Below are 47,567 nucleotides of genomic sequence, written 5' to 3'. Positions count from 1 at the left end.
GGATCCGTGAGGATCCGGCCGGCTTCAGGAAGTCAGCGCGCGCTCAGAGAGCGCGGATGTTCGCCGCCTGCATGCCCTTGGGGCCACGCTCAGCGTCGAATTCGACCTTCTGGTTCTCGCGGAGCTCCTTGAAACCGGAGCCGGCGATAGCCGAGTAGTGGGCGAAGAGGTCGTCCGAGCCGTCATCGGGAGCGATGAAGCCGAAGCCCTTTTCCGCGTTGAACCATTTCACAGTGCCAGTGGCCATGTGTTTCTACTTTCTATTTGACTTAGCCGTTTGCACGGCCTACGCGGAATCGGAACATCCGACACGCGCGCTTGCTCAAGGTACCACGGCTGGCTGACGTGCAGCAGAGAACGTCGGATTCTGTTGCAGAAGAGCCGCCTCGGTGCGCGTGCTCACACCGAGCTTGCGCAACACCGCCGATACATGGACGCTCACGGTCTTGACGCTGATGAAGAGCCGCTCGCCGATCTGGCGGTTGCTCAAGCCCTCGGCGATGAGTTCGAGCACCTGCTTCTCGCGCGCGGTCAGCGGGTCGGCGCCGGCGGACGCCTCCGACGCGAGGCGCACCCCGAACCCCGCGTCGGTGGCGAACCGCGCGACGGCGGCCTGCAGGTGCGCATGCCCCAGAGCTTCCGCGATCTCCGCCGCCTCGGCGAGCACGACCGACGCCGCCGGTCGGTCACCCTCATGCACCCGCATGCGCGCCTGCTCGAGCCGGAGCACGACGCGGAAGGTGACGGGCACGTCTTCCCCGTCGGCGCACAGCAGTGCCGCGTCGAGCGAGTCGGGGTGCGGTTCGAGCAGGGCGTCGAGGATGGTCGACCAGGCATCGTCTTGCAGCTGTGCGGGCTGCGCGAGCCAGGCGGTGCGGATCGCGTCGACGGCGGCCGCAACATCGGCGCCCTCTGCCCGCAGCTCGGCGATGAGCGCCCCGCCCTGCAGCAGGAGCCGCCGTTGGTGCAGCAGGGCCGGCCGTTCGTCCCGAAGCATCTCGAGGATGGTGTCGAGCGCTCCGCGGAGGTCGCCCGCGCTCTCGGCCACCGCGACCGTCATCATCACCCGGTCGTACCAGATCTGCCGCTCGGAGATGCCGGTCTCGTGGAAAGCCGGAAGCCATTCCTGCAGCAGCTCGTCGGCCTCGTCCGTCCTGCCCCGCCAGGCGAGAACCCGCACCCGGGTCATGCTCATGTACATGCGGAACACGCGCAGGGTTCCCTGCATCATGTCGCGCGACAGCATCTCCTCCACCCGGTCGATCTCACCGAGCTCGAGCAGGGGGACGACCATGTTCTGCGCCATGATCGACCCCGAGGTGCGCTCGACGCGCAGCTCCCGCGCGCGGCGCAGGCCCTCTTCGGCGACTTCGACCGCCTCGCGGTAGCGGCCGAGCAGGGTCAGCAGGTCGGAGTAGTTGACGCGGTACCGCATCTCGGCATTCGAGCCCGTCGCGAGGTCGCGCGCGCGTTCATACTGGCGCACGCCCGCCTCGACCTCGCCCAGGTGCGCGAGGGAGCCGCCGCGGACATTCGCCGCGATCGACAGCTGATCCGTGGACGGCGCCCCTGCGGCCCCACGCTCGGCCTCATCCGCGAGCCGGATCGCCTCTTCACGGTCGCCCGCGATCATGCGCCGGCTCGCGAGCTGGTTGAGCAGCTCGGCCCGGAAGACCTCGTCGTCGACATGCGCCTCGGCGATGGCCAGGGCCTGTTGCAGCAGCGGGATCGCCCCGAGGCGGCCGAGGTTGACCAGGTACAGCGCCTTGTTGCGCAGAAGTCGCGCATGCAGACGCGGCTCGACGGTCTCGGGGTCGACCTCGGCGAGCGCGAGGTTCGCCACAGCGAGCGCCCGTTCGCCGTCGCCGGCGTTGCGCAGGATCGACCCCAGCACCAGAAGCAGATCGAGGCGATCGAGGCGCGCGGCATCGGCGGCATCGGGGACGAGAGGCCACAGCTCCAGCGCGAGTTCGCCGAAGCGGGCGGCGGTCGCGAACGCATACTGCGCCTTCGCGTGGCGCATGGCATCGGCCGCGGCGACGAGAGCCTTCCGATCGTCTTGCGCGAGCTGCCAGTGGTACGCGAGCGCGGCAGCGTCGTCGCCCCCGTCGCTGCCCGAAGCCGCAGCCTCGAGGGCCTCGGCGTAGGCGCGATGCAGGCGGGCACGTTCACCGGGAAGCAGGTCGTCGTGCACGGCCTCGCGCAGGAGGGCATGCCGGAACCGATAGTCGTCGTCGGCCACGACCAGGATGCCGCTGCGCGTCGCCTCGCGGATCGCCTCGTCGAGCCGCTGCTCCGGAAGGTCGGCGAGGCGGGTGATCAGCGGATGCGACAGCGGACGCTCGGCACCGGAGGCGACTTTGACGACGTGCTGCGCATCGTCGCCGAGACGGTCGAACCGGGCCAGCAGCAGGTCGCGGAGTCCGTCGGGGAGGGGACCGTTCGCGCATCCCGCGATCTCTTCGACGAAGAACGGCACGCCCTCGGCCCGCTCCTGCATGCGATCGAAGGCGGCCTCGGAGAGTGGACGGCCGCTGATCCGCTCGGCCAGTTCCCGCACCGCGGCTGTGTCGAGCCGGGCGAGCGTGAGGCGCTCGAGCAGGCGCGCACGCGTGGCCTCGCCGATGAAACGGCTCACCGCGTCTCCGCGTCGCACGTCGTCGCTCCGGCAGGTGAGGAGCAGCAGGATGCGCCCACGGTCGAGCGCGCGCAGGAGGAAGGACAGGATGGCGAGCGTCGAATCATCGGCCCAGTGCAGATCTTCGACCACGAGCACCTGGGGTGCCCGCTCGGCGGCTGCCTCGATCAGGGAGGCGATGGCGTCGCGGAGTCGCTCGGGGCTGGTGCGCTCGCGGTCGGTCGGCGCATCCACGAGCTCCGGCAGCAGCATGGCCAGGGCCTCGACGCCCACCCCGACCGACTCGCGCACCCGCTCGACGCCCATGCACGTGACGATGGAGCGGAGGATGCCGGTGAGCGGGCCGTATGGCGTGCGGGAACCGCCGAGGTCGAGGCACCACCCCACATGGACGTCGGCGGTGTGCTCGATCTCGGCGGTGAACTCGCGCAGCAGCCGGGATTTGCCCATCCCCGCATCGCCCTCGACGAGCAGCGCCGCCGGCACCCCCTCACGCACGTCGTCGAACAGCCGGCGCACTTCGGCGAGCTCGGCCGCACGACCGACCATCACGGTGCTCGGTGCGGAGGAAGGCATGGGTTCATGATCCCACCCTCCGCCGACATTCGGGGCGGACCGCGATCCGGTCCGAACGGCCGCGTCGCTCACCGTGCGACGGAGGCCGTCCGGTCGCAGGCGGAGGCCGGATGCGAGGTCGACACGGTCGCGGCGCGGGACGTCACGGGTCGGGTCTTCGCGGTCTGGCTGCTGACGGATCGCCCCGCGTCCAGGCGGAAGATGCGGCGCAGCATCCGACGCGCCGCCCCCGGGGAACGAGGAACGATCTGGTCGGCGCGCTCGATGAGCATGCGCCGACGCGCGGCTGCGCGCTCCAGCTCCTCGTGCTGGTAACCGGTGTACTGCTCGGTGAAAAACGTGTGCTCGAACATGGGATCTCCTCGTCGGTGTGGTGTATCCCTACACTCCGCTCTGAGGTACCTCGCCGACATCGGACGGATTCCCTATCTTTCCGGTGCCGATGCCTAGGGGTGCCGCCTGGTGATGGCCACGACTAGGCGGGCGGCGTCTCCGCGCGCAGCGGCGACCGCCGGGCCGAGGGGCGCGACCGCGCCGGCACGAGGATCGCCATCACCCGCACGAGCGTGGCCATCCACAGCAGTCCGAGCCCGACGACGACGGCTTCGACCGCCGTGGCCGAGTACAGACCGAACGGCACCCACAGCACGACGGACACCACGATGAGCAGTCCGACGCCGACCGACGTGATCAGCAACGCGCGGGGAGGACCGGGGATGGCGGCCACGGTGGCGGCCGCGGCACCGAGGAACAGGACGAGTGTCGCGAAGGCGGCGATGTCGTGCGGGAGAGGCAGCCGGTGCAGCGGCAGCATGCCCACGGCGGCGAGCGCGACACCGGCCGCCGCCCACAGCGCGACCACCACGGCGATGCGCCGCAGAGCGGAGTCGCCGAGCATCCGGTGCAGGTCACGGCCGATGTACGAGCCGACGGTCGCGATCAGGAGCCCCGCGACGACGAGGGTGCCGTTGAAGGCCCACCCGGACCCGAGCTGCGAGAAGTTCTCCTCCCACCAGCGCGGGTCGGCGGACGTGACCATGGCGAAGAGCGTGCCGATCACGAGGAATCCGAACAGGAGGGCAGATAGGTCGGCCGTGCGCAGTCCGATGCCGGCCCCGAAGGCGAAGCGGCCGCCGACGGCCGAGGCGACACCCGCGAGCAGACCCCCGCCGACCGCCGCGAGCTGCAGACCCTGGAGGCCGACGGCGAGGATCTCGGCCGTGAGCAGGACACCCATCACGGTGACCGCTCCGAAAGCGACGGTGAGCGCGACGGTCGAGAGGTCGGAGGCCACGGCCTGCCAGCGCGGCATCGGCCCGGTCTCCGCGCGACGGTGCATCAGCGTGCTCGTCAGGAACGCGGCGGCGGCGACGATGCCGGCGACCGCCGCGACCGGCACCGCGAGCGATCCTGGACCGGTGAGCGGGCGTGGGTCACCACGAAGGAGCAGGATGCCCGCGACGGCACCGACGACGAAGCAGACCACGGTCGCCCAGACGGCCCTCGTCTCGCCGCGCAGCTTCTCGTCCCGCTCCATGCGCCCATGCAAGCACGCGCCTCGGACGCGCGGAAGATCCCGCTCCGCTCCGCTCGCGCTTCGAGTCGTCCGGGAAGGCCGGTCAGGCGTGCTGCAGAGCCTTGGGGGTGAAGTAGGTGACCTCTCCGGTCTCATCCTCGATGCCGAAGATGAACTGCCCCGAGGGCGTCGCGCAGATGTCGATGACCTTTCCGCGTGAACGCGGGGTGATGACTTCGTCGCCCGGCTTGAATGTGGTCTTCGTCATGGCGCGATCGTACAGCGCTCGACGCGGCGAGGCCCGGCGCCTGAACGGCATCCGGGCCTCGCCACCTGGGGCTCGAGGTCAGGCGTCGACGTCGCCGCGCCAGGCTCCGGTCTCGACGCCGCGGCCCTCGATGAACTCCTTGAAGTTCTGGAGGTCCTTCTTCACCGCGTGCCCGCCGGCGCCCACGAGGGAGCCGATCTTCTCGAGCAGCCCCTCGGGCGCCCAGTCCAGCTGCACGGTCACGCGCGTGGACGTGTCGTCGAGCTTGTGGAACGTCACGACACCCGCGTGCTCGGTCTCGCCGCCGGTGCTGTTCCACGCGACGCGCTCATCCGGGTGCTGCTCGGTGATCTCGGCGTCGAACTCGCGGGTCGCGCCGCCGACCTTCACCTTCCAGTGCGTGTGGGTGTCGTCGATCTGAGTGATCGACTCGACTTCGTCGAGGAACTTCGGGAAGCTCTCGAACTGCGTCCACTGGTTGTACGCCGTGCGGACGGGGACGTCGACGTCGATGGTCTCGATGATCTGCACCATGTGATGCTCCTCACTTCTCGTCGTTCGTGTCATCCCATTCAGCCCGGAGCAGCGAGGATCGGCCACGGGGTTGACAGCCGCGTCATCGCACGTCGATCATCCGCGGCGTCGCGGCGCTACCGTTGAGGTCATGCGCATCCCCGCCGCGATCCGCGCCTCCCAGCGCTCTCCGCTGCTGCAGGTCGTGAAGTCGGCCGCGGCGACGATCGCGGCGTGGCTCATCGCGGGATGGGTGTTCCCCGCGCAGCTGCCGGTGTTCGCCGCGATCGCCGCGCTCCTGGTCGTGCAGCCGAGTGTGAACCAGTCGCTGTCGAAGGCGCTCGAGCGCAGCATCGGGGTGATCGCCGGCGTGGTGATCGCCGTCGCGCTCGGGCTGCTCCTGGGCTCGCCGAGCTGGATCGTGCTGCTCGCGATCGTCGTCGCGATGCTCGTGGCGTGGATCTTCCGCGCCTCGCCCGGCACCGGCAATCAGGTCGCGATCTCGGCGATGCTCGTGCTGGCACTGGGATCCTCCAGCCCGGAATACGCGTTCGCGCGCATCGTGGAGACCCTGATCGGCGTGGTGATCGGCATCGTCGTGAACGCGCTCATCGTGCCGCCGGTGCTGGTCGCCCCCGCTCGGCGCGACGTCGGGCTGCTCGGGCGAGAGCTCGCCGCCAGCCTCGACCGCCTGGCCGTCGCGCTGCCGGAGCCGCAGACGGCCGCCCAGCTGCAGGAGCTGATGCTGGAGGTGCGGCTGCTGCGTCCGATGAAGGATGCCGCCGACGCATCCATCGCCGCCGGTGAGGAGTCGCTCACCCTGAACCCGCGGCGCTCGAATCATCGCAGCGAACTGCAGGAGCTGCGGGAGCTGCTGGAGCGACTGTCACCGATCGTGACCCAGACGATCGGCATGACCCGCGCGTACTTCGACCACTACGACGACACGATCGGCGAAGAGCCCGCAGTGGCCGCGATCGCCGAGCAGCTGCGTCGCGCCGGACACGACGTGCGCCTCGCCGTACAGGTCGCCGAGGCGTCGCCCGAGCCCGACACGGAGACGAGCGCGATCCCCGCGCTCACCGCACCGCTCGTGATCCGCCCGCCGGCGTCGCAGCACTGGATCCTGATCGGCTCGCTCATGGAGGATCTGCGCCGCATCCGGGGCGAGCTGCTCGACGAAGACTGACCGACTCCGCCTACGCTGGTGGCATGTCCGACATGACCGTCGCGGAGGCGCTGGGCGAGCTCGCCGCGCTGGAGGATCCGAAGATGCGCGCCGCCAACGAGAAACGCGGCGACGACCACGGCATCAACCTCAGCCGGATGCGCGCGCTCGCGAAGCGGATCAAGACCGACCAGCCGCTCGCGCAGGAGCTCTGGGCGACCGGTGAGACCCCGGCGCGGCTCCTCGCCCTGCTGATCTGCCGCCCGCGCGAGTTCCGCGCCGACGAGCTCGACGCCATGCTGCGCGAGACCCGCCCGCCGAAGGTCAACGACTGGTTCGTGAACTACGTCGCCAAGAAGTCGCCGCTCGCCGAAGAGCTGCGGCTGCGCTGGTTCGACGACCCGGATCCCACGGTGGCCGCAGCCGCCTGGTCGCTCACGACGGTTCGGGTGATGAAGGACCCGGATGGCCTCGACCTCTCGCACCTGCTCGACCTGATCGAGCGCGATCTGAAGGATGCTCCATCGCGTCTGCAGTGGGCGATGAACGAGACCCTCGCGAACATCGGCATCTACCACCCGGAGTACCGCGCGCGAGCGCTGGAGATCGGCGAGCGACTCCAGGTCCTCGCCGACTACCCGACCGCACCGGGCTGCACCTCCCCCTTCGCACCGCTGTGGATCGGCGAGATCGTGCGACGCCGCGAGGGCTGAGCGCTCGTCCGGTCTGCCGTCTGCGCACACGACGCGAAGGAGATCTCACGCTCTGAAGGAGAGCATCCGGGATCCGCTCCTTCATTTCGTGAGATCTCCTTCGGAACGGGTGGGCGCGGCATCCGCCTGGGAGATCAACAGGCGTGTCTCGACGCGATTCCGCATATGAGCCAGTAACGTTATACACTTTATGAGTTGCGCGGGCACTGGGGGGACTGCACAGGGTGGTCTCTGCGCGTGCGACACGACCTGGGGAGCATCATGGCTACGCAAGACGAACTGAACGCGCTCATCACCGACATCGCACACGACATCAACGGTTTCATCGGCGCCTCCGTCGTCGATCTCGAATCCGGGATGCCACTGGCCTCGAGCTCGGTCCGACCGGACTTCGACCTCGATGTGGCCAGCGCCTACAACAGCGAGATCGTCAAGAACAAGATGCGTACGATCGAGGCGCTCGGTCTCGACGCGACCCTCGAAGACATGCTGCTCACCCTCGACACGCAGCTCCACCTGCTCAAGATGATCACCGATGAGACGTTCATCTACCTCGCCGCGGATCGCCAGGCGACGAACCTCGCACTTCTCCGCTCCGCAGTGAACCGCCATCTTGCGGCTCTGAACGCTTGACCGGCGAGGCCGTGCGCAGCGACGGCCTCGAGGAGATCTCGTGGGTGCGTGCCGCGTCGGTGGAGACGCCGATGCGGCGGGCACGCTGGAGGCACGTGAATCTGCCGAACCGCTACCGGCTCATCTTCGCCGGGCCGGTCGGCGCGGGGAAGACGACGGCCGTCCGCGCACTGAGCGACGTCCCTCCGGTCGACACCGACGTTCCGATCTCGGCCGGATCGGCGGAGTACGGCGACGGCGAGAAGACCACCACCACGGTGGGCCTCGACTACGGCGCGTGGAAACCCACGCCCGAGATCTCCGTCACCCTCATCGGGGTTCCCGGGCAAGACCGTTTCGCTCCCGCCCGACGAAGATCCTCGACCGCAGACACGCGCATCCTTCTCTGGCTGCGTGCCGACCGGTCGCACCTCGCCGCCGACGCCGCCGCGTGGATTCCTCGGTTCGCCGGCGACGGTCAGCGAATGGTCATCGCCGTCAGCCACTGCGCAGAAGAGGCGATGGGCACAGTACGCCAGGAACTCACCGAGGTCCTGGCGCGATACGGGATCCCCGCGAATCGCGTTCATGCCGCCGACGCCCGCGATCGCGACAGCGTGATGCGCGTCGCCTGCGTGGCCCTTGACCTTCCGGAAGAAGAGTCGTGAACACACACATCCGAACAGACGAACCCCCTCTCCCGAACGACGCCGCGCGCCGGGACGACGCGACCCACGGAGGCGACCCCGTGCTCATGCATCCGGAGATCGCGGCCCACTGGGAGCTCTGGTCGAGCGTCGTCAGCCAGGCTGCACTCACCCGACTGCGCCATCTGCAGGAGCGCTTCCCCGAGCTGACGACGGCCGTCCTCTCGACCGCCGACGGCCTGCACATCGCCTCCGTCGGCACGCGAGAGGAGACGGGTGAGCGGCTGGCGGCGATCAACGGTTCGCTGTTCGGCGTCGCCAGGGCCGAGGCCGAGATCATCTCCGGCGGGACGGAACCGAGCCTGTCAGCCGTCGTCTCGGTGTCGATCGGGCAGAGCCAGCTGTCATTGCTCAGCTTCGTCCTCGCACCCTACGGCCAACTGCTCCTGTCGGTATCGGCAGCGGGAGTCCAGGTCGGCACCGTGATCGTGCAGGCACGCTCGGCGGCCTACGAGCTCATCACCGCCCTCGGGCTCGCCGGCGTGCCCGGCTAGCCCTGCAGTCGCTGGCTACGCTGGGGCCATGAGCACGCACATCGCCGCAGAGCCCGGCCAGATCGCCCCCATCGTCCTGTTCCCCGGCGACCCGCTGCGAGCGAAGTGGATCGCCGAGACGTTCCTCGACGACGCCGAGCTGTACTCCGAGACCCGGGGCATGCTGGGTTTCACCGGCACCTGGGAGGGGCACCGCATCTCGGTGCAGGGTTCGGGCATGGGCCAGCCGTCTATGGCGATCTACGCGAACGAGCTGTTCGACTCCTACGACGTGCAGACGATCGTGCGGGTCGGGTCGTGCGGGGCGCTGACCGAGCGCGTCAAGGTGCGCGACATCATCATCGCCAACGGCGCGTCCACGGATTCCGGCATCAACCGCGTGCGCTTCCACGGGCTCGACTACGCGCCGGTCGCGGACTTCGGCCTCCTGCGCGCGGCCGTGGAGGCGAGCGAGGCGGAAGGCCTCGAGTCGACCGTGCATGTCGGGCAGCTGTTCTCGAGCGACCAGTTCTACAGCACCCGTCCCGAGCTCACGGAGCCGTTCGTGCAGCACGGCATCCTCGGCGTCGAGATGGAAGCGGCCGGGCTCTACACGCTCGCAGCGTACTACGGTCGGCGCGCCCTCGCGATCTGCACGGTCAGCGACCACATCGTCACGGGCGAGGAGACCACAGCGCAGGAGCGCGAGCAGACCTTCGGCGACATGATCCGCATCGCCCTGCGCGCCGCGACCGCGTAGCGCGGCATCCGTTGCTCCCCCGCCGAGCGCGGCACCGTTCCTCCCCCGCGCGATTCGCCGCGCCTGGCCGTTCGGCCGGTCAGCGAGATCAGGCGAAACCGCCGCATCAGGCAATCCAGCGGCATATCCTCCTGATCTCGCACGATTGCCTGATGCGGCTGGCGCAGGAGGGGTGAGACGCAGTGCGCACGCGCATGGGGGATGATCGAAGGACCATGACTTCCCCACCGCGGCTCGATCCCGCCCTCGTTCCGGACGCCGCGGATCCGGATGCCGTCTACCTCGCCTTCGTCGAATGGGCGGAGTCGACCGGCATCAGCCTCTACCCCGCGCAGGACGAGGCGGTCATCGAGATCGTCTCCGGAAACAACCTGATCCTCTCCACTCCCACCGGGACCGGGAAGTCGCTCGTCGCGATCGGCGCGCACTTCGCCGCCCTCGTCGCCGGCCGGCGCAGCTACTACACCGCCCCGATCAAGGCGCTCGTGAGCGAGAAGTTCTTCGCGCTGGTCGATGTCTTCGGCGCCGAGAACGTCGGCATGGTCACGGGCGACTCCTCGGTCAACGCCGATGCCCCGATCATCTGCTGCACGGCCGAGATCCTCGCGAACCTCTCGCTGCGCCAGGGCACGGATGCCGACGTCGGCCAGGTCGTGATGGACGAGTTCCACTTCTACGCCGACCCCGACCGCGGGTGGGCCTGGCAGGTGCCGCTGCTCGAGCTTCCGCAGGCACAGTTCATCCTGATGTCGGCGACCCTCGGCGACGTGACCGAGCTCGCCGCCGACCTCACCCGCCGCACCGGCCGCGAGACGGCGACCGTGACCGGCGTCGAGCGCCCCGTCCCCCTGCACTTCTTCTACGAGACCACGCCGATCCACGAGACCATCGACGACCTGCTGAACACCGGGCAGGCGCCGATCTACGTCGTGCACTTCTCGCAGGCTGCGGCCATGGAGCGGGCGCAGGCGCTGTCCAGCACGAAGGTCGCCACCCGTGAGCAGCGCGATGCGATCGCGGCACTGATCGCCGAGTTCCGCTTCACGACCGCGTTCGGCAAGACGCTCTCGCGTTTCCTCCGCGCCGGGATCGGCGTGCACCACGCCGGCATGCTGCCGAAGTACCGTCGTCTGGTCGAGCAGCTCGCCCAGCGCGGACTGCTGCGCGTCATCTGCGGCACCGACACCCTCGGCGTCGGCATCAACGTGCCGATCCGCACCGTGCTGCTCACCGCGCTGACGAAGTTCGACGGCACCCGGATGCGGCAGCTGAACGCCCGCGAGTTCCATCAGATCGCCGGTCGCGCCGGGCGGGCGGGGTACGACACCGCCGGGACGGTCGTCGCCCAGGCTCCGGAGCACGAGAGCGAGAACGTCGCCGCGGTGAAGAAGGCCGGCGACGACCCGAAGAAGAAGCGCAAGATCGTCCGCAAGAAGGCGCCCGACGGCTTCGTCTCGTGGGGCGAGCCGTCGTTCCGCAAGCTCATCGACGCGGTGCCCGAGACGCTGACCTCTCACATGCAGATCACGAGCGCCATGATGCTCAACGTGATCGCGCGCGGCGGCGATGTCTTCGCGAATATGCGCTCGCTGGTATACGACAACCATGAGCGGCGGAAACGGCAGCGCGAACTCGCGCTCCGCGCCATCGGCATCTACCGCACGCTTCGCGAATCGGGCATCGTCGAGAAGACTCCGGAGGGCGACATCCGCCTCACGGTCGACCTGCAGCCGAACTTCGCGCTCAACCAGCCGCTGTCGCCGTTCGCCCTCGCCGCGTTCGAGCTGCTCGACCCCGACGCTTCGACCAGCTCAGCGACCCAGGGGGTTGGCACCGGTTCGTACGCCCTCGACATGATCTCGATCGTGGAGTCGACCCTCGATGATCCGCGTGCGGTGCTCAGCCAGCAGGAGTTCCTCGCCCGCGGCGAAGCGGTCGCCGCGATGAAATCCGAGGGTATCGAGTACGACGAGCGGATGGAGCTGCTCGAGCAGATCACGTACCCGAAACCGCTCGACGAGCTGCTGACAGCGGCGTTCGAGACGTTCAGCGCCGCGCAGCCGTGGATCCGCGACTTCGAGCTGCACCCGAAGTCGGTCGTGCGCGACATGTATGAGCGGGCCATGTCGTTCGGGGAATATGTCGCCTACTACAAGATCGCGCGCTCCGAAGGCGTGGTGCTGCGCTACCTCTCCGACGCCTACCGCGCGGCCTCGCAGACCATCCCGGAGGAGTTCAAGGACGAAGACCTCCGCGACCTCATCGAGTGGCTCGGCGAGCTGGTGCGCCAGGTCGACTCCAGCCTGCTCGACGAGTGGGAAGAGCTGATCGCCGGGGTCGACAACGGCCGCTTCGATCCGCACGCGCCTGACGAGCCGATCGTCCCCCCGGCCCCCAAGCGCCTCACGAGCAACATCCGCGCCTTCCGCATCCTGGTGCGCAACGAGCTGTTCCGCCGGGTGCAGCTCGCGGCGCGAGAAGACGTGGACGCCCTGGCCGAGCTCGACCCCGGTTTCGGCGCCGACGCCTGGTCGGATGCGCTCGACGGGTACTACGCCGACCACGACGAGATCCTCACCGGCGGAGATGCCCGCAGCTCGAAGCTGCTCATCCTCACCGAGGGTGCCACGGCCTGGACCGCGCGACAGATCTTCGACGACCCCGCCGGCGACCACGACTGGGGCATCACCGCGACGATCGACCTGGCTGCCTCCGACGAAGCAGGTCAGGCCGTGGTGATCGTGACGGGTGTGGACCGGCTATAGCTCGGCACCGCGTCGGGCGGACATCTCCCTCACGGGCGGATGTTTCGCGGGAGGATCACCTCCCGATGCGGGGTTCTCCGCCCAGAGGTGTTGCCCTTCAGCCCCGGATCACGCCTGCATGACAGCGAGCACATTCCCGGCGGGGTCACGGAACCACGCGATGTCCGGGCCCTGTCCGTTGCCGCGGACGATGCCGCGGGAGTCGGAGGGGAACTCGTCGTCGCTGTAGATCTTCGTCTGCACGCCGCGCTCGTTGAGCTCGTCCACCGCGGCGTCGACATCCGCCACCGGGAAGTTCAGGATGGTGAAGCTCGCCGGCGTGTGGTTCGGCTTCGAGTACACGAGGATCGACCCGCCGCTGGGCAGCCGCAGGTCGAGGAACCCCATCGCGTTGACCTCGACATCGAGGCCGAGGGTCGTGCCGTAGAACTCTTTCGCCGCGTCGATATCGTCGACGCTGAATCCGCTGAATGCGTTGTCCGCTGTGAAGGCCACCATGACTCCATGGTCCGCCGTCGCCCGGCGGTTGTCGAGGGGGTCATCGACGGATGCGGGCCGTGAGCCGGTCGGTCGCCCGCAGCGGGTCGAACAGCACTCCGAGGCCGCAGGGCACGAGCAGCGCATGCACCCCGAGACAGATCGCGATCACCACCGCGGTCAGCACGACCGGGACGACGGCCTCGAGCACCGGCGTCGTCCGCCATCCGGCAGCGTGCAGCCCCGCATCGATCAGCGCGAGGGGCATCATGTGCAGCACGTAGATCGGCAGGGTCCGCCGCCCGATCCAGCGCAGCGGTCGCGCGACGGCCCCGACGTGCCGGTCGAGGAGCACGCTGAGCGACACCCCGAAGGCCACGGCGATCAGGCAGAGCAGCGGCCACGTCCCGGGCACGAGGCGGATGCCGAGCACCGAGACCACCGCGAGGGCTCCCGCGTACCCGGCGGCGAGCGCGAGCAGCACCCCGACCCCGCTCCCCATCGCGAAGCGTTCGACCATGGCCCTCAGCCGCAGCCCGACGAGGAAGAAGAACAGGTTCTGCACCAGCTGCCACAGGTTGCCGAGATCGGGGAGCACGCCTGCACCGGCGACCGCCGCGATGACGAACGCGACCGGCAGCACCACGGCGGTCGGGAGCCCGCGCGCCGCCCGCCCTATCGCGAGGTACACGGCGAGCGCGAGCAGGTACCAGAGGTTCGTCGGACTGATGGTGAGCTGCGCGAGCAGCTCCCACCCGCTGGTCGCCCGAGCCGTGTCGAACTCCGGCGTCAACGCGAGCACGACCGTCTGGATGAGAACCCACACCAGGTAGAGCAGCGCGAGCCGCCCGGCCCGTCGCCGCCAGGAGCCGCCGTCCACGTCGAGCACCGCCCGCGCCGCGAACATCCCGGAGACCAGGAAGAACAGCGGGATGCGCAGCGGCAGCAGCTGGGCGTTGAGCATCACCCAGGCACCCGTCACCGGACCCGCGCCGGGGATGTCGACCGCGACCTTCGTGACCACGTGCCAGAGCACGACGAGCAGGATGCAGATGCCCTTCGCGACATCCGGCCATCCGACCCGTGGCGCAGGCGTGGTCACGAGGCCGCGCGCACGAGTCGCGAGACCAGGTCGACGTACGTCACGCCCGCCGCGTCGAACATGCGCGGCACCTGCGAGGCGGCGGTGAGGCCGGGCATGGTGTTGACCTCGTTCAGCACCGGACCGCGGTCGGTGAGGAAGAAATCCATGCGCGCGACGCCGTCGCACCCGAGAGCATCGAACACGGCGATCGCGGCCCGTTTGAGCGCGCCCGCCTCGGCAGCCTCCAGCTGCGCCGGCACCGTGAATCGCGCACTGCCGTCGTACTTGGTGGCCGTGTCGAAGAGCCCGGTCGCGTGGATCTCCAGCGGCGGCGCCGCCCACCGGATGCCGCCCTTCTCGCGCAGCACCGCCACGTCGATCTCCCGCCCCCGCACGACCTCCTCGACGAGGATGCGGCGATCGAAGCGCGCCGCCTCCCGCAGCGCCGCGAGCAGCTGCCCCTCCTCCGTCACGAGACCCACTCCGTGACTCGACCCCGCCGATACGGGCTTGACCACGACCTCCCCCTCGAACTCCACATCGCCGATGTCGTCGGCCGCGACCAGTCGGCCGCGGGCGGTGCCGAGGCCCACGGCATCCGCCACGAGCTTGGTCGTCCACTTGTCCATGCCGATGGCTCCCGCCCGCAGCCCCGACCCGACCACACGCACTCCGGCGAGCGCACACAGGGCCGCGAGGGCACCGTCTTCGCCCAGAGCACCGTGCACCGCGGGGAAGACCACGTCGGTGCGGGTGAGCAGCGGCAGCGCGAGCGCGAGCGACTCGGCCGCCGATCCCCCGTTCGGGCGCCCGTCGACGCGCCAGATCCCGTCGCGGTCGATCGTCACGGTCGTCACGTCGTGATCGCCCATCCGCAGCGCCGCGGCCACCGCCGCCGCGGATGCCAGGGAGACCTCGTGCTCGGGGTTCTGCCCGCCCCCGATGACCAGCACCTTCGTCGTCATGCCACACTCCTCTGCACTCGTGCGCCGATGCCCGTCACGATCGTGTGCGGGATGGTGCCCGCCCACCGCGCCCACTCCTGCACCGACGGCACCGCCCCGCCCTCCGGCCCGAACACGGTCGCGACGGCACCGCGCGGGAACAGCGCGGAACCGGTGTCCACGACGATCTGGTCCATCGAGACTCGCCCCACGATCGGATGCCGCACCCCGCCGATCTCCACCCCGGCGCCCGGGGCGAGCTCGCGCGGAATGCCGTCGGCGTACCCGACCCCGACCACGCTCAAGTGCGTCTCCCGATCGGTGGTGTGCGTTCCCCCGTAGCCGACCGCCGTTCCCGCCGGCACGAGGGCGCTGTGCACCACGGGTGCGGTCCACCGTGATGCACCGGCGAGCACGGTCGTCTCCGAGGGGTCGATCCCCACGAGACCCGCGCCGACCCGCACCAGATCGAAGTGCGTCGCCGGATCCGTCAGCGCCCCCGACGTCGCCGCGAGATGCACGAGCACCGGGCCGAAGCCCGCGCGCAGCACGGCATCCCTCCCGTGCCGCATGCGCCGCACCGCCGCCGCGTTCGCCGCGGGATCGGCCTCGTCCGCCCGCGGCAGATGGCCCATCACTCCGACGACTTCCACCCGCCCCCGACCGGTGCGCGCCAGCCGGAGCAGCTCCGGCCACTCCTCCAGCGGAGCACCCCCACGGGCCATCCCCGTGTCGAGCTGCAGGTGCACGCGCACCGGGTCCGTGGCATCCGCGATCAGCTGACGCAGCTCTTCGATCGAGCCGACCGCGATGTCCACGCGGTGCGCGGCTGCGGCGGCGGCATCCACACCGGAGGGGTTCAACCAGGAGAGGATCGGCACCGTGAGGCCGGCCTCGCGGAGCGCGACGGCTTCGGCCACATCCGTGACGCCGAGCCACTCGGCACCGGCATCGACCGCGGCCCGCGCGACGGTGACGGCGCCGTGCCCGTAGCCGTCGGCCTTGACCACGGCCATGATGCGGGCGGTCGTCGCGGTCCGCACCTGGCGCAGGTTCTCGGCGACGGCATCCGGGATCGTCTGCAGGGTCGGTGCGTGCAGGCGCGAGAGCGTCACGCGCTCGGGGGCGAGAAGAGTGGTCATCGCTTCGTCCTCGGGTCGGCGGTCGGGTCGGCGAGCATCTCGGGGCAGCCCTCGTCGACGGCATCCGGACGCAGCTCGTAGTGCCAGGTCTCGTTGGCGTAGATCTGGCAGAGTCCGTAGCGCCACCCCCGCTGCGCGAGCCAGTCGAGCGCGGGCAGCGGGCCCAGGTCGACGGCGTCGCCCGTCACGTGCTCCGAGGTCTCGGGCGTGGCTACCCAGCGCCGGGCCTCGGCCTCCGAGCCGTACTGCACGATCGCGTCCTGCAGCATCCGCTCCTGCAGGGCGGGCGTGCGCCATCCGCTGTTCACACGGAACGTGATGCCGTCGTCCTCGGCATCGGATGCCGCTCGCTGCAGAGCCGCGAGCAGGTCGGGATCGAGGTTGCCGACCGCCACCCTGTCCACGTCGAACACGGTCGGCTGATCCCCGTCGCGGATCACGCCGTCGGCCTCGCTCGGCGCGATGACCGAGCCGGTGACACCTCCGTTCGGCACGGGCGTGAGGCCCGGCAGCGGACCGGTGCGTGCGGCGTCGGCGAACGCGACGGACAGCGACTGCTGCACCGCGAACACGACGATCACGGCGAGGGCGAGGGCGACGGCCACGACGACGAACCGATGGCGGCGCCGCGCTCTCGGGGAGCGGGGGATGGTGCGGGTGTTCATGTCTCCAGTGAAGGATCCCGCCGGTTGCGAGGGCGTATGCGCTTTTCCATATGCTCCCGATATGTCGCACTGCGTAGGATCTGAGCCATGCGTGTGCTGATCGTCGAGGACGAGCCCTACCTCGCCGAGGCGGTCCGCGACGGGCTGCGCCTGGAGGCGATCGCGGCCGACATCGCCGGCGACGGCGACACCGCCCTGGAGCTGCTGAGCATCAACTCCTACGACATCGCCGTGCTCGACCGCGATGTGCCCGGCCCGTCCGGTGACGACATCGCCCGGTGGATCGTCGCCTCCGGCAGCGGGATCCCGATCCTGATGCTCACCGCCGCCGACCGCCTCGACGACAAGGCGAGCGGCTTCGAGATCGGGGCCGACGACTACCTGACCAAGCCGTTCGAGCTGCGCGAGCTCGTGCTGCGACTGCGCGCCCTCGACCGCCGCCGTCAGCGCAGCCGGCCGCCGGTGCTTGAGGTCGCCGGGCTCCGCCTCGACCCGTTCCGCCGCGAGGTGTACCGCGACGACCGCTACGTCGCCCTCACCCGCAAGCAGTTCGCCGTGCTGGAGGTGCTGGTCGACGCCGAGGGCGGGGTGGTCAGTGCCGAGGAGCTGCTCGAGCGGGCCTGGGACGAGAACGCCGACCCGTTCACGAACGCCGTGCGCATCACGGTGTCGTCGCTGCGCAAGCGCCTGGGCGAGCCATGGCTGATCCTCACGGTGCCGGGTGTCGGGTACCGGATCGGGACGGATGCCGATGCCTAGGCGCCGCGGGATGAGCGCCCGCCTCAAACTCACGCTCAGCTATGCGGTGATCGTGGTGGTGTCCGGAGGTCTGCTCCTCGCCGCGGTCGGACTGTTCCTGCTGCGCTACGTGCCGGACACCGTCGACTTCTTCCCCAACCGCGGCGACCTCAGCCGGGCGTTCGTGCCGGTGGCCTCGATGGTCATGCTGGTGCTGCTCGCGTTCGGTCTCGGCGCCGGGTGGCTGCTCGCCGGACGGATGCTGGCGCCGCTCGACCGCATCGGCGACGCGGCCCGGCTCGCCGCGCAGGGGTCGCTGTCGCACCGGGTCGCGCTCGCGGGCCCCCGCGACGAGTTCCGCGATCTGGCCGACGTCTTCGACTCGATGCTCGAGCAGCTCGAGGCGCACGTCGCCGAGCAGCAGCGGTTCGCGGCGAACGCCTCGCACGAGCTGCGAACCCCGCTCGCGATCTCGCAGACCCTGCTCGAGGTCGCCGAAGCCGATCCTGACCGGGATGTCGACGCCCTGATCGCGCGTCTGCGCGAGGTGAACACCCGGGCGATCGAGCTCACCGAGGCGCTGCTGCTGCTGAGCCGCGCCGACCGCCGGACGTTCCCGCGCGAGATCGTCGACCTCTCCCTCCTCGCCGAGGGGGCGGTGGAAGCACTGCTGCCGCTCGCCGACCGACGTGGCGTGGCTGTGGAGGTGGGCGGTGCGCCCGCGCCGGTGCTCGGGTCGGCGGCACTGCTGCCGCAGCTGGTCACCAACCTCGTGCTCAACGCGATCGTGCACAACCTGTCGTCCGGTGGGGCCGTGGCCGTGCGCACGCACGCGATGCCCGAGGCGGTCGCGCTGGTGGTCGAGAACACCGGCGAGGTGCTGCCGGCGCATCTCGTGGCGACCCTCGTCGAGCCGTTCCAGCGCGGGGCCGAGCGCACCCGCGGCGACGACCATGCCGGGGCGGGACTCGGCCTCGCGATCGTCGACCGCATCACCCAGGCGCACGGCGGCACCCTGGTGCTCACCCCGCGCCCGGACGGCGGCCTGATCGTGACGGTGTGGCTGCCGCATCCGTACCCGGCGTCCGTACCCGCCTGACTTCGGGCTCTCCCGGCACCCGTCCGTCGCGGTCCGTCCCGTATCCCGAGGTTCACTTGTCGGGAGTTTTCACGGATGTCGGACCGGAACGCGGTTTCCGGTCCGACATCCGGACTTTCTCCCGACAAGTGGACCCGGGCAAGTCGGACCCGGGCAAGGTGAACCGGCCCGGATGCCGCGGGTCAGGCCACGCGGGGGTCGCGCGTCGCGGCGAGCTCGCGGCCGAAGGTGCGGGCGTCGGCCTCGGCGTTCTCCTTGAGCTCGCGTGCGGTATCGGCGAAGGCGTCGAGCGCCGGGTTCACGCCCACGAGGGTGAACGGACGCTGCACGACGCGCAGGTCGAGGCCCCAGACGTCTTCGAGCACGCGGCGCAGCCAGCCGGTCGAGTGGTCCCAGCCTTCCTTGGGCGAGCCGGGCGCGTAGTTGCCGCCGAGCACGGTGACGAGCGTCGCGGGCTTGCCGTTCAGCGCGGTGCCGGTCGGGTCGATGCGCGGGTCGGTGTAGGCCAGGTCGAACCAGGTCTTGAAGTGCTGCGAGACGCCGTAGTTGTACAGCGGCACGGCGAACAGCAGGGCATCGGCGCCGATCAGCTCATCGGCGAACGAGGTCGCGAGCGCGCGGGCGTCGTTCTGCGCGGGAGTGCGCTGGGCCTCGTCGACGAAACCGCCGGTGACGGCATCCGCCCAGGCGGTCGCGGGTACGGGGTCGCTCGCCAGGTCGCGGCGGGTGACGGTCGAGTCGGGGTGGGACGCGGTCCACTCGGCCTCGACGAGGTCGGCGAGCGCGCGGCTGGCGGACGACGCGGGAAGGATGCTGGCATCCAGGCGGAACAGGGACATGGGCCTACCTCTCGTTTTCGTAGTCGCTAGGTTTTTATTAGCAACACCGGTTAACGTAGCACGGGTAAGATGTGTGCATGGCCGAGGTCGAGGAAGAACGTCAGGTGTGTGACGCCGCCGTCACACTGGCCTTCAGCGTGCTCGGCAAACGGTGGAACGGGATGATCGTGTCGACGCTCGGCGGTGGCCCTTCGACCTTCGTCGCGCTGCGCCGCGCGGTCGCCGGTATCAGCGACACCGTGCTGTCCGACCGCCTGGCCGAACTCGCCGATGCCGGCCTGGTCGCGCGCACGGTCGATGCCGGCCCGCCGATCACGGTGTCGTACGCTCTCACCACCAGCGGCGAGGGGCTCCTGCCGATCCTCGACGACCTCGGCCGCTGGGCCTCCGCCAACCTCGCCGCACGCGCGCACTGACGCAGACGTCTCACCGCGCACGCACACCCCGCACGCGCGCCCCGCACGCGCGCCCGCACCAGTCTTGGCGAGAGGTCAAGACACGCTGTGTCGTGGATCGGAGATGCGGCATTCTGCGGCCCCTCACCAATCCCCGCACGGCACAACACAGCCGGCGCCGCGGCACAGCCGGGGCCGCAGCACGGCCGCCTCACCAGGGGCTGGGCTCGTAGTCCTTCAGGAAAACGCCGTGGATGTCTTCGCCGGCCTCGCCGCGCACGATCGGGTCGTACACGCGAGCCGCGCCGTCGACCAGGTCGAGCGGGGCGTGGAAGCCCTCCTCAGCGAGTCGCACCTTCGTGTAGTGGGGGCGCTCGTCGGTGATCCAGCCGGTGTCGACGGCGGTCATCAGGATGCCGTCCTTCTCGAGCATCTCGCCGGCGCTGGTGCGGGTGAGCATGTTGAGCGCGGCCTTCGCCATGTTCGTGTGCGGGTGCCCGGGGCCCTTGTAGCGGCGGGAGAACTGCCCCTCCATGGCCGACACGTTCACCACGTACTTGCGGTGCGAGTCGGATGCCGCCATCGACGCGCGCAGCCGGCTGATCAGCAGGAACGGTGCGGTCGTGTTGGCCAGTTGCACCTCGAGCATCTCCAGCGGATCGACCTGCTCGATCGACTGCACCCAGCTGTTGACCCGGTTCACATCGGGAACGAGTCCGCCGGCGTCGATGGCCGTGCCGTCGGCGTGCTTCTCGAGCGACGACGATCCGGGAGCCATCGCGAGGCGTGCGAGGTCTTCGGCTGTGAGCGCCTGGCCGCCCTGCTCGGCGACCGTGCCACCGAGGGCCGCGACCGAGAGCAGCGGATGCGCATCGACCGATGCCTGCAGCGCCTGGGGGTGCGGATCGGCGGTGTGCCCGAACGTCTCCATCTCGGGCAGCGGACCGTCGGGAAGCGGCTGCAGCTCGGCATCCGCCAGCAGCGAGTAGGCACCCGGCGAGCGGCGAACGGTCTGGGCGGCGTTGTTGATCAGGATGTCGAGCGGGCCCTGAGCCGCGACCGAGTCGGCGAGCCCGATCACCTGAGCGGGGTCGCGCAGGTCGATGCCGACGACGCGCAGACGGTGCAGCCAATCGGCCGAGTCGGGAAGGGCAGCGAAGCGGCGCACGGCATCGCGCGGGAACCGGGTCGTGATGGTCGTGTGTGCTCCGTCGCGCAGCAGCCGCAGCGCGATGTGCATGCCGATCTTGGCGCGGCCGCCCGTGAGCAGGGCACGCTTGCCGGTGAGGTCGGTGCGGGCGTTGCGCTTGCCGTGGCTGAAACGCGCGCAGTCCGGGCAGAGCTGGTGGTAGAAGGCATCCACCTGCGTGTACGGCTGCTTGCAGATGTAGCAGTTGCGGGGCTTGAGCAGCTCGCCCGCGATCGGGGCGTCGACGACACTGGTGGCGAGGTCGTTGCCGCGGGTCTCGTCGTCGATGCGGTCGGGCGCTCCCGTGGCCGTGCGGGCGACCACGGCCTTGTCGGCCTCGGCGATCGCGTCGCGGATCTCCTTGCGCCGCACGCGCTTGACGGCCTTGAACATCGCCGCGGTCGCGTGGCGCACGGCGACGAAGTCCGGATGCTCGTTGTCGATCTGGTGCAGCTCGGCCAGCACGCGAAGAGTCGTGGCGAGATCGTCGGGGTCGACGCCCGGTCCGAGGTCGGGTGCTGCGTCGGAGGGGGCGTCGGTCATTGTGCCGATTTTACGCGAGTGTCCTGGGGGTATGCCCCGCCCCTGTTCCCCGGCATCCGCCCCGCTGCCGAGTGCACGGCTTGTCGTCGAGTGCACGGCTTGTCGTCGAGTGCACGGGCTGTCGACGCGGGCAAGCCGTGCACTCGGCAAGAACCCGTGCACTCGGCGAGATGCGATGCGCACGGAGAGACGCGACGCGCGGAGACGCAGCGCGACGTGGAAGCATCCGCCCCGCCCCCTCGCCGCCGCCACCGCTGCTCTGTCCATGCCGAGTGCACGGCTTGGTGCCGAGCGCACGGCTTGTCGACGCAGGAAACCCATGCACTCGACACGAACCCGTGCACTCGACACCCTAGACGCGACCCGGACCGACGCGCGCGGCAGCGCGACGCGCGGCAGCGCGACGCGTCAGACGAGGGCGCGCTGGCGACGGAGCGCCGTCAGCACGGCGCCGTTGGCCCCGGCCCACTCGCCCAGCGTGGCCGGCACGATGGGCGGAACCCGGTGGAACGACGCCCGCTCGCCGACGTAGCGCTCAGCCAGCGTCACGAGCTGATGCGGCGCCTGCGCGAGGCCGCCACCGATCACGATGCAGCCGGGGTCCACGAGCGCACACAGGGTGAGGATCGCCTCCGCCAGCGCCGACGACGCCCGTTCGACGATCGCGGTGGCCACGGCATCCCCCTCGCTGCTCGCCGCCAGCAGCCCTTCCGGACCGCCCTTTCCGCCGACCGCGGCCCACGCCCGCCGCAGCGCGGGTGCGCCGATGATGGTCTCCAGGCAGCCGCGGCGCCCGCACGAGCACATGCTGCCGTCTGGCTCGATCGTGATGTGTCCGAGTTCGCCGGCCGAACCGTGCGCCCCGGGGACGACCTGGCCGTGCGCCACGTGTGCGCCCGCGATCCCGGTGCCCAGCGCGAGCACGAAGACGTCGTCCACACCGGCACCCGCGCCCCAGGAGGCCTCGGCGACCGCGGCCGCGTGGCCGTCGTTGATGACGTCGACCGGGATGCCGAGTTCGGCGCTCAGCTCTGCTCCGAGCGCACGACCGTCGAGCGCGGGGATGTTGGTCGAGCGCACGACGACCCCCGCCGCCTCATCGACGAGTCCGGGGATCGACAGCACCACGCGTTCGAGGTCGGCATCGCCGCGGAGCACACCGGCGATCGCCGCCAGCCCGTCCACGGGCGAGTCCTTGGGAGTCGCGTGCCGGCCGCGTGCGAGCGGCGTCGGCGGCGCATCCAGCGACACGCGCGCGGGCGCGAGCAGGTGCTTGACGCTCGATCCGCCGACGTCGAGCCCGAGCACGACAGGGCCCGCACCGCGCAAGAGGGTCGATCGGGTCGGATCTCCCCCGGTCACGGGGCCATCACCCGGGCGGCCGCACGGGCCTCCCGCCGCAGCGCCTGCTTGTCGGGATCGGGAACCGGCACCGAGGCCAGCAGCCGTCGGCTGTACGGATGCTGCGGCGCCAGGAGCACGTCGTCGGCGGAGCCCGTCTCGACGATCTCGCCCTTGAGCATCACGGCCACCCGGTCGGAGATCTCGTGAACCACGGCGAGGTCGTGGCTGATGAAGAGGCACGCGAAGTGCATCTTCTCCTGCAGGGTGCGCAGCACCTCGAGCACCGCGGCCTGCACCGAGACGTCGAGCGCCGAGGTCGGCTCGTCGGCGATGATCAGCTCCGGCTCCAGGGCGATGGCGCGGGCCAGGCCGATGCGCTGACGCTGCCCTCCGGAGAGCTCGTGCGGGTAGCGCGAGGCGTAGTTCGTGGGCAGCTCGACGGCATCCAGCAGTTCCGCGACACGGGTGCGACGGGTGCTCGCCGAGGTCGGGAAGCGCCGGCGCTGCACGAGCAGCGGCTCGGCGATGGCCTCGCCGACGGTCATGCGCGGGTCGAGGCTGGAACCCGGGTCCTGGAAGATCGCCCCGACGCGGCCGCGCAGCGCACGCTCCCGACGCCCGGAGACGCCACCGCGTCCGACCTTCTCGCCGAACAGGGTGATCCCGCCACTCGACAGGGGCAGGAGTCCCAAAGCCGCGCGTCCGAGGGTGGACTTGCCCGATCCGGACTCGCCGACGAGGCCGAGGATCTCTCCCGGCGCGATGCGCAGGCTCACGCCGTCGAGTGCGAGGAACGGACGGCCGCCGCGGCGATACGTGACGCTCGCGGCATCCAACTCGAGCACCGCGGCAGGAACCTCGGTCTCGGGTTCCCGTTCGATCACGCTCGCGATGTCGGGAAGCGACGGCACGGCACTGAGCAGCTTCTTCGTGTAGTCCTCGCGCGGCGCGGTGAGCACCGTGCGGGTGTCGCCCACCTCGACCATGGTGCCGCGGAACATCACCGCGACCCGGTCGGCGATGTCGGCGACCACGCCCATGTTGTGCGTCACGAGAAGGAACGCGGTCCCCGACTCGGCTGCGAGGCCGCGGATCAGGTCGAGGATCTCGGCCTGCACGGTCACGTCGAGCGCGGTCGTCGGCTCGTCGGCGATGATCAGCTGCGGCTCGCAGGCGAGGGCGATCGCGATGACCACGCGCTGACGCTGGCCACCCGACAGCTCGTGCGGGTAGCTCTTCGCCCGACGGGCGGACTCGGGGATGCCCACGCGACGGAGCATCTCGACCGCGCGCTCCCAGGCCTCGGCCTTGGTGATCTTGCGGTGGTTGAGGATCGCCTCGGTGATCTGGTCGCCGATCCGCATGCTCGGGTTGAGCGCGGTCATCGGCTCCTGGAACACCATCGAGATCTCGGCGCCGCGCACGGCGTTCATCTCGGCTTCGGCGAGCGGCAGGAGTTCGCGCCCGGCGAGCCGGATGGACCCGGTGACCGTGGCCGAGCGCGGCAGCAGCTTGAGGATGGCCATCGCCGTCACGGACTTGCCCGAACCGGACTCGCCGACCAGCGCCAGCACCTCACCGGGGCGGACTTCGAGATCGATGCCCTTCACGGCCTCGACCGATCCGTCCTCGGTGCGGAACGTGACCGAGAGGTCGGAGATCGACAGCAGTGCGTCGCTCATGCGGCACGCCCCTTCACGTCGAAGAAGTCGCGCAGGCCGTCGCCGATGCTGTTGAAAGCGCAGACGGTCAGCACGATGCAGAATCCGGCGGGGAAGATCAGCCACCAGGCGCCCGCGTACGTGTAGGTGATGCCGCTGGTGAGCATGGCGCCCCAGTCGGTCGCCGGCTTCTGCAGCCCCATTCCGAGGAACGAGATGTAGGCGACGAGCAGGATGGCGTCGGCGACCTGGAACGTGGCGTTCACGACGATCGTGCCGACGGTGTTCGGGACGATGTGCTTGAGCACGGCCCGCGAGTGCGTCCCGCCCATGGCCCGCAGCGCCAGCACGTATTCGCGCGACTTCAGCGAGATCGACTCGGCGCGCACGAGACGGGCAGGGACCAGCCAGGAGACCAGGCCGATCACGCAGATCATCAGCGGGACGCTCGGGCGCAGGATCGCCGAGAGGATCAGCAGCAGGAACGTCGCGGGGATCGCGATGCCGGCGTCGACGACGCGCATCATCACGGTGTCGACGGCACCGCCGACGTAGCCCGCGATCGCGCCCCAGAGGGTGCCGATGACGGTGGCGAGGATGCCGGCAGCGAGGCCGATCAGGATCGAGATCTGACCGCCGACCATGAGGCGCCCGAGCACGTCGTAGCCGACGTCGTCGGTGCCGAGCGGGTGTCCGGGGCTGCCCGGCGGCAGCATGGTGGCGCGCAGGTCGGTGTGGATCTGATCCGTCGGGTGGATCAGCGGACCCAGGAAGCAGAAGAGCAGGAACAGCACGATGGTCACGATGCCGAAGACCGCGAGCTTGTTCTGCAGGAAGCGGCGCGTGCCCCGCTGACGCGGGGTCAGCGTGCGCATCACGATGGTCGTGGTGCTCACGAGAGCTCCTCTCGGGTGCGCGGATCGAGCAGCGCCTGGATGATGTCGGCGAGGAGCGATCCGATGACCGTCGCGAGCGCGATCACCAGGATGCAGCCGATCAGCACGGGGTAGTCGGAGGTCTGAGCCGAGGTCCAGAACAGCAGCCCCATGCCGGGGTAGTTGAAGAGCGACTCGACGACGATCATGCCGCCGAACATGACCGGCAGGTAGTAGCCGAGCATGGCGATCACGGGGGTCAGGGAGTTGCGCACCACGTGGCGGGTGATCACCACGGGCACCGAGGTGCCCTTGGCCCTGGCGGTGCGGACGTAGTCCTCGGAGAGGTTGTCGATCGTGGCGGAGCGCATGTACCGCGAGAACGTCGCGATGATGCCGAGTGCCGCGGTGAGCACGGGCAGCACGAGGCCGGCCGGGTTCGACAGCACATCGCCGACGGTCTCGCCCTGCGGCGCCTGGGCGGGCACGAGCCGCAACCACTGGGCGAAGACGATCACGAGGATCAGGCCGAGGAAGAACGACGGCGTCGAGTAGACGATGAAGTTCCAGGTGGTCAGCGCGTAGTCCGCAGCCTTGCCGCGGCGCACCGCCTGGAAGATGCCCATCGGGATGGCGATGATCAGCGCGAAGAGCATCGAGATGAGGGCCAGGATCAGCGTCTTCGGGAGGCGCTGACCGATGGCATCCGCCACGGGGCGGTTGAGTTTGAAGGAGTCGCCCAGGTCGCCCTGGACGAGCTGCAGCAGGAAGTTGAAGTACTGCTGCCACAGGGGCAGATCGAAGCCGTTCTCCTTGTTGAAGGCGTCGATCTGCTCCTGCGAGGCCTGCATGCCGAGGATGCCGGCGGCCGGCCCCTGCGGCATCGCGAGGTGGAGCAGCGCGAACACGATCAGCGTCACGATGAGGATGACGATCCCGCCCTGGCCGACCCGTCGCAACAGGTACCACCAGAACCGCGGGCCGCCGGCCCTCTCCTTCTTCTGCTGCGCGTTCTGCGCTGCTTCCACCACGCTCATGTCACCTGCTCGTTACTTGGTCCAGGACCAACGCTGCGGAAGGAACGACGCGCCCGGATCCTGGTGGGCGATGTCGAGTCCGTCACGGACGACGGAGACCTGGTAGACCGGGTTCGGCATCCACATGACCGGGAGGTCGGTGGCGAGGTACTCGGAGTACTTCTTCGCGATCTCGGGGTCGGTCGAGAACGCCATCGCCTGGACGAGCTCCTCGGCCTCGGGGTTGTCGTACTGTCCGGCGTTCCACTTGGTGTCCTTCGCGAAGACGCGCTCTCCGGTGGCGTACGGCGGGAAGTACCAGCTGCCCGCGGTGCCGAAGAAGACGAGCTCCCACGTGCACGAGCTGCCGGTCTTGCACTCCTGCGCCTGCGTGAGGACGGTGTCGAGCGGCTTGGAGTCGATCGTCATCTTGACGCCGATCTTGCCGAGCGACGACTGGATCTCCGCCATCATGTTGTCGGTCTCCTGCGAGCCGTTCTGCGTGGTGACGACGATCTCCGCCTTGTCACCCGCAGCGATTCCTTCGCCGCACTGGCCCTCGGCCGCACCGGCTTCGGCGCACTCGAGCGTGCCGTCGGATCCCTTGACCCAGCCGTTGTCGGTGAACAGCTTCTCGGCCTTCTTCAGGTCGAACGGGTACGGGTTGTCCTTCTGCACGTCGGACAGTCCGCTGGAGTCCGCGGTCTGCGGGATGGGACCGTAGTCGGGCGTCGCGGCACCGTGCCAGACGACCTCGGAGATGGTCTCCTGGTCGATGGCGTGCTGCAGTGCCTGGCGCACGTAGAGCTGCTTGTAGAAGGAGCCCTTCTCCGGGTTGGCGAAGTTGTACGGCATGTACGTGATCGACCAGCCGGCCCACGGCTCGATGCTGTAGCCGAGGTCGGTGAACTGCTTCTCGTTCGTGAGCTGCGAGCTGGTGACATAGCCGTAGTCGACGTCACCCGAGCGCACCACGTTCATCTCGGCGTCGGCAGAGGTGAACGGCAGGAACTCGACGTTCTCGATGCTCGGCTTGTCCTCGCCGGTGTACTCCTTGTTGGCGGTGAGTTCCACCAGGCCCGAGTCCGACCAGCTCTTGACCGTGTAGGGACCGGCGACGGTCTTCCACAGGTCGTTGGTGGCGTAGGTCTTCATGTCCTCGGCCTCGGAGAAGAGGTAGTCGAGCACCGCGGTCGCACCGGCCTGGTCACGGTCGTGGTCGCCGATCTCGCCGTCGGCGCTGGTCTTGTCCCAGACGTGCTGCGGCATCGGGTACATGAGGCTGAGCTGGTTGCCGAGGAGGAACTCCTCGTTGTAGACCTTGTCCATCGTCAGCGAGAACGTCTTGTCGTCGATGGTCGTGAACTCGGTGATGTTGTCCGGCATCAGGCCGGCGGAGTAGCCACCGGTCTTCTCGCCGTTGAAGCGGACCAGGTTGTACCAGAACTCCACGTCGCGCGAGGTGACGGGCTCGCCGTCCGACCAGTCGAGGTCGTTCAGCGTGATGGTGATGGTCTTGCGATCCTCGGAGAACTCGTAGGACTTGGCGGCGGAGGCCAGTTCGTCCCAGCCCATCTCGCCGTCGACGCCGTTGTACTCGAACAGGCGCGGCCACATCGTCGCCTTGATGGCGCTGTTGTGGGTGGCCATCTTGTCGGGCGACGAGATCGGCAGGATCCAGTTGGGTCCGGTGCCGACCTGCAGCGCGAAGCTGACGGTGTCCTTCTCGCCCGAGCCGGTGTCGCCGTTGGCGCCGGCCTGACAGGCGGTGAGGGCGAGCGTCGCGACGGCGAGCGCACCCAGGGGGGCGAGCAGCCGGCGGCGCAGCGACTGAGATCGCATGTAAACCTCCTTGTTCAACGCCTCGTCACCCAAGGCGTTCGTCCGATTTATGACGTACTTTGAATCATGCCCGAACTAAGTTCAGGGCAAAAGTCGGTCTTGTTACGTTTAAGTAACTAACTTTCTTCGATTGCAGAGAAAAGCCGCAGAGTCGCGTCAGCCGACCATCTCGGCGGCGAGATCCGGCGCCTGATCGAACGCGTCGAACGGATGCATCGGCCGCTGGATGCGGTGGTGGCCGAGGCGCTCGAGGTCCTGATCCACGCCGCCCGGGGTGAGGGCCAGCGTCCAGCCGCGCATGATCGCGTAGAACTCCGGCTCGAGGTAGCCGATCTTCGTGACGACGATCTGCGCCGCGACGGGGTCGAGTCCGATCGAGGTGAAGTCGGAGACGTCGTGGTACGCCTTGCGGAACTCCGTGACGATCACGTGCAGGGCGCCGACGCGGATCACCGCGATGCCGCCGGCATCCACATCGCCCTCGTGCAGGCTGTGCAGCACGCCCTCGACGAGGACCGGTCCGTGCGGGCCGCTGTCGACGCGTGCGCCGACCTCGACCGAGACCCGCTCCCCCACGGCGTGACCGCGGAGGATGTCGAGGGCACCCTTGTCGAACACCGAGGCGCACAGCGTGACCGGGGCGTCGTCGGACGTGAGCTCGGGCTTCTGCAGCAGCTGCGCGAGCGTCCAGGTGACGTCGCCCGTGCCGCCGGCGCCGGGGTTGTCGCCCGAGTCGCTGATGAAGTACGGGGTGTCGGTGGCGGCGAGGCCGGCCGCGACCCCCTCGTCGAGCGTGCCGGGAGGACCCACGAACTCGAAGTCGTCCCGCACATCCCAGAACGCGCGTCCGAGCTCTTCCGCGGCGAGCGCGGTCGCCTCGTCGTCGGTGCCGGTCACGACCACGGTCGCGTGGCAGCGCGGCTCATCGGCCCAGGCGTAGCCGATCCAGATCGCGGCATCGGTGATGCCGGGCCGCGCCTCGATCTCGGGGATGCGCGCGTACAGGCTCTTGGCCGGCTCGACGCGGGTGCTGGTCTTCTCCCCCGGGAGAAGGATGGGCACGCGCACCCAGGCGCGGCGCGGGGTGACGCCGCTCTCGAGCGCCTCGACGAGGTTGCGGATCGCGCGGTCGCGGGTCTCCCAAGTGTCTTCGTGCGGAGCCAGGCGGTAGCACGTGATGATGTCGACGTTCTCGATCAGGGTGCGCGAGACGTTGCCGTGCAGGTCCATCGACGCCGACACCACGACATCGGCTCCGATCACCTCGCGGATGGCGGTGATCAGGTCGCCCTCGGCGTCGTCCAGGCCCACGACGCTCATGGCCCCGTGGATGTCGAAGAACAGGCCGTCGAGCTTCTCGCCGTCGGCCACGAGTGCGCGCAAGCCGTCGCAGATGCGCGCCTTGATGCTGTCGTACACCTCGCGCAGCACCGCGCCGCCGGGGATCGAGCGGGCGTAGTAGACCGGCAGCCACTCGGCGCGGTCGCGCAGCTCGCCGTCGCGCAGGGAGTCGTAACGGGTGATGAGTTCGTCGCCCTCCACGCGCAGGAAGTCGCGTTCACCGGCGCGGTGCGGCGAGAAGGTGCTGGACTCGATGGCCATGCCGGCGATGGCGATGCGCGGGAGCGGAGACGTCTCGGTCATACTCCGAGTCTAGATCGGATCTCGAAGCAAAACCGCCATCTTGTTCCGCATGATCGCGAACTTGGGCCGATAATCGAAGCTATTACGCAGCTGTGGTGCGCAGTTCCTCGTCGATCCGGGCCGGGTCCAGCATCCGCTCCAGCAGCTCCCAGGCCACACCGCGGGCACCGGCGAGCGCGCCGGCCCGGCTCACACCGATCTCGAGGGCATCCGTCGACATCGGCAGGCAGAGGGTGAACAGCGCCTGCCGCACGCCCGCGACGAACGCGTCGGCCGTGGCCAGGCGCCCGCCGAGCGCGAGCGCCTGCGGGTTGAAGAAGTTGATGATCGTGGCGAGCACCTCTCCCGTGCGGGCTCCGGCCTCGCGCAGTGCGGAGGTGGCCTTGGGGTGCGCATCCTGAGCGAGCGCCAGCACGTCGTCGAGGGTCTCGACCGCCACACCCGAGTCGCGCAGCGCGTCGACGATCGCCGCCCCGCTGGCGACCACGTCGAGGCAGCCGACGCGGCCGCACGAGCAGATGATGGGCGGGGCGTTGTGCAGGGCGACGTGGCTGATGTCGCCGGCGACCCCTCGATACCCGCGGTAGACGGCACCGTCCAGGATGATGCCGCAGCCGATGCCGCTGCCCGCCTTCACGAAGACCAGCTGCTCCTGCTCGCCGCCGCGCTCGATGAACTCGCCGACGGCCATGGCGTTCGCGTCGTTGTCGATGAGGAACGGGAGTCCGGTGACCGAGCCGAGCACCTCGCCCACGTCGACGCCGTTCCAGCCGGGCATGCGCATGGGCGCCAGCAGGCGCGAGGTGCGCGAGTCGACCGGGCCGGGCAGACTCATCGCGATGCCCTCGACCGTGAGGCCGCCGTTGTCCTTCGCCAGCTTCTGTGCGCACTCCCACACCTGGCTCACGACGCTCTCGACCCCGTCGAGGAGCGACACCTGCGCGACGGTCGAGGCCACGACCTCGGCGCGACGATCGAAGAGCGCGACCGTGGCGTGCTTCTCGCCGAGCTCCACGCCCGCGACCACACTGCCACCGGCCTTGACCGTGAGCACACGGGGGCGGCGGCCGCCGCGAGACTCGCCCTCGCCGTTCTCCTCGATGTAGTCGTGGGCGATCAGCTCTTCGACGCGGAGGGCGACGGTCGAGGGGGAGAGCCCGGTCAGGCGAGCGAGATCGGCGCGGGACTGCGCCGCCCCGGTGCGCACCAGCCGGAAGATCTCACCCTCGGAATGTACGGTCTGGGTAGCCGGTGCCACGGTGTCCTCGAATCATCTTGTTTCGGTAGTCAAACAAAGATAGCCCTAGGACTGGAGGAGTGTCACCCCCTGCGCGTCACTCGTCGTCACCGTCCGACTCCTCATCCAGCCATCGGAGGACAGCGGTCCGGTCGTCCGCGAGGGAGCCGGGTGCCTCCCCGTTCACGGACATCGCGTCGAGGATCGGGCGGTAGGCGCCGGTGCCCAGTCGCACCAGCACTCCATCCGAGCGGCCGCGCTCGATCCCGAACCGGACGCGGTGCGTCCCGCGCTCGAGCAGCAGTTGCCACACGTCCATCTGGACCGGACCGGAGAGCTCGCACACCGACCACCCGCTCTCGAGCAGGCGGCGCGCCAACCAGGCCGCGGCTTCGTCTCGCGGAGCCAGTCGGTCCAGGAACCCGGCGAGGTCAGGGGTGCTCACCTGGTCAGGGTACGGGAGTCGGCATGTGACGCGCGGGGCGCCGCGACGGCGCGGCTGACGCTAGGCGATGCCGCCGCCGTCGACGACCATCGCGGAGCCGGTGACGTACGAGGAATCGTCGCTCGCGAGCCACACCACCGCCTGCGCGACCTCGCTCGGCTCACCCATGCGACGGAGTGGGCGGTCGGCGGCCTCGGCGAGGAACGCGTTCGTGTCCTGCGCCAGCTGGCGGGCCTCGTCGCGGAGCATGCCGGTGTTCACATCACCGGGGTTCACGGAGTTCACGCGGATGCCGGCCGGGCCGTGGTCGATCGCGAGCGCGCGGGTCATGTTCACGACCGCGCCCTTGGAGGCGCAGTACGAGATGGCCTGGCCGCCGCCCTTGAGACCCCAGCCGGAGCCCGTGTTGATGATCGAGCCGCCGCCCGCCGCCTCCATGATCGGCACGATGTGCTTGCACATGAGGAAGATCGACCGCACGTTCACGCCGAACACGCGATCCCACTCCTCGACGGTCGTCTCGACCGCGGTGGTGCGGCGGATGATGCCGGCGTTGTTGAAGACGACGTTCACGCCACCCAGCTCGGCGACCGAGGTCGCGACGACCCGCTCGATGTCGGACTCGCTCGCGACATCGGCCGCGATGGCGATCGCGGTGCCCCCCGCCGCACGGATCTCCTCCGCGACGGCTTCGGCGGCCTCGACGTTCAGGTCGACGACGGCCACGGCCGCGCCCTCGGCAGCGAGCGCGATCGACGTGGCACGACCGATGCCGCCGGCGCCGCCGGTGACGATGGCCTTCTTGTTCTCGAGACGCATGGGGTGTCCTTTCGGGTTCGTTCAGACGAGGGAGGGGTCGGGAATGAGCTCGGGGGCGGTCACGGGGTAGAGGCTGCTGGTGCCGACGCCGGTGACGATGCGCACGTGTCCGGCGAGTCTCGCATCCAATTCGGGGTCGCCGGTGTCGACGAGGAGCGGTCGTCCGTGCAGGTCGATGAGCTTCTGCTCGGGGGCGACCACGAGGAGGGGGTCATCGCCGAGGGCACGCACGACGGCCGCGGAGAGCTGCTGATTGCCGCGGCCGAGGAGGAATCCCTGGCCGCCGATCACGGTGATCACGGCCTGCGCCGGACCGCGTGCGACCTCGGCGAGGAGCTCGTGCTCACTCGCACCGCGGACGATCACGGCGCCGTCGAGCACGACATCCACTCCGAGCGGGGACCCTTCGACGCCGAGCCTCCGGGCGATCTCGGCCGTCGTGCCGCCGGGGCCCAGGAGGTAACGCACACCAGGACGCATGCGGGCGACGGCACCGCGGGCAGCAGCGTCGACCGCGGCCGCTTCGGTCGCCGGTGTCGGGGCCTTGCGGGCCTGGGTGCGACCGGCGCGATACGGCACCCGGAGCATGCCGTAGAGGGTGGGCTCCACGCGGGCACGGCGCATCGCGACCTCGTCGATGTCGAGCACCTCGCGCTCGTCGGTGGGAAGACCGCCGCGGTCGACCCAGTCGGCGGCGATCGCCCCCGCCGCGCGAGGGCTGACCGCGAACACGGGCGAGTACATCTTCACGCCCGCCGGAACCCCGAGCACTGCGGGCAGCTGGGCGCCGGGCTCGTGCGCTCGCGCGGGGTCGGTCGCACCGAGCCCCGCGACCGCGTCTCGCAGCGTCCCGTCGCCACCGACCACGAGGATCAGGTCGACCCCCGCCGCGACAAGTGCCGCCACCGCCCGCGAGGTATCCCCCGCATCCGTCCTCGCGTCCGCCTCCGCCTCTCTGTCTGCCTCTGCCTGCGCCTCTGCCTCCGCCTGCGCCTCTCCGCCGAGTGCACGGGATCCTGCCGAACGCACGTGTTCTTCACGCGTGGAGGCCGTGCACTCGGCACCAAGCCGTGCACTCGGCGAAGTCCGGACGACGGGAGGAGCGGCGGGAAGAGCGGCGGGAGGAGAGCACAACACACGGGGGACCAGGCCGGCGGCGCGGACGGCATCGGCGCCCATGCGCCCGGCGACGGTCGCGACCACGAGCCCCGGATGCCGCTCCGCGAGCGTCGTCAGGGCGATGACCGCCCGCTCCTGCACGCGCGAACGGGCGCCGCGCGCGAGGGCGAGGCGCTGCACGTCCGCGCCGTCGGAGCCGGCGAGGCCCGCGGGCCCGCCGACACCGGCGACAGGGTTGACGACGAGTCCGATCACGACGCGACGGACTCCGCGATGCCGTCGACGGACTCCGCGGGGAAGTACTTCCGCTGATACGCGCGCCACGTGATCGCCCACCGGTCGGGGTCGTCCAGATCGTCATGGTGCGTGTGGTGCACGGTCTGGTTGTGCGGGGCGGTGCGCACGACCTCGGGGGTCTCCCGCGCCTCGCGCGCCACTTCGGCCAGGGTCGCGGCGTACTCGTCGAGCTCGGCCATCGAGTACGACTCGGTCGGCTCGAGCGTGAACGGCTGCGGCACCACGTAGGGGTGGTGGCTGGTCCAGTAGTGCATCCCGAAGTCGGACATGCGCACGCCGATCTCCTCCGAGGAGATGCCGGTCTCCTGGTGCAGCTCCTCCCACGAGTAGCGCACCTGCTCGATACGGCGGCGTCCGGTCGCGTACGGCGCCGATGCGCCGGGGATCGCGAGCACACGGGCCATCAGGTAGTTGTTGTTCAGCACCGCGGTCTCGGCGGCGGCGAGCAGCCCCTCGGCCCCGAGCGCCATGATCCACGAGTAGGCCTTGACGAGCGCGGGGATGACTCCGAAGAACGGGCCGACCGCACCGATCGAGAGTTCTCCACCCTCGGCCACCCCGAAGGTCCCGTCGTCCGCCCGCACCACGCGCGGACCCGGCAGGAACGGGGCCAGCGCCGCGCTCACGGCATTCGCGCCCGAGCCCGGACCGCCGCTGCCGTGCGGGGTGCCGAAAGTCTTGTGCAGGTTGAAGTGGCACACGTCGAAGCCGGCGTCGCGGGCACGGGTGACACCGAGGATGCCGTTCGCATTGGCCTGGTCGTACGAGGCGAGGGCTCCGACGGAGTGCGCGGCATCCACCCACTCCCGGATCGCCGGGTTGTAGATGCCGGTGTCCTCGGGGTTGGTGACCATGATGGCCGCGGTCCGGGGCGACAGTGCTGCCTTCAGCGCGTCGAGGGACGGATAGCCCTCCGCGTCGGGGTAGACGGTGATGACCTCGTAGCCCGCGGCCTTCGCGGCGGCCGCGTTCGAGGGGTGGCTGAAGATCGTGGTGATGACCTCGCGGCGCTGCTCGCCCTCGCCGTTGGCCTCGTGGAAGGCGCGGATCATGGCGATGTTCGCCCAGATCGCGGCCGATCCGCCCTGGGTGTGCAGCGAGACCTCATCCATGCCGGAGATCTCGGCGAGCATCCGCTCCAGCTGCCAGACGATCTCGAGCACGCCCTGCGCGTCGGCCGGGTCCTGATGCGGGTGCATGGCGGTGAGCTGCGGAGTGTTCGCGAGCTGGTCGTTGATCTTCGGCGCGTACTTCATGGTGCAGGTGCCCTGCCCGATGTCGACGTTGAAGTCGGCGCCGAGGTTCTCCTGCGAGAGACGCAGGTAGTGCTTGAGCACGCGCATCTGCCCCATCTCGGGAAGCTGCGGCTTAGCGGCACGACGCAGGGAGGCGGGCAGCGCGGCGACCACATCCCCCACCGCCTCGCGCACGCCGGGCTCGACCTGCGGGACAAGCACGCCGCGTTCGCCGGGCGTGGTCAGCTCGAAGATGATCGGCTCGTCCCAGCGAGCCTGCTGGAAGCGGCGCAGGGCGGGCTTCGGGGCGACGGGGAGGCTCATCGGTTCTGCTCCTTCGCAGCGAGATCGGATGCCGTGACCTCGGCGAGCGCGCCCGCCAGGGTGTCGATGTCGGCCTGCGAGGTGAGTTCGGTGACGCAGACGAGCAGGCGGTTCTGCCCCAAGATCACCCCGGGCTCGATGCCCCGGGCGCGGAGCGCGGTGACGACCGCGTCGGCCGTGACCTCGGCGAAGGTCACCGTGAACTCGCGCAGGTGCACGGCGTCGTCGTCGAGCGAGACGCCGGGCACTGCGGCGAGCGAGTGCTGTGCGTACCGGGTGCGGGCGAGCAGCACCTCGCCGAGCTCGGCCATGCCGGCCGGTCCCATCAGCGAGAGGTAGACCCCGGCGGCGATTCCCCAGAGGGCGGCGGCCGTGCCGACCCACTCCTTCCCCTCCTCACGGTGCGCGAACGAGGTGCGGTCGTAGGCCACGTCGCCGAAGCCGTACTCACCGGGCACGTCGGTGGTGGCGAGGCCGAACAGTCGCGACGGCATCTCCATCACGAAGGTCGGGTCGTCGTGCACGGCGATGAACCCGCCGTGGGCGCCGCCGAACCACTGGTGCAGTCCGAGCGACTGGATGTCGCCCGTGACGATGTCGGCCCCCGAGACCGAGGGCGGGGTGAGGATGCCGTAGCCGATCGGGTCGGTGCCGACGACGACCACGGCGCCCGCCGCGTGCGCGGCATCCGCGATCTCCTGCAGCGCCGCTTCGACCGCGCCGGTGGCGCTGGGCGTCTCGACCCAGACTGCGGCCACGTCGTCGCCCAGAGCCGCGCGCACGGCGGCCACGTCGGCCGTGCCGTTCACCGGTGCCACGTGATCGAGCGTCAGATGAGCCCGCACGTAGTCGTGCACCTTCGCGAGCTTCGCCGGGAGCACATCGCTGACGACCAGCACCCGACCGCGGCCGGTGAGGCGCCCCGACATCGTGAGGCCGGTCGCCGTCGCCTGGAAACCGTCGTACGTCGGCACGTTCACGACGTCCATCTCGAGCAGCTCGGCCATCAGCGACTGGTACTGGAACAGGGCCTGGAAGCGGCCGTGGTCCTCGTAGGGCTCGCCGGCATAGGCCGTCAGGAACTCGCTGCGACCGATGACCTCGTCGACGACCGCCGGCACGTAGTGGTTGTAGGTGCCCGCGCCGAGAAAGCTCAGCCGCTCCTGGGTCGAGCGGTTCTTGGCGAGCAGCCCCCGCACGTGGCGGGCGAGGTCCTGCTCGGCCACGAACGGCGAGGGCAGATCGAGCGGTCGGCCCAGCCGCAGCGAGTCGGGGATGTCGGCGTAGAACTCGTCGACCGAGGCGGCGCCGACGGCCGCGAGCATCGCCGCTCGCGACTCCGGGGCGGTATTGGGGATGTACGGATGCACGAACGAGGTGGTCATGCGTCCTCCTTCACGGGGATGAGGGTGGCGAAAGGGATGGACTCGGCGCGGGGTGCGGCGAGCACGGCGACGCCGTAGCGGTCGAGCTCCAGGCGGTCCGCATGGCGGATGCCGGTGAGCAGGTCGACCGCCGGGGACGGGATCTCGAACGCGACGGGGATACGTCCGTGGTTCAGGTAGAACGTGTAGTCGGTGGTGTCGTCGGCGCGGGTGACGACCTCGACGTCGACGTCGGTGTGCTCGCGGGCAGGGACTCCGGCGGAACGCAGCACGTCGCGGAACACCGGGAGCAGGCCCGCGGGCTCGAACATCGCGCTGACGTACCAGGCCGATCCCTCACCCGAGGCGCGACGGGTCACGGCCGGCAGCCCGTCGAGCTCGCCGCTCGCATAGGTGCCGCGCACCTCGACGTCGGCATCCGCTTCGATCCACTCGCTCCACGACGGCACGGTCAAGGTTTCACCGGCGTAGTCGATGCTCTCGGTCAGGCCGTCGGCGATCGGCCACTGCTCGTCGACCTCGATACCGAGCAGGTCGCGCAGCGGCCCGGGGGCTCCGCCGTCGTGCACTTTCTCGGTGGCATCCACCACTCCCGAGAACGGTCCGACCACGAGGTGTCCGCCGCGCTCGACGAACGCCTGCAACGCTTCGGCCTGGGGCTGCTCCACGATGTAGAGGTTCGGCACCACGACCACGTCGTATGCGTCGAACGGGCCCGTGGCGCGAACAGCATCCACCGGCTGGCCGAGCGTGTAGAGCGCCCGGTGCCACGCGCGGGCCTGCTGCGCCCACTGCAACCGTTGCGAAGGCAGCGACTCGACGGCGCTGATGCCCCACCACGAGTCCCAGTCCACGACCAGTGCCACGCGTGAGCGCACTCGGGTGCCGCGCACCGGCTCGAGCTTCTTCAACTCGTTGCCCAGCGCCTTGGTCTCGCGGAAGCTGCGCGAGCGCTCGCCGCGGTGGCCGAGCATCGAGGAGTGGAACTTCTCCTGGCCGTACTTGGCCTGGCGCCACTGGAAGAACATCACCGCATCCGAGCCGTGCGCTACGGCTTGCAGGCTCTCGATGCGGATCTTGCCCGGCGCCTTGGGCACGTTCACGTCGCGCCAGCTGGTCGCGCTCGCCGACGACTCCAGCAGCAGCCAGGGCTGGCCGCCCTTGAGCGAGCGCATGAGTCCGTAGTTGAGAGCGGCACCGACGTGCGAGGTCGGGTCGGCGGGCTCGGGGTAGGCGTCGTCGGTCACCACGTCTTCGACCGCGGCGAAGTCCCAGTAGTCGAGGTCGCGGAACATGCTCATGAAGTTCGTCGTCACCGCGATGTCGGGGGTGACCTCGCGCAGCACATCGATCTCGATCTGGAACAGCTCCAGCAGCGCGTCGGACGAGAAGCGCTCGAAGTCGAGCAGCTTGGTGGGGTTGATCGGGCCCGGTGCCTTCTTCGGCGTCTCGATGTGATCCCACGAGGTGTAGCGCTGACCCCACACGTTCACGCCCCACGCCTCGTTCAGGCCGTCGAGGTCGCCGTAGCGGTCCTGCAGCCAGCGGCGGAAGTGCCGAGCTGACTCGGGGCACCAGCAGCGCGAGGTGTGATCGCCGTACTCGTTCGAGATGTGCCACATGGCGAGGCCGGGGTGATCTCCGTAGCGCTCGGCCATGGCGCGAGTCATGCGGGCGACGTTCGCGCGCCAGACCGGCGACGAGGGGCAGTACGTCTGGCGGGAACCGAACTCGAGCCGATGCCCGTCGGAGTCCCAGGGCGCCATCTCGGGGTGGGCGCGCAGCAGCCACGACGGCGGGGTCGCGGTGGCCGTGGCAAGGTCGATCGCGATGCCGGCCTCCCACAGCAGGTCGATGATGCGGTCGAGCCAGGCCCAGTCGTAGACGCCGGGCTCGGGCTCCAGCTGCGGCCAGCTGAAGATCGGCAGGCTCACCATGTTCACGCCGGCTTCGCGCATCAGACGGATGTCTTCGTGCCAGGTCTCCTCCGACCACTGGTCGGGGTTGTAGTCGCCTCCGAAGGCGAGGGCATCGAGGCGGACGCGGCGGATGGGCTGGCTGCCATCGGGTGCGGGCACGAAGTCTCCTCTCTGAGTCGTCACGTGCTGATCGGGCATTTCACTGGTGCGAACCCACGATCACCTGTATTCTGTATACAACACACTAAGACGTCGTCCGAAGCCCGTCAACCCATAGGCTGACGGGCAGGCGGCAGAAGAGGGGACGCATGGCGATCGAACGCAAGAACCTGCGCTCGCAGGTCCGTCAGGAGTTGCTGACCCGTATGCGAGCCGGACTCGTGCAGCCCGGCGAGGGCATCAACGAGGTGCAGCTCGCCACCGAGCTCGGCGTCAGTCGCACTCCCCTTCGCGAGGCTCTCATCGCGCTCGAGTCCGAGGGGCAGATCGAGAGCGAGAACGGCAAGGGTTTCCGGTTCGTCCCGCTCAGCGCCTCCGAGTTCCGCGACCTCGCGCCCGTCATGGCCGCCCTCGAGAGCCTGGCCCTCGAACTGAGCCCGCTCGAGGAGCTGCGCCGCATCGGCGAACAGCTCCAGGAGATGGCCGACGCCTTCGCCGACGAGCTCGTCGAGCACCAGCTCGTCATCACCAAGGACGACGAGTGGCACAGCGTGATGCTGTCGGCCTGCCCGAACACCCGACTCCTCGCCGTGATCGACAGCGTGCGCAGCTCGTTCCACCGCTACGAGTCGCTGCTCGTCCCCGAAGACGTGAAGGTCGAACGCGTCGCCGCCGAGCACGCCGAGATCGCACGACACCTCGCCGATGGCGACATCCCCGGTGCCGTCGAAGCTCTCAAGCTCAACTGGATGCACGGCATGGAGCGCATCCTCGACAACGCCACGAGCAGCTACTTCACCGCGTAGTCGCTCCCGCTGGCGCTCCCGCTCCCTGCGGGTTCCGGTCGCACTTTGTGTCGCCCTGAAGCCCGTCGAGCGGCAGGAACTGCGACCGGAACGGAGGGAGGGGGTCCGGTTCAGGATCGATCGCGGACCGAATCTGTCCGCATCGACCGAGAGAGTGAGTCTCACACGAAGAAGGGACTCCTCATGACAATCCTGGTCACAGGCGCCACAGGCACGGTCGGACGCCACATCGTCACTCAGCTGGTCGAGCGCGGCGAGAGCGTGCGCGCTCTCACCCGCGATCCGCAGCGCGCGAACCTCCCCGAAGGCGTCGACGTCGTCCGCGGCGACCTCACCGACGTGGACGCGTTCCGTCGGGCCATCGACGGCTGCGACGCCGTGCACTTCATCACGTTCAACGGCGAGTTCGGCGAGACGCTGACCAACGGCGTGGAGCTCGTCGCGGCGGCGAAGACGGCGGGCGTGCAGCGGGTGAGCGTGCTCGGCGGATGGGACGAGAGCACCCTCGAGCCTGCGCTGCGAGAGAGCGATCTCGCCTGGGCGCTGCTGGCGCCGGTGGAGTTCATGTCGAACGCGCGGGAGTGGGCTCCGGAGGTCGTCTCCGACCGGCGGGTGCGCACGCTGGCGGATTGGCCGAGCGCGATGGTGCACGAAGCGGACATCGCAGCCGTCGCCGTCGAAGTGCTGCTCGGTGCACCCGCCGAGGGGCAGACGTATTACCTGACCGGGCCCGAGGCGCTGACTCCGGCCGAGCGCACGGCGTGCATCGCCGAGGCCATCGGCGAGGAGGTCACCTGGATCCGGCTCACCGAAGACCAGGAACGGGAGCGACTGCGCGCCTTCGAATACGACGAGGGGTACGTCGAATTCGGCGTCGAACTCGCGAAGAACCCTCCGGAGATCGGTCAGGTGGTGCAGGACACGGTGCCGCGCCTCACCGGTCGCCCCGGTCGCACCTTCGCCCAGTGGGCACGCGAGAACGCCGACCTGTTCCGCGCCTGACCTCACCCGCCTTTCCGGTCGCACTTTCTGCCGCCCTGAGGGCAGCAAAGCGGCAGAAAGTGCGACCGGAGGATGCCGCGAACGGGGACGGATGCCGCGAACGGGGAACGGGCGCCGCGAACGGGAACGGGCGCCGCGAACGGGAGGATGCGGCGAACGGGAGCGGATGCCGTCAGCTGAGCGTCACCGCGAGGTCGATGAACAGCGCCGCCGACCAGCCGAACGCGGTGGTCGCGCGCCCCGCCTTGAACCCCGTATGCGGATTGAAGTACTCGTGCGGGCCGCCGCCGTGGATCACGAGGCGCACGGTCTGCTCCCGCAGCTCCCGTGCCCGCTCGGCGTACCCCGACGCTTCGAGGCCTTCGGCGACCAGCATGCTCGTGTTCACCCACACCGGTCCGCGCCACATCCGCTCGTCCGAGAAGTCGGGATCGGATGCCGCCACCGTCGGAAGCCCCCACGGCAGGGCGAACCGCGAGGGATCGTCGACGGCCGCGCGCAGCGCCTCGGCGACCGGCCCTGGCAGCGCACCCGTGAGCAACGGCATCAGCCCCACGACCGTGTCGCTGAGCTGCGGCTCCCCTCCACCGAAAGCGAGGAACCGCCCACGCTCGTCATCCCACATGCGCAGCAGCAGCTCCTGCGTGGTCGCGGCCCGTTCGCGGAACCGCGCCACGTCAGCATCCGGCTCGTACCTCTCGAGCAGGTCCGCGAGCTCCCGGTCCTGCCGCACGAGATACGCGCCCAGGTCGGGCGCGGCCGTCGGCAGCGGACCGTCGAAGATCGGGCTGTCATCGAGCCCCGAGGAATACGGATGCCCGTACTCCGGCATCCCGTCGCGGTCGAGGTCGCTCCCCGCGAACCACCAGTCCTGCGAGCGGACGACTCGTTCCAGCTGCGTGCGCGCGTATTCGGGCGCATCCTCGACCTCGAGCACCTTGCGCAGCGCCCACGCGGCGAGCGGCGGCTTCGTCAGCGGCACCGGCGCGCTGGGGTCGGCGATCTGCGACCCCGCACGGCGCAGGTTGTCGCGGTCGCTCTCGGGCAGGTCGTCGCTGGTCGCGAGCACCCCGAGCTCGTGCACCACGTCGGGCAGCTGCCCGTCGGGCTGCGGGAACCGGAACGCGATGTCGAGCTGTTCGCGCGCGAGCTCGGGGTCGCCGTGCCGTAGCCCCACCGCGATGAAGTACGCATCCCACTGCCACAGGCCGACGTACCCGATCTTCGACGGCACGATGGCCCGCGCGTCTCCGAGCGAGGGCAGCTCGACGATGTTCGCCCCGAGCACCCACCAGCAGAACGCGGTCATCTCCTGCAAGTCGTCGCGCACGGTCGGGCACTTCGCGAACCAGTCCGCCCAGATCTCGTCGGACGCGGCGAGCGCCGCCGAATGGTCGCCCGATTCGATCGAGACCGTGCGGTCTGCGGCGATGCGCAGCCGGATGCCGTCGCCGAGCGGATGCTCTTCGACCCTCCCGTCCGGTCGCCGCAGTCGCACGCGCACTCCCGCTCCTGAGCCCGCCGAAGGGCCGAGGCTGAGCGTCGAGGGGTCGGCGAACGTCAACGTCGCCACTTCCCCGAAGGACACTCGCGCCGGGTGCACGCCGGTCACAGGCAGCACCTCTCCCGCCGCATCCACCACGATCACTGCATCCAGCACCCGGCATTCCGACAGTCGCCGCTCGTACTCCGAGGTGTGCACGCGCACACCCTCGCCGTCGTCCGAGCGGAACACCAGCACGCGCGAGCGCGGCAGTGTGAACGGTGCGGAGACCAGATCGAGGTGGCGCCCGGCGAGGGCGGCAGCATCCGTCATCATCGTCCTCCGAGGCCCGACGCGGCCATGCTGTTGAGGATCTTGCGCTGTCCGATCACGAACACGATCAGCATCGGCACGGTCGCGATCGCCGAGGCCGCCATCACGAGTCCGTAGTTGATGGATCCCTGCTGACCTTCGAAGGCGTTCAGCAGCAGCGGCACCGTGAACAGGTCGGGCGAGTTCAGCAGCACGAGCGGGAACAGGAAGGCGTTCCAGACGTCGAGCGCCACGATGATGCTGAGCGCGGCAAGACCGGGCTTGAGGTTCGGGAGCACGACGCTCCAGAAGATGCGCCACCGGCCGGCACCGTCGACGATCGCCGCCTCTTCGAGCTCGCGCGGCAGGGCCAGCACGAACTGCCGCATCAGGAACACCGCGAACGGGTTGGCCATGATGCCCGGCACGATCAGCGCGAGGTGCGAGTCGACCCAGCCGAGGTTCGACATCAGCAGGTAGAACGGGATGAGCGTCACCTGCTTCGGGATCATCTGCGTCGCGAGGAAGACGATGAAGAGCACCTTGCTGCCGCGGAAGCGGATGCGCGCGAACGCATAGCCGGCCATGGATGCCGTGAGCAGCGTGCCCACCACCACGAGGATCGCGATGTACGCGCTGTTCAGATAGGCCTGCCCGAACGGCACCGCGTTCCAGGCCTGCGTGTAGTTGTCGAACGTCCAGGGGTCCGGCAGGAACTGGAGCGGGTTCTTCAGCAGCTGCGGCAACGTCTTGAACGAGGTGAGCAGCATCCAGATGAACGGGAACACCATGCCGATCCCGGCGATGACAAGCACCACGTGCAGCACGGTCGAGCCGACCCTGCGGCGCGCGCGGTCGGCCGCGGGACCACCCCGGCCGCGCGAACGATAGCCGGGTGCGGTGATCGCGATGGTGGAGTCGGTCGCCGGAGCGGGACCGGTCAGGGGAGGCGTCTGGATGCTCATGCGGGGTCATCCTCGTAGTGGACGAACTTCTTCTGCGCGCCGAACTGCACGGCGGTGATCGCGAGGGTGAGCACGAGCAGGATGATGCTCGCGGCGCTCGACGGACCGAACTCGAAGCGCCCGAAGCCCAGATCGAAGATGTGGTACACGATCGTGCGGGTCGCGTTGTCAGGGCCGGCATCCTGCACGAGCACGTAGACCGTGTCGAAGGTCTGCAGAGAGGAGATGAACGCGACGACCGATGAGAAGAACACGATCGGCGAGAGCAGCGGCAGGCGGATGCTGGTGAACAGCCGCCAGGGGCCGGCGCCGTCGATCCGCGCAGCCTCGATCACCGCGGGCGAGATGTTCTGCAGCCCGGCGAGGAAGATCACGACATTGAGGCCCATCGACGACCAGATCGTGACGATGCAGACGGCGAGGAGCGCGAGCTTCGGGTCCTGCAGCCAGTCGGGAGGGGTGACGCCGAAGACCTTCGAGATCGTGGTGGAGAGCAAGCCGTCGGCGCGGAACATCTGCTGCCAGATCATCGCGACCGCGACCGTGGAGGTCACGACCGGGGCGAAGAAGAGGATCAGGTAGAGCGTGCGGGTCTTGAGCTTCTCGAGTGCGACCGCGACGACCACCGAGAGCCCGAGGCCGATCGGCACCGTGACGACGGCGATGATGAGGGTGTTGATGATCGCGCGGCCGAGCAGCGGATCGGTCAGCTGGTCGGCGAAGTTGGCGAAGCCCACCCAGGTGAGGTCGGTCAGTCCGTCCCAGTCCGCGAAGGCCAGAACGAGGCTGGCGGCGAAGGGCAGCACGACGAACAGTCCCATGCCGATCATCTGCGGGCCGACGAAGACGTACCCCCACAGTCGGTCGCGGCGGCGCCAGAGCGCCTCCTTGCGCAGGGGCGGGGCGGATGCCGCAGGGGTGACCTGCGGCATCCGCCCGTTCTCGGTGAGAGTGCTCACTCCTACTTCTCCGACCGTTCCTTGACCACGTCCGCGATGGTGTCGAGGGTGGCCTGTGCGTCGGTCTTGCCCTGATAGAGCTTCAGGAACTCGTCGGCGATGGCGGTCGGCAGACCGGGGACACGCGCCTCGGCCGGGTAGTCCTCGAAGCCGATGTCGCGCATGTCGAGGAACGTCTGGGCGTGAGCAGGGTAGTCGCCCTCGAGCACGACCTCGTCGGCCCCCTTGATCGACGGGACCGCGTTGCCGCCGCCCTGGAGGCGGAACGTCTGCCCCTCGGCCGAGAGGAACTCAGTCCAGAACGTGAACGCGGCGTCCTCGACCTTCGTCTTGCCGTTGATCGCGAGGAAGCTGGTCGCCACACCGGTGGGGGCGGGCTCGCCATCCGGCGTCGGCCACTGCACGATGTCGTAGCTGTCCTTCTCGCCCGTCGCGTCGACCGTGCCGATCGTGTAGCGCCCCTGCACGAAGAAGCCGGCCTTGTGCGTGACGAAGACGCTGTCGGCCCCGGCACCGTCCGGCAGGGTGTCCGCGACGACGAACGTGCCGTCTTCGAACAGGTCGCCGAGCTGCTGCACCGACTCGACGGTGGCCGCATCCTCGTTCGCGACGAACGCGCCGGAGTCGTCGTACGGGGCATCCAGGCCCTGAGAGGAGAGCCAGCTCCAGTGCGTCGCCCAATAGTTCCAATACATCGTGCCGGTGAGGCCGGCCTCGTGGAGCTTCTTGTTCATCTCGAGGAACTTGTCGGTGGTCCACTCGCCGTTCTCGGCCAGGGTCGCCGGGTCCTCGGTGATTCCGGCCGCCTCGAGCGCCTTCTTGTCGTACCAGAACACGTCGGGGTTCGAGTCGTTCGGAGCGGCGTAGACCTCGCCGTCGTTCTCGGCGGCGCCGAAGAGCCCGGGGAAGAAGTCGTCCTTCTTCGTCTTGCTGTCCTTGGAATCCATCAGGTCACTGAGCGGCATGAGGCGGTTCGAGTCGACGAACTGGCCGATCTTGTCGTCGCCCACGTAGAACACGTCGGGAGCGGTGTTGCTCGTGAGCTGCGCGAGCAGCTTGGAGTGGTAGTCGCCGTAGTCGGCCACGGGCTGCAGCTTGACCTTGATGTCGGGGTGACGCTCCATGAAGTCCTTGTTGAACTCCTCGTACCGGGTGAGCTCGTCGGCGGTGCCCCAGGTGGACCAGACGACAGTGGCGTTGCCGTCGGCGTCGACGCCACCGCCGCCGCCTCCGCCCCCACCGCTGCACGCGGCGAGTCCGAGTGCCAGAGCGCCGGCGGCACCCAGTGCCAGATACCGCGTCACGTTCGCACGAGCCATCTCGCTACCTCTTTCATCATTGGAAGATCAGGTCGGGATCACGCCTTCGGGCGTACTGGTATTCTGTATACAGAACGCAATCGTGTCAAGGATCGGCCCTCCCGCCTCCCGGCATCGAGACCTTCTCGTGACGTGCGCACCGCGCAGGGCGCAGACTGGCACCATGACCGAACCCGACCCGCACCTGCTCGGCCCCGGACTCCTGCCGACGCCGTTCACCGCCGCCGAGATCCGCGAAGCCACCGGATCGGGGAAGACGATCCGGCTGCTCCTGGAGGGACCGGACGGCCCGTTGGGGGAACACATCAACCGCTTCCACGACACCGACGACGAGGGCGCGACCCTCGACCGGTGGGCCGCTGCCGACCCGAAGGCCGTGGTCTCGAACCGGGTGACCTGGGTGGAGCTGCAGGGGCATGCGGCCTTCGACGCGGGGACGACGAGCGTGTCGACGGTGACGCTGACGACGCCGCTCGGACAGCTCACGTGCCGCCGATACGACACCGACGACGGCGTCTTCTGGTTCTCGATCGATCACCCCGGGATGCCGGTGCAGTACGAGGCCGACGGCATGCGGACGACGGTGCAGAGCATCGAGTCCGACTGAGCCCGGCCGCACCCGGCCGGTGGGACGTACGATTCGCCGACGGGATGACGAATCACCGAGGTTCCCGCACCGAACCCTCGGTTCATCGTCATCTCGTCGGCGGATCGTCACGCCGAACGGATGCTCAGTGCCCGGCGGCGCCGACCACCACGAACTCGTTCGGCACGACATCGAGGGTCGCCTCGGCCGAGACCTCACCGGTGTGCAGGTCGACCGCGAGGATGCGGTCCTTCGCCGGCTCGGTCACATAGGCGACATCGCCGACCACGTGCAGGCCCGGATGCGGCTGCTGCCACTCGGTCGGGCTCTCCCACGGGTCGATGACACTCCAGGTGTCGACGAGCTCACCCGACTCGTCGAGCAGTGACAGGCTGCCGTCGGCCCCGAGCACGACGACGTTGTCGTGCGCGTCGCGCCCGACCCCGCGCCAGGTGTACTCCACGCCTTCCGGGAGGTCGACGATCGACATCGTCTGCGCCGCGGTGTCGATGCGCGCGAGCTGCGACAGCAGGTACCCCTCCTGGTCGGGGTCGGTCTTGTAGTCGCCGAAGGCGATCGCGCTGGTGTCGGTCACGTACGCGTTGCCGGTGCGACCGAACTCGTCGGGGGCATCGACCTTGGTGAAGGCGCCGGCGTCGAAGAGCAGCACCCCGTCTTCGCAGCCGAACATCACGACCTCGTCTTTGAGCGCGCCCTCGCCGTGCACGCTCGGGCACTGCTCGTTGCGGGCGAGCTCGGTGCCGTCGGCCGCGAGGTGCCGCACTCCGCTGCGGGCCTCGGCCGTACCGATCGTCGAGAGGATGCTGCCGTCGGCGAGCTCGAGAGCGACGCCGTGGTGGGCCGCCTCCGAGGTGATCGTGTCGACCTCGGGAAGCGTGCCGGTGCCGACGGCATCCGTGTCGAAGATCCGCACCTCGCCGGTGCCGTCGTCGAACAGGGCCGTGCGTCCGGCGTGCGGGACCGCGTGTC

44 protein-coding genes (1 of these 44 only partly in view) are annotated in these 47,567 nt (G+C 69.6%); 13 read left to right on the top strand and 31 right to left on the bottom strand.

Annotation, left to right across the window (positions count from 1 at the left end; translation table 11 throughout):
* Positions 1–43: 43 nt before the first annotated feature.
* From ACWGO6_RS15865 to ACWGO6_RS15840, 6 genes are all read right to left on the bottom strand, one after another.
* Positions 44–247, bottom strand: coding sequence for a cold-shock protein (locus ACWGO6_RS15865; protein ID WP_017831237.1), 204 nt, complete (start codon positions 245–247; stop codon positions 44–46).
* A 75-nt stretch (positions 248–322) separates the two neighbouring features.
* Positions 323–3,214: a helix-turn-helix transcriptional regulator gene (locus ACWGO6_RS15860; protein ID WP_136041400.1), complete on the bottom strand. Its 2,892-nt coding sequence runs from the start codon at positions 3,212–3,214 to the stop codon at positions 323–325.
* Between the two features lie 68 nt (positions 3,215–3,282).
* Positions 3,283–3,567 (bottom strand): hypothetical protein, encoded by a 285-nt coding sequence (locus tag ACWGO6_RS15855; RefSeq protein WP_136041401.1) that lies wholly within the window; start codon positions 3,565–3,567, stop codon positions 3,283–3,285.
* A gap of 122 nt (positions 3,568–3,689) precedes the next feature.
* Positions 3,690–4,751 (bottom strand): DUF998 domain-containing protein, encoded by a 1,062-nt coding sequence (locus ACWGO6_RS15850; RefSeq protein WP_452327221.1) that lies wholly within the window; start codon positions 4,749–4,751, stop codon positions 3,690–3,692.
* Between the two features lie 82 nt (positions 4,752–4,833).
* Positions 4,834–4,998, bottom strand: a complete 165-nt coding sequence (locus ACWGO6_RS15845; RefSeq protein ID WP_168429539.1) for a single stranded DNA-binding domain-containing protein — start codon at positions 4,996–4,998, stop codon at positions 4,834–4,836.
* Positions 4,999–5,076: 78 nt separating this feature from the next.
* A complete protein-coding gene (locus ACWGO6_RS15840; protein ID WP_136041402.1) occupies positions 5,077–5,532 on the bottom strand; it encodes an SRPBCC family protein in 456 nt (151 codons plus the stop codon).
* A gap of 130 nt (positions 5,533–5,662) precedes the next feature.
* On the opposite strand from ACWGO6_RS15840, the gene ACWGO6_RS15835 reads away from it, so the two are divergent.
* From ACWGO6_RS15835 to ACWGO6_RS15805, 7 genes are all read left to right on the top strand, one after another.
* Entirely contained in the window at positions 5,663–6,700 is a 1,038-nt protein-coding gene (locus ACWGO6_RS15835) for an FUSC family protein (RefSeq protein ID WP_136041403.1), read from the top strand.
* A 23-nt stretch (positions 6,701–6,723) separates the two neighbouring features.
* The gene (locus ACWGO6_RS15830; RefSeq protein ID WP_452327220.1) at positions 6,724–7,392 is read left to right on the top strand and encodes a DNA alkylation repair protein; all 669 of its coding nucleotides are present in this window, start codon (positions 6,724–6,726) and stop codon (positions 7,390–7,392) included.
* A 261-nt stretch (positions 7,393–7,653) separates the two neighbouring features.
* Complete coding sequence (locus tag ACWGO6_RS15825; protein ID WP_136041405.1) at positions 7,654–8,025, top strand: roadblock/LC7 domain-containing protein; 372 nt, start codon at positions 7,654–7,656, stop codon at positions 8,023–8,025.
* Positions 8,022–8,672 carry a hypothetical protein gene (locus ACWGO6_RS15820; RefSeq protein WP_136041406.1) on the top strand — a complete coding sequence of 217 codons (651 nt, stop codon included), beginning with the start codon at positions 8,022–8,024 and terminating at the stop codon, positions 8,670–8,672. The genes ACWGO6_RS15825 and ACWGO6_RS15820 overlap by 4 nt, the downstream gene beginning before the upstream one ends.
* Positions 8,669–9,205, top strand: coding sequence for a roadblock/LC7 domain-containing protein (locus tag ACWGO6_RS15815; protein ID WP_136041407.1), 537 nt, complete (start codon positions 8,669–8,671; stop codon positions 9,203–9,205). Before ACWGO6_RS15820 ends, ACWGO6_RS15815 begins: the two co-directional genes overlap by 4 nt.
* Positions 9,206–9,233: 28 nt before the next feature.
* The gene (deoD, locus tag ACWGO6_RS15810; protein WP_136041408.1) at positions 9,234–9,944 is read left to right on the top strand and encodes a purine-nucleoside phosphorylase; all 711 of its coding nucleotides are present in this window, start codon (positions 9,234–9,236) and stop codon (positions 9,942–9,944) included.
* 215 nt (positions 9,945–10,159) lie between these two features.
* On the top strand, positions 10,160–12,709 hold the full coding sequence (locus ACWGO6_RS15805) for a DEAD/DEAH box helicase (protein ID WP_452327219.1): 2,550 nt from the start codon (positions 10,160–10,162) through the stop codon (positions 12,707–12,709).
* 108 nt (positions 12,710–12,817) lie between these two features.
* On the opposite strand, the gene ACWGO6_RS15800 is transcribed toward ACWGO6_RS15805, so the two are convergent.
* Genes ACWGO6_RS15800 through ACWGO6_RS15780 form a run of 5 tightly spaced genes read right to left on the bottom strand, consistent with a single transcriptional unit; the run spans position 12,818 to position 17,021 of the window.
* Positions 12,818–13,207: a VOC family protein gene (locus tag ACWGO6_RS15800; protein WP_452327218.1), complete on the bottom strand. Its 390-nt coding sequence runs from the start codon at positions 13,205–13,207 to the stop codon at positions 12,818–12,820.
* Positions 13,208–13,247: 40 nt separating this feature from the next.
* On the bottom strand, positions 13,248–14,288 hold the full coding sequence (locus ACWGO6_RS15795) for an acyltransferase family protein (protein WP_452327217.1): 1,041 nt from the start codon (positions 14,286–14,288) through the stop codon (positions 13,248–13,250).
* The gene (locus ACWGO6_RS15790; RefSeq protein ID WP_452327216.1) at positions 14,285–15,235 is read right to left on the bottom strand and encodes a D-alanine--D-alanine ligase family protein; all 951 of its coding nucleotides are present in this window, start codon (positions 15,233–15,235) and stop codon (positions 14,285–14,287) included. Before ACWGO6_RS15790 ends, ACWGO6_RS15795 begins: the two co-directional genes overlap by 4 nt.
* Positions 15,232–16,356: an alanine racemase gene (gene alr, locus ACWGO6_RS15785; protein WP_452327215.1), complete on the bottom strand. Its 1,125-nt coding sequence runs from the start codon at positions 16,354–16,356 to the stop codon at positions 15,232–15,234. Before alr ends, ACWGO6_RS15790 begins: the two co-directional genes overlap by 4 nt.
* Positions 16,353–17,021, bottom strand: coding sequence for a M15 family metallopeptidase (locus tag ACWGO6_RS15780; RefSeq protein ID WP_452327214.1), 669 nt, complete (start codon positions 17,019–17,021; stop codon positions 16,353–16,355). The genes alr and ACWGO6_RS15780 overlap by 4 nt, the downstream gene beginning before the upstream one ends.
* 87 nt (positions 17,022–17,108) lie before the next feature.
* On the opposite strand from ACWGO6_RS15780, the gene ACWGO6_RS15775 reads away from it, so the two are divergent.
* Both ACWGO6_RS15775 and ACWGO6_RS15770 read left to right on the top strand, forming a co-directional pair.
* Positions 17,109–17,780 (top strand): response regulator transcription factor, encoded by a 672-nt coding sequence (locus ACWGO6_RS15775; RefSeq protein ID WP_452327213.1) that lies wholly within the window; start codon positions 17,109–17,111, stop codon positions 17,778–17,780.
* 10 nt (positions 17,781–17,790) lie between these two features.
* Entirely contained in the window at positions 17,791–18,858 is a 1,068-nt protein-coding gene (locus tag ACWGO6_RS15770; protein ID WP_452327212.1) for a sensor histidine kinase, read from the top strand.
* Positions 18,859–19,040: 182 nt separating this feature from the next.
* On the opposite strand, the gene ACWGO6_RS15765 is transcribed toward ACWGO6_RS15770, so the two are convergent.
* Positions 19,041–19,697, bottom strand: coding sequence for an FMN-dependent NADH-azoreductase (locus ACWGO6_RS15765; protein WP_136041417.1), 657 nt, complete (start codon positions 19,695–19,697; stop codon positions 19,041–19,043).
* A gap of 77 nt (positions 19,698–19,774) precedes the next feature.
* Here ACWGO6_RS15765 and ACWGO6_RS15760 point away from each other — a divergent pair, with 77 nt between their 5' ends.
* A complete protein-coding gene (locus tag ACWGO6_RS15760; protein ID WP_376102491.1) occupies positions 19,775–20,113 on the top strand; it encodes a winged helix-turn-helix transcriptional regulator in 339 nt (112 codons plus the stop codon).
* A 190-nt stretch (positions 20,114–20,303) separates the two neighbouring features.
* Here the strand turns inward: ACWGO6_RS15760 and ACWGO6_RS15755 are convergent, their stop codons facing one another.
* The 14 genes from ACWGO6_RS15755 to ACWGO6_RS15690 form a co-directional block, all read right to left on the bottom strand.
* Positions 20,304–21,824 carry an SDR family NAD(P)-dependent oxidoreductase gene (locus ACWGO6_RS15755; RefSeq protein WP_136041419.1) on the bottom strand — a complete coding sequence of 507 codons (1,521 nt, stop codon included), beginning with the start codon at positions 21,822–21,824 and terminating at the stop codon, positions 20,304–20,306.
* A gap of 408 nt (positions 21,825–22,232) precedes the next feature.
* Entirely contained in the window at positions 22,233–23,186 is a 954-nt protein-coding gene (locus tag ACWGO6_RS15750; protein ID WP_452327211.1) for an ROK family protein, read from the bottom strand.
* Positions 23,183–24,850, bottom strand: a complete 1,668-nt coding sequence (locus tag ACWGO6_RS15745; protein WP_452327210.1) for an ABC transporter ATP-binding protein — start codon at positions 24,848–24,850, stop codon at positions 23,183–23,185. Before ACWGO6_RS15745 ends, ACWGO6_RS15750 begins: the two co-directional genes overlap by 4 nt.
* On the bottom strand, positions 24,847–25,725 hold the full coding sequence (locus ACWGO6_RS15740; protein WP_452327209.1) for an ABC transporter permease: 879 nt from the start codon (positions 25,723–25,725) through the stop codon (positions 24,847–24,849). The genes ACWGO6_RS15745 and ACWGO6_RS15740 overlap by 4 nt, the downstream gene beginning before the upstream one ends.
* On the bottom strand, positions 25,722–26,741 hold the full coding sequence (locus ACWGO6_RS15735; protein WP_136041373.1) for an ABC transporter permease: 1,020 nt from the start codon (positions 26,739–26,741) through the stop codon (positions 25,722–25,724). The genes ACWGO6_RS15740 and ACWGO6_RS15735 overlap by 4 nt, the downstream gene beginning before the upstream one ends.
* A gap of 12 nt (positions 26,742–26,753) precedes the next feature.
* Positions 26,754–28,562: a peptide ABC transporter substrate-binding protein gene (locus tag ACWGO6_RS15730; protein WP_136041374.1), complete on the bottom strand. Its 1,809-nt coding sequence runs from the start codon at positions 28,560–28,562 to the stop codon at positions 26,754–26,756.
* Between the two features lie 156 nt (positions 28,563–28,718).
* Positions 28,719–30,206 carry a M81 family metallopeptidase gene (locus ACWGO6_RS15725; RefSeq protein WP_452327208.1) on the bottom strand — a complete coding sequence of 496 codons (1,488 nt, stop codon included), beginning with the start codon at positions 30,204–30,206 and terminating at the stop codon, positions 28,719–28,721.
* Positions 30,207–30,288: 82 nt separating this feature from the next.
* A complete protein-coding gene (locus ACWGO6_RS15720; RefSeq protein WP_452327207.1) occupies positions 30,289–31,464 on the bottom strand; it encodes an ROK family transcriptional regulator in 1,176 nt (391 codons plus the stop codon).
* A 76-nt stretch (positions 31,465–31,540) separates the two neighbouring features.
* Positions 31,541–31,888, bottom strand: a complete 348-nt coding sequence (locus tag ACWGO6_RS15715; RefSeq protein WP_452327206.1) for a hypothetical protein — start codon at positions 31,886–31,888, stop codon at positions 31,541–31,543.
* A 60-nt stretch (positions 31,889–31,948) separates the two neighbouring features.
* Positions 31,949–32,707, bottom strand: a complete 759-nt coding sequence (locus tag ACWGO6_RS15710) for an SDR family NAD(P)-dependent oxidoreductase (protein ID WP_136041378.1) — start codon at positions 32,705–32,707, stop codon at positions 31,949–31,951.
* A 21-nt stretch (positions 32,708–32,728) separates the two neighbouring features.
* Complete coding sequence (locus ACWGO6_RS15705; protein ID WP_452327205.1) at positions 32,729–34,081, bottom strand: ATP-NAD kinase family protein; 1,353 nt, start codon at positions 34,079–34,081, stop codon at positions 32,729–32,731.
* Complete coding sequence (gene gcvPB / locus ACWGO6_RS15700) at positions 34,078–35,682, bottom strand: aminomethyl-transferring glycine dehydrogenase subunit GcvPB (protein WP_452327204.1); 1,605 nt, start codon at positions 35,680–35,682, stop codon at positions 34,078–34,080. The genes ACWGO6_RS15705 and gcvPB overlap by 4 nt, the downstream gene beginning before the upstream one ends.
* Entirely contained in the window at positions 35,679–37,067 is a 1,389-nt protein-coding gene (gene gcvPA / locus ACWGO6_RS15695; RefSeq protein WP_452327203.1) for an aminomethyl-transferring glycine dehydrogenase subunit GcvPA, read from the bottom strand. The genes gcvPB and gcvPA overlap by 4 nt, the downstream gene beginning before the upstream one ends.
* Positions 37,064–39,145: a beta-galactosidase gene (locus tag ACWGO6_RS15690; RefSeq protein WP_452327202.1), complete on the bottom strand. Its 2,082-nt coding sequence runs from the start codon at positions 39,143–39,145 to the stop codon at positions 37,064–37,066. Before ACWGO6_RS15690 ends, gcvPA begins: the two co-directional genes overlap by 4 nt.
* Positions 39,146–39,294: 149 nt before the next feature.
* Between ACWGO6_RS15690 and ACWGO6_RS15685 the strand changes: the two genes are divergently transcribed.
* Both ACWGO6_RS15685 and ACWGO6_RS15680 read left to right on the top strand, forming a co-directional pair.
* Positions 39,295–39,951: a GntR family transcriptional regulator gene (locus tag ACWGO6_RS15685; protein WP_376102458.1), complete on the top strand. Its 657-nt coding sequence runs from the start codon at positions 39,295–39,297 to the stop codon at positions 39,949–39,951.
* 183 nt (positions 39,952–40,134) lie between these two features.
* Complete coding sequence (locus ACWGO6_RS15680) at positions 40,135–40,953, top strand: SDR family oxidoreductase (protein WP_452327201.1); 819 nt, start codon at positions 40,135–40,137, stop codon at positions 40,951–40,953.
* Between the two features lie 172 nt (positions 40,954–41,125).
* Here ACWGO6_RS15680 and ACWGO6_RS15675 read toward each other — a convergent pair whose 3' ends face one another.
* From ACWGO6_RS15675 to ACWGO6_RS15660, 4 genes are read right to left on the bottom strand one after another with little or no spacing between them, the layout of a single operon-like run.
* Positions 41,126–42,772, bottom strand: a complete 1,647-nt coding sequence (locus ACWGO6_RS15675) for an amylo-alpha-1,6-glucosidase (protein WP_452327200.1) — start codon at positions 42,770–42,772, stop codon at positions 41,126–41,128.
* On the bottom strand, positions 42,769–43,713 hold the full coding sequence (locus ACWGO6_RS15670; protein WP_136042676.1) for a carbohydrate ABC transporter permease: 945 nt from the start codon (positions 43,711–43,713) through the stop codon (positions 42,769–42,771). The genes ACWGO6_RS15675 and ACWGO6_RS15670 overlap by 4 nt, the downstream gene beginning before the upstream one ends.
* The gene (locus ACWGO6_RS15665) at positions 43,710–44,672 is read right to left on the bottom strand and encodes a carbohydrate ABC transporter permease (RefSeq protein WP_452327199.1); all 963 of its coding nucleotides are present in this window, start codon (positions 44,670–44,672) and stop codon (positions 43,710–43,712) included. Before ACWGO6_RS15665 ends, ACWGO6_RS15670 begins: the two co-directional genes overlap by 4 nt.
* A 2-nt stretch (positions 44,673–44,674) precedes the next feature.
* Positions 44,675–45,991, bottom strand: a complete 1,317-nt coding sequence (locus ACWGO6_RS15660) for an ABC transporter substrate-binding protein (RefSeq protein ID WP_136042674.1) — start codon at positions 45,989–45,991, stop codon at positions 44,675–44,677.
* A 163-nt stretch (positions 45,992–46,154) separates the two neighbouring features.
* On the opposite strand from ACWGO6_RS15660, the gene ACWGO6_RS15655 reads away from it, so the two are divergent.
* The gene (locus ACWGO6_RS15655; protein ID WP_452327198.1) at positions 46,155–46,598 is read left to right on the top strand and encodes a hypothetical protein; all 444 of its coding nucleotides are present in this window, start codon (positions 46,155–46,157) and stop codon (positions 46,596–46,598) included.
* A 124-nt stretch (positions 46,599–46,722) separates the two neighbouring features.
* Here ACWGO6_RS15655 and ACWGO6_RS15650 read toward each other — a convergent pair whose 3' ends face one another.
* Positions 46,723–47,567 carry the 3' portion of a hypothetical protein gene (locus ACWGO6_RS15650; RefSeq protein ID WP_452327197.1) on the bottom strand. Its footprint extends 364 nt past the window's final position, so 845 of the gene's 1,209 nt are visible here — the last part of the coding sequence; its start codon lies beyond the right edge, outside the window; the stop codon is at positions 46,723–46,725.

Source organism: Microbacterium sp. NPDC055665 (assembly GCF_053618035.1).
Note: the sequence above shows the minus strand (reverse complement) of the source record. Positions and strands in the feature narration are given on the sequence as shown.

Bases quoted from the DNA above. Each gene is read 5' to 3' on its own strand.
- ACWGO6_RS15865 (WP_017831237.1), bottom strand. From the start codon at position 247: ATGGCCACTGGCACTGTGAAATGGTTCAACGCGGAAAAGGGCTTCGGC.
- ACWGO6_RS15860 (WP_136041400.1), bottom strand. From the start codon at position 3,214: ATGCCTTCCTCCGCACCGAGCACCGTGATGGTCGGTCGTGCGGCCGAG.
- ACWGO6_RS15855 (WP_136041401.1), bottom strand. From the start codon at position 3,567: ATGTTCGAGCACACGTTTTTCACCGAGCAGTACACCGGTTACCAGCAC.
- ACWGO6_RS15850 (WP_452327221.1), bottom strand. From the start codon at position 4,751: ATGGAGCGGGACGAGAAGCTGCGCGGCGAGACGAGGGCCGTCTGGGCG.
- ACWGO6_RS15845 (WP_168429539.1), bottom strand. From the start codon at position 4,998: ATGACGAAGACCACATTCAAGCCGGGCGACGAAGTCATCACCCCGCGT.
- ACWGO6_RS15840 (WP_136041402.1), bottom strand. From the start codon at position 5,532: ATGGTGCAGATCATCGAGACCATCGACGTCGACGTCCCCGTCCGCACG.
- ACWGO6_RS15835 (WP_136041403.1), top strand. From the start codon at position 5,663: ATGCGCATCCCCGCCGCGATCCGCGCCTCCCAGCGCTCTCCGCTGCTG.
- ACWGO6_RS15830 (WP_452327220.1), top strand. From the start codon at position 6,724: ATGTCCGACATGACCGTCGCGGAGGCGCTGGGCGAGCTCGCCGCGCTG.
- ACWGO6_RS15825 (WP_136041405.1), top strand. From the start codon at position 7,654: ATGGCTACGCAAGACGAACTGAACGCGCTCATCACCGACATCGCACAC.
- deoD (WP_136041408.1), top strand. From the start codon at position 9,234: ATGAGCACGCACATCGCCGCAGAGCCCGGCCAGATCGCCCCCATCGTC.
- ACWGO6_RS15805 (WP_452327219.1), top strand. From the start codon at position 10,160: ATGACTTCCCCACCGCGGCTCGATCCCGCCCTCGTTCCGGACGCCGCG.
- ACWGO6_RS15800 (WP_452327218.1), bottom strand. From the start codon at position 13,207: ATGGTGGCCTTCACAGCGGACAACGCATTCAGCGGATTCAGCGTCGAC.
- ACWGO6_RS15790 (WP_452327216.1), bottom strand. From the start codon at position 15,235: ATGACGACGAAGGTGCTGGTCATCGGGGGCGGGCAGAACCCCGAGCAC.
- alr (WP_452327215.1), bottom strand. From the start codon at position 16,356: ATGACCACTCTTCTCGCCCCCGAGCGCGTGACGCTCTCGCGCCTGCAC.
- ACWGO6_RS15780 (WP_452327214.1), bottom strand. From the start codon at position 17,021: ATGAACACCCGCACCATCCCCCGCTCCCCGAGAGCGCGGCGCCGCCAT.
- ACWGO6_RS15775 (WP_452327213.1), top strand. From the start codon at position 17,109: ATGCGTGTGCTGATCGTCGAGGACGAGCCCTACCTCGCCGAGGCGGTC.
- ACWGO6_RS15770 (WP_452327212.1), top strand. From the start codon at position 17,791: ATGAGCGCCCGCCTCAAACTCACGCTCAGCTATGCGGTGATCGTGGTG.
- ACWGO6_RS15765 (WP_136041417.1), bottom strand. From the start codon at position 19,697: ATGTCCCTGTTCCGCCTGGATGCCAGCATCCTTCCCGCGTCGTCCGCC.
- ACWGO6_RS15760 (WP_376102491.1), top strand. From the start codon at position 19,775: ATGGCCGAGGTCGAGGAAGAACGTCAGGTGTGTGACGCCGCCGTCACA.
- ACWGO6_RS15755 (WP_136041419.1), bottom strand. From the start codon at position 21,824: ATGACCGACGCCCCCTCCGACGCAGCACCCGACCTCGGACCGGGCGTC.
- ACWGO6_RS15745 (WP_452327210.1), bottom strand. From the start codon at position 24,850: ATGAGCGACGCACTGCTGTCGATCTCCGACCTCTCGGTCACGTTCCGC.
- ACWGO6_RS15735 (WP_136041373.1), bottom strand. From the start codon at position 26,741: ATGAGCGTGGTGGAAGCAGCGCAGAACGCGCAGCAGAAGAAGGAGAGG.
- ACWGO6_RS15730 (WP_136041374.1), bottom strand. From the start codon at position 28,562: ATGCGATCTCAGTCGCTGCGCCGCCGGCTGCTCGCCCCCCTGGGTGCG.
- ACWGO6_RS15725 (WP_452327208.1), bottom strand. From the start codon at position 30,206: ATGACCGAGACGTCTCCGCTCCCGCGCATCGCCATCGCCGGCATGGCC.
- ACWGO6_RS15710 (WP_136041378.1), bottom strand. From the start codon at position 32,707: ATGCGTCTCGAGAACAAGAAGGCCATCGTCACCGGCGGCGCCGGCGGC.
- gcvPB (WP_452327204.1), bottom strand. From the start codon at position 35,682: ATGAGCCTCCCCGTCGCCCCGAAGCCCGCCCTGCGCCGCTTCCAGCAG.
- gcvPA (WP_452327203.1), bottom strand. From the start codon at position 37,067: ATGACCACCTCGTTCGTGCATCCGTACATCCCCAATACCGCCCCGGAG.
- ACWGO6_RS15685 (WP_376102458.1), top strand. From the start codon at position 39,295: ATGGCGATCGAACGCAAGAACCTGCGCTCGCAGGTCCGTCAGGAGTTG.
- ACWGO6_RS15680 (WP_452327201.1), top strand. From the start codon at position 40,135: ATGACAATCCTGGTCACAGGCGCCACAGGCACGGTCGGACGCCACATC.
- ACWGO6_RS15675 (WP_452327200.1), bottom strand. From the start codon at position 42,772: ATGATGACGGATGCTGCCGCCCTCGCCGGGCGCCACCTCGATCTGGTC.
- ACWGO6_RS15670 (WP_136042676.1), bottom strand. From the start codon at position 43,713: ATGAGCATCCAGACGCCTCCCCTGACCGGTCCCGCTCCGGCGACCGAC.
- ACWGO6_RS15660 (WP_136042674.1), bottom strand. From the start codon at position 45,991: ATGGCTCGTGCGAACGTGACGCGGTATCTGGCACTGGGTGCCGCCGGC.
- ACWGO6_RS15655 (WP_452327198.1), top strand. From the start codon at position 46,155: ATGACCGAACCCGACCCGCACCTGCTCGGCCCCGGACTCCTGCCGACG.